Origin of the sequence: Microcoleus sp. FACHB-SPT15 (assembly GCF_014849525.1) — a bacterium.
Lineage (GTDB): Bacteria > Cyanobacteriota > Cyanobacteriia > Cyanobacteriales > Coleofasciculaceae > Symplocastrum > Symplocastrum torsivum.
Window position 1 is genome coordinate 1 of sequence record NZ_JACJNU010000049.1, and the last position, 57,671, is coordinate 57,671.

Sequence of the window (57,671 nt, forward strand, 5' to 3'; positions counted from 1 at the left end):
CTCACGCGTTACTCACCCGTCCGCCACTAGCTCCCTAAAGAGCCCGTTCGACTTGCATGTGTTAAGCAGACCGCCAGCGTTCATCCTGAGCCAGGATCAAACTCTCCATTTTGAGTTAAGTTAGTTCCGGCTCCGAAACGAAGATTTTAACGTTTCGGTTCCTCTGTTTAGATTCGGTTGTCCAATGCCTGGTTCAACCTTGAGTTTTTTTGACGAGGTTAATTTAGTCTAGTGCTTTCAAACTATTGATTTGTCTAGGTTCGGGGCGCTTTGGGAGCAGTTGTCTGTCTCAAGCGCATTTACCAATTTATATCCTCATTCTTCAAGTGTCAACCCCTTGGATGATTTTTTTTGAGATGGGCTGAAGTTTACTACCAGCATCATGTCTGGGCTAAGTTATCTCTAGAGACTTAATAGAGTAGAAAACTCAGGAGAGCCAGTATTGTGAGCATAAGCGCTGTTTTACCGCCCCTTCTTGTTCTAGACCAACTTGTGCAAGGCTGGTTAATAGAAGATATTGGTCGAGGCGATCGCACTACACAAAGCTTGTTAAGCTCAGGCGTAGGCGACGGACAAGCGGAGTGGACGGCAAAACAAGCCGGAGTAATGGCTGGCTTACCAATAGCAGCACGTGTCTTCCAGATCTTGAATGATCGTGTTAGCTTTGTCCCAACCGTTGAGGAAGGTGACCATTGTGATCTGGGGCAAGTAGTCGCTCATATTCATGGTCCCCTTGATGCGCTACTGATAGGAGAGCGAGTGGCATTAAATCTAGCCATGCGTCTTAGTGGAATTGCAACGCTCACACATAAGTATGTTGAGATAATTGCCGATTTGCCAGCACAACTGGTAGACACGCGAAAAACAACCCCCGGCTTAAGACTTATAGAAAAGTACGCTTCACAGGTAGGAGGAGCTATCAATCATCGCCTAGGGCTAGATGATGCGGTAATGATTAAGGACAATCACATTGCTGCTGCTGGAGGTATTGCTGAAGCGATCGCTCGAATTCGGTCAAAGATTCCTTACCCCTTGAGCATTGAAGTTGAGACAACAACACTTAGCGAAGTGGAAGCAGCGCTAACACACGGTGCTGATATCATCATGCTGGACAATATGTCGCTTGATTTAGTCAGCCAAGCTGTACAACTGATTCGATCTTATCCCCATCCAATCAAAATCGAGGCATCAGGCAACATCACCCTCGAAACCATTCGTGCTGTTGCAGAAACTGGTGTTGACTATATCTCTAGTAGTGCACCGATAACTCGCTCAACCTGGCTGGATTTGAGCATGAATCTCGATAATAGCTCTATAGAACCCATTTGAGATCTCAGGAAGTGGCTGCAAACCGCTTAAGCATTAGCCTGACAAAGCAGAGGTTAATCTTAGTGGTTGCATAAGATAGAGTGCGCTCAAAGTTCTTGACTAGACTTTTACAACGCTCCATCCAAGCATTGGAGCGTTCTATCACCCATCGAGCCACGGCTGGCACAAATCCAGATTTTCCTTGCGCTGCCTTCTCTTGTTTCGAGGGCTTTGTCGAAAGCTCAAACCTGATTTTCGTCATGATCTGAGGATAAACCTTCTGCAATGCTTCAATCAAATAGTCAATATGATAGCCGTGATCTAGCAGGATGGTAATTTTGGGAATATTGACGGGTTTTGATTGGAAATAATCAATGTTGAGCCTCAGCATCTCAAGCAATCCCGCATCATCTGAAACATTGGCTTTTGTGCAGTGAGTGAAGAAGGGAAATCCAAGCGTATCAACGGCTAGATGCCTTTTAATCCCATTAGTGGCTTTGTAGAAACAAATCCTTTAGAGTCCACACTCGCATTGCAAGTATTTTTTACGGCTTGGGAGTCAATGATAATTAACGTTGTCCACTTAGGCTTTTTTTTACTTGCTCACGCACTTGTTCATGTAAAGTACTCATGAGTTTCTCAAACACGCCTGCACTTCGCCACTGTTTGTAGTGCCAATAGACGGTTGAGTAGGGAGGCAAGTCTTTGGGTAAATCTTCCCAGTTGCAACCGTTCTTGAGTTGATAGAGGATGCCATCAAGGAGTTCTCGCTTTGTCCAAACGCAAGGTCGTGTCCGCTTCTTCTGAGGTAATATTTGAGGCAACAGCGGTTCAAGAATTTCCCATTCTGCATCAGTGAGGCTACCGGAATACGTCATTGTGCCTGGATTTAAGGGTTGTGTGTACCTTAATTCAGTCCCGTCAAGATGTCAAATGGGTTCTATAAGACAATCAAAGTAGGAATCGTGATTGGTTAACAAAATTGAAAAACGCTTAAAACAGAAAAACTTCAAAACCAGACTGAATCCCTTGAAGAACTAATCAGTGAGAAATCAGTAAGTCACAGTAAAATAACTTACTGGTTCACGTTATGTTATAAATACACTTCTTCTTAACAGCAAAGAAAACTAACGCTTGTCCAGAGCCTGTTATTTGGTGCTATGAACTCGATAATTGAACAACTAAGAAGTAGACTTACTGAATCCTTAACTGTAGGGTTCGGAGCAGATTTTCAGGCAGTCGAGCCGATGGTGGTACCCGCTAGCAATCCTAAATTTGGCGACTACCAGTCTAATATCTCATTGTCGTTAAGTAAGCAGTTGGGACAACCTCCACGAGCGATCGCAGAAAAACTGTTGCAACATTTGGATGTCACAGGTATTTGCCAGCCTCCTACTATTGCTGGTCCTGGCTTTATCAACTTAACTTTGGAACCAGCTTACTTAGAAGCACAGCTAAGTAATATTCAAACCGACCCACGCCTAGGAGTCCAACTAGCAAAAACGCCTCAACATATAATTGTTGATTTTTCCTCTCCTAATATTGCTAAAGAGATGCATGTGGGACACTTACGGTCAACAATCATTGGTGACTGTATTGCCCGCATTCTAGAATTTCGGGGTCACGAGGTCTTACGGCTAAATCATGTGGGTGATTGGGGTACCCAGTTTGGGATGTTAATCGCTTATCTTAGGGAAGCTTATCCAGAGGCGTTAACAACATCCAACGCTCTAGATTTAGGAGATTTGGTTGCGCTTTATCGGAAAGCTAAGCAGCGATTTGATGCTGATGAGGAGTTCCAAGAAACAGCCCGACAAGAAGTAGTGAAACTGCAAACGGGAGAAGAAGACAGCCGACAAGCTTGGCAGTTATTGTGTGAACAATCCCGACGAGAATTTCAAGTTATTTATGACTTACTGGATGTCAAACTGATAGAGCGAGGTGAATCGTTCTACAACCCTTTGCTACCATCTGTAGTAGAGGACTTGGAGCAACTGGGCTTGTTAGTGGAAGACGCTGGTGCTAAGTGCGTTTTCCTCGAAGGGTTTACTAACAAAACAGGTGAACCTTTACCTTTAATCATCAAAAAATCTGATGGAGGCTATAACTACGCCACAACTGACCTAGCGGCTATACGCTATCGGATTGGGCAAGATGGCGCAGAGCGAATTATCTACGTCACCGATGCTGGACAAGCGAATCACTTTACTCAAATCTTTCAAGTCGCACGTCGGGCTGGCTGGCTTACCGATGAAGTCCAGGTGGTACATGTTCCCTTTGGTTTAGTACAGGGAGAAGATGGAAAGAAGCTGAAAACTCGCTCTGGAGAGACAGTACGGTTGCGGGAGTTGTTGGATGAAGCGATCGCACGCGCTCGTACAGATTTTGAAGCAAGACTCCAACAAGAAGGTCGTGAGGAAACAGAAGCTTTCAAAGCTAACGTTGCTCAAATCATAGGCATCAGTGCAGTTAAGTATGCTGACTTGAGCCAAAACCGAACCAGCAACTATATTTTCAGCTTTGATAAGATGCTATCTTTTCAGGGTAATACGGCAGTTTACATGCTTTATGCCTACGTTCGGGTTCAGGGAATTAGTCGCAAAGGCAACATTGATTTTGAGCAACTGGGAGCAGAGGCAAAAGTCTTTTTGCAAGAAGAAACAGAACTTGCACTGGGGAAACATTTATTACAACTGAGTGAAGTTCTCACTCTAGTGGAGGCTGACTTGTTACCCAATCGCATTTGTCAGTATTTATATGAACTGAGCCAGAAGTTCAATCAATTCTACGACCAGTGTCCTGTACTTAAAGCAGAGGAACCCTTGCGAACATCAAGGCTTGTGCTTTGCGATCTTACAGCTCAAACTCTGAAGCTAGGACTATCCTTGCTAGGAATCTCTGTATTGGAACGGATGTAAGCGACTATGGCAAAGCCAGCAGGTTTGGGCGATCCTTGTTGTACACAGAGCTAATTTTCTGAGTCAGTAGAAGTATCAAGGGCTTCTATTTGACAATGCGATGCTGATATTCTTGCTCAGTCATCAGATCTTGCATACTCTCCACTCGATCCAAAAAAACAATGCCGTCGAGGTGGTCATGCTCATGTTGAAATATCCTTGCAACAAAATCTGTGAGTTCTTGCCGATGCAGTTGACCACCCCGACTGGTGTACTCAACCTCAATTGCCTGATATCTCGGAACTAGTCCTCGAATGCCAGGAATACTTAAACAACCTTCCCAACCTTGGGTAACTTTAGGTGAGTGAGCAATAATTCGAGGATTAATCATTGCTGTCGGTTCCATCAGAGGAGCGTGAGGATACCGAGGATTTGGTCGAGACGCTACGATAAACAAACGATAAGATTCAGATACTTGAGGCGCAGCAATGCCAACACCGTTTGCTGCCAGAACGCTTGCAATTAGTTGGTCAATCAGTTGTTGGAGGCGATTATCTCGGATGTTGTCAACAATCTGGGCTTGTTGCCGTAAGACAGGGTTGCCTAATTGTGCAATTTGTAGTGGTTCAGCCATAATCAAGTCAAGTTAAAGGAAGCGATCGCTAGTTGTTATGGATATGCTTACACTTTAAAGCCGATACTGTGAAGCTTGAGGAGCAACTGCCCTAAACAGCACGCCTCTCGCCTAGGAGACAATGTTCAGATTACGGTGGAGAAAAGCCCGTGGAAACTTCCCCAGATCAGCTTTGGAGCCAGGTACTGGAGCGTCTACAGTTACAGCTAAGCCGACCAACGTTTGAAACCTGGATTAAGACAGCTACCGCTGAGCAGCTAGAAAATAACTGCTTGGTGATTCGCACTCCCAATCCTTTTGCAAGAAATTGGTTACAAAAGTACTACATCAAAGCGATCGCAGATGTCGTCCAAGATATTTTGGGTCAGTCAGTGGAAATTCACCTTACAGTTACAGCAGGGGATGATAACGCGACTACAGTTGATACAGACCTTTCTTGGTCATTTCCAATCACTACAAACGTTTCAGAAAGTACATCCAACCACCAGCCTAAACTACCGGAATTAAATCATAAGTACATTTTCTCCCGCTTTGTCGTCGGCTCAAATAATCGAATGGCTCATGCTGCCTCTCTAGCGGTGGCGGAATCTCCAGGACGTGAGTTTAATCCTTTGTTTCTCTGCGGTGGTGTTGGTTTAGGCAAAACTCACTTGATGCAAGCAATTGGTCATTACCGTTTGGAGCATTGCCCTGATTCTAAAATCTTTTACGTTTCTACAGAACAATTTACCAATGACCTAATTGCGGCAATTCGTAAAGATAGTATGCAAAGTTTTCGGGAGCATTATCGAGCCGCTGATGTGCTGTTGGTAGACGATATTCAGTTCATTGAGGGTAAGGAGTACACCCAAGAGGAGTTTTTTCATACGTTCAATACCTTGCATGAAGCGGGTAAGCAAGTTGTCTTAGCCTCAGATCGTCCTCCTAACCAGATTAATCGCTTGCAAGATCGCCTGTCCTCTCGCTTTTCTATGGGTTTGATTGCTGATATTCAGCCGCCAGATTTGGAGACACGTATGGCAATTTTACAAAAGAAGGCGGAATACGAAAATATGCGTCTGCCACGCTCAGTAATTGAATACATTGCGACTAACTACACCTCAAATATTCGAGAACTAGAGGGGGCACTGATTCGAGCTGTAGCTTATATCTCAATTTCCGGATTACCGATGAACGTTGAGAACATTGCACCGATTTTAAATCCACCAGCACAGAGGGTGCAGGCTTCTCCGGAAACAATATTGATGACTGTGTCAGATGCCTTCAATATTTCTGCTGAAGACTTGAAGGGTAACTCTCGGCGCCGAGAAATTAGTTCGGCTAGGCAAATTGGGATGTATTTGATGCGGCAACACACGGACTTGAGCTTACCGCGAATTGGTGAGGAATTTGGCGGAAAAGACCACACTACTGTAATGTACAGTTGCGACAAAATTGCACAGTTACGGGAAAGTGATGCCACATTGGCTCAAACACTGCGTCAACTAAGCGATCGCATTAACCTAACTAGCAGAACCCAAAGCCAAGGCTGAAAGCTTCAAGGCTTTGCTAAACACTACTTTCCCGAAGCAGTTATACTACTAAACCGAAGCTTGTTACTAGAAAGCACAAGGCTAATTAAACAGACTGTTGCTTACAGAATCCTTAGAAAAAAGCTGTATAAAGCCTTATAAAAGTGGCAACGAAGCTGGCTAAGTATAAATACTTGGTTTATCAAAAACGTTTTATTTTTCCACAGCTTTTCCACAATTTATAGGTTCTTAAACTATTAACTATCAAGACATGAACAAACTTTTTCCACATTTTCCACAGCCCAGACATCCATGAGTATTTTTTGCGTTTGATAGAGAAGGCAAGGCTCACAGTTTTACTAATTGCCTACTTTCTCAAAACACAATTGAGTAAAGGCTGGGTCAAGCCGGAGAAAGAAGAGAGCATTGACCAGAACCCATCCCAGCACTATCCTGATAAAGCTCTGCTATGCAGTAGTGCTAGTTGAGCAACGACAAGTTAGATATTAAAACTTCTATGAAACTGATTTGTACCCAAAGTGACCTCAATACTAATCTCTCATTAGTAAGTCGTGCCGTTCCCTCTCGTCCTACTCATCCTGTGTTGGGTAATGTCTTATTAGCAGCAGACACAAAAACTCAACGGGTACGTTTGACCGCTTTTGATCTCAGCCTTGGCATTCAAACAAGCTTTGCTGCCCGGGTAGAGGCAGATGGTGAAATCACTATACCTGCTAAGCTTTTGAACGATATTGTCTCGCGTCTACCAGAGGGAGAAATTACTCTGGAGGAAAAAGCAGGAGAAGCGACAAACTTTAGTGCAGCAGCTTCCAATGGCGAAGTGGACAGCGATAGCATGATTGTGACATTGACTTCTGTTTCAGGACGCTATCAAATGCGAGGAATGGGTGCAGGAGAGTTTCCAGAACTTCCTAATGTTGAGGCAGGTGTTGCTGTTAATCTTCCAGTAGAAGCCCTGATAGAGGGCTTAAGGGGTTCATTATTTGCTACCAGTTCTGATGAAACCAAGCAGGTACTCACAGGAGTTCACTTGATCATGCAGCAAGATAGTCTAGAATTTGCTGCTACGGATGGTCATCGACTGGCAGTTGTACAAACTGTGAATCAAAGTCCTGTGGATGACGATACTGTGGAGACATCAGAAAAGCCAGCAGTAGCAACATCAGGAGTATCTGATAGCTCTGAGCTAGAGTTTACGTTACCAGCAAGAGCGTTACGAGAGCTAGAACGAATGTTGGGGATGCGTCAATCGACTGAGGGGGTTGCGCTTCACGTTGAGCAGGGTCAGATTGTTTTTCAGGCGGGAGACCATCGCTTAACTAGCCGTACTCTGGAAGGGCAGTACCCAGCCTACCGTCAACTCATTCCGCGCCAGTTCCAGCGCCAGATTACAATTGAGCGGCGTCAACTGCTTAGTGCGGTGGAACGAATTGCTGTATTAGCTGACCAGAAGAATAATATTGTCAAGTTTAGTATTGACAGTGTTAACCAACAGCTTTCCATATCTGTAGAAGCTCAAGATGTTGGTAGTGGGCAAGAATCGATGCCAGTAGAGGTATCTGGTGAGAGCATAGAAATTGCGTTTAATGTCAAGTATTTAATTGATGGATTAAAGGCGCTTTCTACCTCTCACATTCAGATGCAGATGAATGCAGCGAACAGTCCTGTAATTCTGACACCACTAGGTGGACTAAAAATGACCTATTTAATCATGCCAGTCCAAATTAGGGCATGATGGCTCATACTCAATCTCTGTTGCTGTGATTGAAAAAAATTAACCGACTTATATGCCAAAGAGAGCCTCTAGAATATAAGTCGGTTTTAGTTACTTAATAAGGATGGGCAAATAGGGTTGATTATCTACTAATTGCATCAGCAAACCGAATCTTGAGGTAGTCTTCCTCCATCTTGGCTCCTGTAGGTTGCAGAGCGGCTAAGGCTTGCGGGAGTACTAAGTTGCGTCGATGATTCCCAATCCGAACATTTAGTTCATCACCCGTTTTATTTAGCTGGATGTGGTCTTTCGGTATGCCTGGAAGATAGAGTTCCAAGCTGTACTGGTTCTGGTCTTGTACAACCCTAATTGTGTTTTCCTTGTAGTAGACTTGGGTCGGATCTTCTGAAGCATATAGCGTTTCTTTGAGTCGCTCTAGAGCTTCTAGACCACACATCTCTTCAGAGAAAAGAGGGACTTCTTTGACTGGCAGAGGATGGAAATTTTCGTGAATTTCTTGCCGATACTGCTGCTGATTTTCCTTCCAGCGCTGAAAGAAGGGGTCAGTGACTTGGTCAGGAATAATCCGATTAGCGACTACTAAATCTGTAGCGACGTTGTACAGGCTTAAGTAAGCATGAGCGCGTAAAGATTCTTTGATCACCATTTTCTCAGGATTGGTGACTAGACGCACAGAGGTCTGTGTATTGTCAGTTAAGACTTTTTCCAGCGCTTCAATCTGCTCATAGAATTCGTAAGGAGCATCCATTACCTCTTTATCCGGCAAGGAAAAGCCAGCAATTGGCTTGAATAGAGGTTCAACTAGTGGTCTAAGCGCTACCGACATTTTCTGTAGTGGCTTGTAAAAGCGGCGCATATACCAACCACTGACTTCTGGTAAACTGAGTAGTCGCAACGCTGTGCCTGTGGGAGCAGAGTCAATGATCAAAACGTCATACTCTTTTTCGTCGTAGTGCCGTTTCATTCTTACCAGACCGAAGATTTCATCCATCCCTGGAAGAATTGCTAATTCTTCTGCCTGAACAGCATCCAATCCCCGTGCTTGCAAAACTTGGGTAATGTAGCGCTTAACAGCACCCCAATTCCCTTCTAGTTCCATGAGAGCATCAAGTTCGGCTCCCCAGAGGTTGGAGCGGATTAATCGGGGTTCGTGGCTGAGTTCGATGTCGAAACTATCGGCTAGAGAGTGAGCAGGGTCAGTACTCAAGACAAGTGTTCGATAGCCTAGTTCAGCACAACGGAGACCTGTAGCAGCAGCAACGGAGGTCTTGCCGACTCCACCTTTGCCGGTCATGAGAATTACACGCATGGGAGTTAATTAAGACACAGTTGCTTGCGTCTGCCTCAAAAATGTTTATATTATTTATTATCTATTTAACCTTTTTTAAAGAAAAAGTGCTGCTTCAGGACATCTAGGCGATCGCAATCCCAGTAGTCAATATGAGAGATAATTAGCTCCTCGGCATTGAGCGTCAACTCACTCCAGCCTGAAATGGCAATTCGAGGCTGCCAAGGTAAAGGGGTAGTCCAGCTAAGTGTCCAACGAGTCTTGATGATGTCTTCTAATTGCTGAATCTCATGCAGATCCATCTTTGGATCATGAAACCAGTTATTTATAAAGTTGATCATCTGCTTATAGCGATCAACACCACGGAACTGGTTAAGAGGGTCTTTAAAGAAAACATCTTTGGCGTAGATGCTGTAGGTTTGGTTAACCGGGAAGCGTTGATAGTCTTCTTTGAGAATCTGAATGATGTCCATTGCGTTTGAGTGGATTTCTACTCTTATATAGCAACGGTAATGTTCTTAAAAGATTTTTAGGAACGCTTGAACAAGAAAAGGCAGAGGGATTGCGTAAGATTAAGCGATCGCACCAGGGATGAACGTTAAAAAGAGCTGTATTCACAACCCGGATACAAATTCTAAGAAAAAGCCTTTGGAATAATAGTCAAGTCTATGATCGGTTGATGCGTTAAACAGTACCAGTGGCAGGTGAACAAATCAGGTTTCTGTACACCTAAACTTGCGATCGCAGGTGCGGCGGGAAAAGGTAAGAGCTTATCAAATACGATATCTTGTTCGTTGTATCCGAACTCTAATAGATAAACTGCTGGTGGTGCTGATAAAAATTGCAGCAGTTCATAAGCCAAATGATAAAGCGGTTGACGTTGCTTGTCAGGCAAATCTACAGGTTGATGATACTCATTTACCCTTTCTCCATGACTAATCACTTCTGCATACAGTAGTCCTTTCGCAGTACAAACCACTGGCAAAACCAAAGTACCCAATGGCTGACTTTCACCCGTTGTATAGCCTAATTGTTGCTCCACCCATTGGCGTAACTCTCTCTCCTGCTTGCAAGCCTGAAAGATGTTTTGACCGATAAACTCAAGAGTGTTTGGTACATTGAGCGTTAAAGGACACCAAATGATGTCCTTATCTATCACCTCATCTTGACGGGGATTTGCTAAAGCTTTTTTAAGCTGAGAAGTTTCTACCACATCCACTGTTGCCAGTGCTGGAGAATGTAGAGCGATCGCATCCTTAAGAGCAGACACTATCTGTTCTCCAACGGCTCTTTGAGATGCTTCTACAATCTCGTCATCCCCACAGGTGTAATCGTCTACAACAATGACAACCCTAGACATTGCCAAAAGTTGGAATTGGGCCACCGCGAGGACGAGAGAAGCTAGGCAAATCAATCCGTGTGACGTTACGGCTTCTAACGGCTAAGCGGTAGCTGACGCTTTGTAGTTCCGCGTGAAGCTGACGATTTTCCCGTTGTAGCATCGCCACCTTTTCTCTCACAGGTGCCATGCGCTCAGCAAACTTTTGGCGATAGATATGCGGCAGTTCCTGTACAACCTGCTCTAGCATACGCGAACGCTCAGTTAATTCCTGAACCGATTGCCGTAGCTGATAAATTTCTCCATCACGGCCCGAAATCTGCTCTTGGTAGAACGTCACCTGTTGTTCAACATCTTGCAGCTGTTCTCGTAAGACTCGCATCTGCGCTTGATGACGCTCAGAAACCTCTGGTTGAGGCATGAAGTTAGCATTGCCTTTGACAAGGCGGAATAGCTCTTGAGATAGCTGCTGTACAAGCTGATCTCTCAGTTGCAACTCCTCTCGCAGACGAGAAACTTCAGCTTGAACCGTATGTAGAGTTGGGGTTTCAGTCTGGATCACGATGGCTTACAGCTCCGATAATATGGTACTCCCAGTGGCAGAGGGCGATGGGCAGCGTTACTAAATTTAGCGTTTGCTCAAAGCAAGGTGCTAGAGCAAAGCGTCAGCGTAGCACGCCTTTAGGCTTATCGCTCATTAAATCCTGTTGCAAGCTAATGTACCATTTGAGCAAGCAAATGGCACCAGCAAAGGTGCTGTTGTTTCCATTATTGACTAGACTCCCTCCAAAGGCGCACAACGAAGAACAAAATCTCTACCCCCAACCGCCCCATCTCCCCCTAAACCTGCCAATCAGAAGCGCTTCGATTAATATTGAGGTGAATTGAGAGATAGTAGCCCAAATGAGTCCAGCAAGTAGCGCGAAAAAGATTAAGTTTGGCACTGATGGATGGCGGGGGATTATCGCCGATGATTTTACCTTTACAAATGTGTGTAAGGTAACAAGAGCGATCGCCAGTTATCTAGAATCAGCCTATTCCAAAGACCGACCCGTTTTGGTTGCTTACGATACCCGGTTTCTTGCCGATCAGTTCGCTCGTACTGCGGCTGAAATGCTGGCAGACTTGGGTTGGACGGTGAAAATTGTTGAACGGGATTGCCCAACGCCAGTCATTGCTTATAATGCGCGTCTACTTAACTCAGCTGGGGCGTTGATGTTTACCGCTAGTCACAACCCTGCACCATACTGCGGTATTAAGTACATCCCTGATTATGCAGGTCCAGCGACACCTGAGATTACAGATACGATTGTCGCCAATCTTGAAGGGGCGGATGAGGCATTGCCAACGGGGAAGAACGGAAATAAAATTTCTACCTTTGACCCCAAACCCGCTTATTTGCAGTTTATCTACACCTTGCTGGATGTTGAGCGGATTCGTAGCGCCCAACTGAAGGTGAAGTATGATGCCCTCTACTCAACCTCTCGCGGTTACCTAGATACGGTTCTAGAACACTGTGGCTGTGAGACAGAAGCCTTCCACACCAGTCGTGATGTCTTGTTTGGTGGGGGAATGCCAGAACCGAAGGGAGAACAGCTAGTAGAGCTGGTAGAGGCAGTTAAACAAGATAAGGCGGATTTAGGTTTAGCGACGGATGGTGATAGCGATCGCTTTGGAATTGTCGATGAACAAGGAAACGTCCTCACCCCCAACACAGTACTGCTACTGCTAGCGCGTCACTTGATTAAAAATAAAGGCAAGACAGGCGCGATTGTTCGTACTGTTGCCACAACTCATTTGTTGGACAACTTTGCACTCAAGTACGGTTTAGAAATCTATGAGACAGCCGTAGGCTTTAAGTACATCGGTGAGAAAATGCGCGAAACGGATGTACTCATTGGCGGGGAAGAATCTGGCGGCTTGAGCATTATTGGACATATCCCAGAAAAAGACGGGATTTTGGCAGATATGCTGGTTGCTGAAGCGATCGCATACGAAGGGAAACCCTTGAGTCAGCTTGTGGAAGAAGTGACTAAAGAAGCCAATGGCCCTCTGTACAACAAGCGTCTTGATTTACACTTGGAGGATGCCCACAAAGCCACTGTTCTAGAATCCTTCACTAACAATCCACCCGCCGATATCGCTGGGATTAAGGTTAAAGAAATTGGTCGCAAGGACGGCATCAAACTCTACTTAGAAGATGGAGGCTGGGTGCTTTTGCGTCCATCAGGAACCGAGCCTCTGATGCGCGTCTACATGGAAACTAGCTCCGTAGAAAAGCAAAACACAATTGCTGAAACAATGGAGCAGATGATTAACAAGATGGAACCTGTAGGAGTTTAACCGCACTGTTAGTTATTAGTTGACTTCCCAACAACTAATAACTAACAACTAACAACTATGAAAACTATTGCAAACTTGCTTACCTCCCTAATCTTAGCTGGCTGGATCGGAGCGATCGCAATTTTAGCCATCCAAAACTTTACGCCAATAACAGTAAAGTTCCTCGCTTTTGAGTCGATTCAGTTGCCAGTCGGTATTGTACTAGCTTTTAGTGTTGGTATTGGGTTAATTGGAGGCGCACTCGTACCTGCGTTGTGGCAGCTTGCTGGACAACAGGTGCAATATGAAGATGAAGAGTGACTTTTCCCATACTATAGCGCGTCTAAATGATTTGTACAACTAACTGGCTTCATCACCTAATACTTGATGTTTGTGAAAAGTTTTTGGCTTGTAACTCTTAAGTTCTGACCTTTGCTTTTTCTGCTTTACCTGAGTTGTACGACTCAATTAGACGCGCTATATCTCTTGCTTACCTGATCGCCGCCTCGCCTCAACTCCCTCTTTCTACTTCTTTAGACTCCGCCATTCCCACGCTGAAACATATTTATCATCTCGCCAAAGTCCCACACGGCGCTTCTTAGCATCTGCTTCTGCTGCCTCTACAATCTCAGCGCTGGGGCAATCTTTCAGGTATTGTCGGTAAACTTGTGCCAGTCCTTCTTGAACTAACACTTGTTGAATAAACGTGCCATCCGGTAAGCGGACTTCACTGACGCTGCGCCCATACTGATCTATATCTGTGGTGGTTAATTGAACGCGATCGCCTCCTTGTTTTACTAACTCTTGCACTCGTTGTTGCGCTTGTACTCCCCATTTAAATTGGCTTTTGTCTACAGCTTTTCTGCTTTTTTTCTCCTTATTGGAGTGAGGCACTTCTGGGGCATCCACACAAGCAAAGCGCACATCTATCTCAGTACCATTGGCATCTATCACTTTCATCGTGTCGCCGTCACTGACTTTTTTAACTGAGTGGGTCGTTTCTCCAAATAGCTTCGATATTGCCTCACATCCAAACAAACTAAGGATAAGGAGAACAACAGTGATGGTTTTGAGGGATTTTGATAGTAGGGTAAATGGCATTAGAACTCAGCTTAACTATTGCAATGCAGATGAAAAAACTTTTAGTTACAGGCGCTAGCGGTTTTTTAGGATGGAACCTTTGCCAGCTAGCCAAACAAGGATGGGACGTTTATGGAACTTACTTTTCCAAAAGCGTTGAGATTTCAGGAGTAACCCTTGTAAAAGCTGACATAAGGAATTTTCAGGAAACCAAACGCCTATTCAGTAAGATTGAACCAACTGCCGTCATCCATACTGCTGCTCAGTCTAGCCCGAATTTTTGTCAAACTCACCCTGATGAATCCTACCAAATCAATGTCACGGCATCTTGCGATCTAGCCGGATTATGTGCTGATTCTGCCATTCCTTGCGCTTTTACTTCAACTGACCTAGTTTTTGATGGGCTTAATCCTCCCTACCGGGAAACCGATACGGTATGTCCTGTAAACCAATATGGTGAACAAAAAGTGATGGCAGAGCAAGGGATGTTAGAGCGTTATCCCAGAGTCGCCGTTTGCCGGATGCCTTTAATGTTTGGGATAGCAGAAAGCGCTACTAGCTTTATTCAACCGTTTATCAAAACGCTCAGAGAAGGACAAGAGCTAAATTTATTCACCGATGAATTTAGAACGCCTACCAGTGGCAAAACAGCAGCTAGTGGACTCTTACTCGCATTGAGAAGCGTTGAGGGACTGATCCACTTAGGCGGGAAAGAGCGGATTTCGCGCTATGAGTTTGGTCGCTTAATGGCAGATGTCCTAGAACTTCCCCAAGAAAAGCTGAAAAGCTGCCGACAAAAAGATGTTCCAATGGCAGCACCGAGATCAGCGGATGTTTCTTTAGATAGTTCAAAAGCCTTTGCTTTAGGATATCAACCTTTGTCTCTACGGAAAGAATTAGAGGCATTACGCGGCAAGGTTTAACGTTAGACAGTGAACCAAACAGTCCGTAGCTAGCGCAAATCCCACGATGGGAATAAACGTTAGGGGCGATTTTGAGATATATTTCCTACAAAACTCAGTAATTCCTCTGAGTTGGTTAGTTAGCTACGAAACAAATGGTTATGAGAAGTTATCGGTCTATTTTGGCTCTGATTCTGGCAGTGGTAGCAACAGTTTTGGTTAGCTGTGGTAGCCCGACTGTAAAAGTGCCACCTTCCTATTCTGCTGAGCAGATCGTCCAGATTCAGAAATTGGCTTCTACTGTTGAGGCTCTGCGGGATAAGATGCCAGTTCTTGCAGATAAGATTCAAAATCAGAATTGGACAGATGTTGGCACGTATATCCATGGGCCAATGGGAGAACTACGGCGGAATGTAAGCTATCTGACTCGCGAACTTCTTCCCCAAGACCAAAAGGCGGTGAGTTCGTCAGCAACAGACTTGTTCAGCAGTCTACAGAACATTGACGTAGCTGCGACAAAAGGCAACTATCAGGTAGCTGTCCAAAACTACCAAGCGGCGATGAAAGACTTTGATGATATTTTGCAACTGCTTCCTAAACAAAAGGGTTCAGCGGTGAGTCGCTAAATGAGTCATGTTGTAGTCATTGGCTGCGGCATTGTTGGGGCAGCGATCGCTTATGAACTCAGTCGGGTGAATGGGTTAAAAATTACCGTACTCGACCAGCAACCCCCAGCACAAGCCGCAACCGGGGCTGCTTTAGGTGTTCTCATGGGTGCCATAAGTAAAAAAGTCAAGGGTAGAGCATGGCAACTGCGACAAACGAGTCTACAGCGCTATGAGTCACTCATACCCGAATTAGTTGCCCTTACTGGATATCAAATTCCTTTCAATCAACAGGGCATCCTCATGCTCTGTTTTGCTGAGGAAGACTTCGTCTCATGGGAACAACTTCTTAAAACTCGCCAGTCGCAAGGCTGGCAGTTGGAAATCTGGAATCCCGCTCAAGTCCAGTCCAACTGTCCGCAACTGCGAAACGAAAGGATTCTGGGCGCGATTTATTCTCCACAAGATCGGCAAGTTGACCCATCTGCTCTTACAAAAGCTCTCGTGGCAGCTGCCGAACACAATGGTGTCACTTTTAAATTTGGTGTGACGGTTAAAGATGTCACATCAGTAACCACGAATGGTTCTAAGATGCGTCGTTGTTCCCAGATTCACGCTGATGTGCCATTGGATATTGACTGGCTAGTAGTAGCAGCAGGCTTAGGGTCAACACCTCTAACCGCAGCACTCAAGCAACCTATTGATATTAAACCGGTTTTAGGGCAAGCCTTGCACCTACGACTAAAGCGTCCTTTAGGCAATCCAGACTTCCAGCCAGTGATTACTGGTGATGATGTTCATATTGTGCCAGTCGGTAACGGGGAGTATTGGGTAGGCGCAACAGTTGAGTTTGCTGATGAGGCTGGTGATGTAGTAGCAGAATCGATATTACTGGAAAAGGTAAAGCAGGAAGCCGTAGCCTTTTGCCCAGATTTAGCCCAAGCGACGATTCTTCGCACTTGGTCAGGCAAACGTCCTCGTCCAGAAGGACGTGCTGCCCCTGTAATCGGTCAACTTCCTGGTTATAGCAACGTCCTCTTGGCAACAGGTCATTATCGTAACGGTGTTCTCCTTGCACCTGCCACAGCACAAGCGATTCGTGAAATGATTGTTCACTAAGCACCAAATCACCAGTAACGAACTTAAGTTGATTTCTGTCTACCTATTTACAGCTATTGGTTTACTGGGGATTACTTTTAATAAAGTCAATTAACGCATTGTATTTCGGCGAACCATTTTGCGTGACATACTCCAATGCGCCCCAGCTTCCCCATTTACTGGGTGTCCCTACATCTACAAAGTGATTAAATAGAGTGCCTCCTGAGTCTTTCCAGTCATTTAGCATTTGAGTATAGATCTCATACATCTCTGGGCGTCTATTGAGTTCAATAAAAAATTGAGTCAATTGCTCATCATTTTCTACACCGCCACTTCCTGCAATACTTTGACCACCTTCGTAAGCTACCAAGGATAAACCCTTTTCTTGTGCGACTTTGAGCTGGTACTGATAGTTCGCTTTTGTGTCGGGTAGACTATCTTCACCAACTTTGAGCAAGTTACCTGTTTTTATTTGCTCAAATGCTTTTCCAAAACCACCATCCGCATCCTTAAGCCAGGACTTGACGGTTGCTATATTTTCCGGGTTCCCTAAGTCTCCACTCCAGTAACCTGTAATAGCGTAAGAGTCAATACCATGTTGGTAACAAGGTGCATTTCCTTCGGCTACCCAGAGAGGACAATTCAAAAGACCCTCTTCTAAACCTTTGTAAGGCGTTTGGGTAGATATTACACAATTGACTCTGTGTTTTTGAGCGTCGCCAAAAACATCCTTTTTCCAGATATCACAAATTTGAGCCGCTTTCATGCCATTCCACTGCATAAAAGCATCACCATGATCTCCCCATCTGGCTCGACCCTGCTGGTTGGCATATTGAGCTTGTCCAAATTGCCAGTTCCATACTTCGTTGGAATGCTCTACATAAGCGGTCAGACTTGGATCTAATTTCTCTTTGACTATCTTGGCAAAGTTGGTGATGTATTCGTCGGTAGCCTGATGAGGGATATTAAACCAGGGATTGGCTTTGAGCTTATTGGCTAAAGCAACCATGATTTCTATAGGCGCTCCCTCTAAAGCCCAAGAATAATCTTCAGGTTTAGGACGATCAGACCATTCTTTTTGAGCCGAATTATTAGTTTCCATCCAATCCATAAATCGGACAGTTTTGAAAGCTTTTATTTTCTCCAACCAAACAGGGTTAAATATCTCGCCAGCTTTAAATGCATCTAGTTGTGACTCTCTGATGACTCGTATGTTTCGGACATGATTATTAGGATTGGTCGCACTGATACCAAGAAAAACATAACCAGCTTCCTTTGAGATGTCGATTACTTCCGTACCAGGCTTGGAGACGGCTTCATCCTTCTTTGCTCCAGAATAGGTGAGAGTTCCTTCGCCGTCGTACATAACAATATATCTGCCGATACTCTCTGGATTTCCATCGGCAAAGAGTACAGTTTCTACCCTTCTGTACTTAACGCTGTTGTCATTGGTGGCAGGTAAAGACTTGGGATATCCGTTGGCATCCAAATTTAGGTGGTCGTTTTCTTTAGTATCAAAACCAGGGCAACCCGCAGGTGAACCGTCTCCACACTGAGGAATCCACTCTCTTGTTTGCTTGAAGAAATTGAGAAAAGGTGTTTGACTCGACCAGTCAGCTAGACCATTAAGTCCGCTCCCCAAAGACACATTTGTAGGACGACCGTCTTTTGAAGTAGCAGTCACGCTGGAAACTAAATTCGGAACATTAGAGGATGGATTTTCACTAAAACGAAAGTTACTTAGCCCTAATGCTAGAGTAAAGCCTATTACTATTAACAGAAAAATCCATAATGCTTTTTTCATAACCATTTTGCCCAAAGCGCTAATAATAGGGTAATATCTTAGATAAACATAAACTATCAGTTATTAATAAAGTTGTAGAAAATAAGCATGAAGATAGCATGAATAATTTTTACACTAATTTTTTATGGACAAGCTACTTCCAACAAACACAAATTGTTTTCGCATAATCTTTATAATCTTCTAAATCTGTTCCTCCAAAGGCAATTTTAGCTTTCTATTCTTGCTTAATAGTATCTGGGACACCTACGGGTGAGAGTCCTGCGATCGCACGTAAGTTTTGACTACGAATCAACTCTGTAAAATTTAGACCAGAACGCCCTTCAACCTGGGCAACGGATTCAATCCCAGCCAACAGATGCTTCGCCGCTTCTGTCTCTGTATAGCCGCGTCGAGTCGCAATTTTAATCGCCCCTGCATCGGCATCCAGTTGGGACTCAGTACTGCGGGTGCTGCGTAAGATTTGGGTAGCAGCAAGTGCCCCCAATCCCGTTGCCACCACAACGCCCACAGCGTCACCCTGCACGAGTTCTACGATCCCTCCTAGCATCCCCGCCAAGACAACGCCTTGGTACAAGTCTGGCTTAAACCACTTGATGCCAACCAACCAACTCACTGTCCGTAACAACAGCAAATCCCGTTGGGGCTTCGGCAAGCGTCGCCATAAATCAAAGTTAATAAAGATTGGTCGCTCTTGAGACCAAGGCGGGGGAAACGGGCTTTCAATGACCGCCGTCTGTTGCGGTTTGCTAACAATTTTCGTCAGCATCCGCCCAGAAGCAGGCATTAGCTCAATTAAGCGGCGAATTTCAGGCTCTGGATTCATCAGACTAGGGATTAGAAAAGACTAGATCGTCAGCATAACGAGTGGAAAAGGTTTCAACCTTTATGCCTTGTAATCTAACTATCCCATTCACAACTCACAACTCACAACTAAATTATTGTGGACTGGGAGACGGGGTAGCTATAGTTTGAGGCGTGGCTGGAGTCGGTGAAGTCGTTGCTTGAGGTGTGGGATTGGGAGTTGTTGGAGTTGGTGAGGCTGTTGCTTGAGGCGTTGGACGGGGAGTTGTTGGAGTCGGTGAAGTTGTTGTTCTGGGTGTAGGGCGAGGAGTTGTTGGAGTTGGTGAGGCTGTTGCTTGAGGCGTTGGACGAGGTGTGGTTGGAGGTGTCGGACGAGGATTTGCTTGCAGGGGTGAAGCCGTTGGGCTGGGCGTTGTGGGGATGGGCGAAACTGTCGTTTGAGGTGAAGGTTGGGGAGTTACCGGGATGGGTGGCGGTACGACAGGAGCAATTGGGGTAAGGGTAGGAGAGGGCGTTACAGTTGGTACTGTCGGAGATGTTGTAGGAGTTGGGGCAGTAATTGGAGCGGTAGGTGCTGTCTTTTCCCCTAAGATACTGGCATCCCCCGTGTCAAAAACGCCAGCAATACAAGCAATCATCATCGTTGCCAAGGTGCCAACGAATAAAGCTTTCCAACCAAGTTCAGAGATATCTTTACGCCGGGAAGGAATCAGAGCAATCGTGCCACCCACAAAGATGCCTACTGAAGCTAGGTGAGCAAAGCCAGAGAGAGCATAACTGATAATCAAAACTGCGCGATCGCTTAAAAGCCCTTGTGCCGCGTCCTGTCCTAATGTTTGATATGGAGGAATTGCTGTCTCAAACAATCGGCGTCCAATGATTACAGAAGAACGCCAAAGTTCATCCCACTCAACCGAAACTCCCGTCAGAATGGTCAGAGGTAGAAACAAAGCTCCCAAAATATTCTGTAAGGTGACGACGCTGAAGAATTTACCAATAAGCTGGAACACGAAGATGTCTGAGTTTTGTAAGCTGGCTAACCCACCGAAGAGTTGATTGATTAGGGAAACCAAGCCCAGAATTAAAATCAGTACAGCCGCGATCGCAACTGCCATTTTCACTCCATCTAATGCACCCACAATTGCTGCATCGACTGGGCTAACGCGCTCAATGGGTTCTCCAGCCACAGTTTCCTTCGGGGCATCCTGAAAATCAGACTCTACAACCTCTTCATCCTTCTTGTCTTGAATTTTCTCTTCTTGAGGAATCCCGCCTGCTGTTAGGGGAACTTCTGTCTCTGGAACTAAAATTTTCGATAAAACAAAACAAGCTGGAATTGCAATAATCGATGCCGAGACTAAATGCACAAGAATATTGGGAAAAACATTTTCCAGGGCTTTAACATAGATAATCAGAGTTGAGGACGCTGCCGTTCCAAAACAACAAGAGAGAATGGCACACAGTTCACTGCGGGTCATTTTTGCCAAGAATGGCTTAACAACAATTGCTGCCTCAATTCCTACAAAAATATTTGCCGATCCACTTAATGCCTCAGCACCACTTAAGCGCATCGTGGCGTAAAACACTTTGGCAAAGAAATTAATTACAGGTTGAATCACTCCGATGTTGTAGAGTAACGCCATCAGTCCAGAGAAGAAAATGACTGGAGGCAAAACTCTGAAGGCAAAAATTGTACCGATACCTGGTGTGGGGGCTTCACCAATTCTAGGAATCAAAGCTGGGCCAAAGACAAACCGCGCTCCAAAATCAGCGGCAACAAAAACAGCATCAAGTAGACGGCTAAAGCTATCCAAGATGAACCGAGTAACTGGAAACTGAAATACCAAAAATCCCAGAATTAACTGCAAGCCAATGCCGAAGATAATTACTCGCCAAGGGATGACTCGCTTGTGTTCTGAAAATAGCCACGCGATCGCACACAGTCCAAAGATACCAAAAAAGGAAATGAGGTTGAGAAACGACATGGGCTTAGTCCTCCTGATGAGGCGGGAGACATCTCACCTCGAATACTTGATGAATACTCATCACTCTCAGCTTCTTCCTGTCTTGAGAAGGATGGCGTGATTCATCCAAAACAATAGCCGATCAGGGCGGTCTTCGGCATGAGAGGAAGCCTAAAATAAGCACAGAGGAGTGTTAAGAATCTCAACTATTGGTTTACATAACGTTAAACACTAAAGTACGAGAGTCGGTAGCCAGCTATTAGCAGCATTTATTAGCAAGTAACTCAAAGGATAACTATTCAGAATGGACGCATTTAGCGCAATCCCGCCTGACTGGACAAAATCAGCGACTCATGCATTAGAGTTTTGCTGCCCCAACTGCCGCTCTTCTTCGATAGAGTCCCAAGGAGTTTGGATTAATCGCCGATCGCCTGTAATGACAGAAGAGTATCGCAAGAAGTGGCAAGAGTTTTATCAATGTCAGTGTGGTAATGTCTGGTGGGCGTGGAGTAGCGATCGGCCACCGTCTGATTTAGTCAAGCGCGATAACCCACCAACATCATGAAAGCTTTTAGCTGTCGGCTTTTTAGGATTGATCTGTGAAAACTTAGGTTACAGCCCCATCATTCGCCATTTTCAAGCTTGCCTAATGAAATGTAGTGCTGTTTCCTTAGAGAGTCAAGTTCTTCTAGATCAGAGGCAATCAACTTGTCAATAAGTTCAACAACTCCAGCACCGCGATCGCCTTTGGTAACAAAATCTGCACACTCTTTGAGTACGGGCAGAGCATTGGCAACGGCAACCCCACACCCACACAAACCAAGCAAAGCCTGGTCATTTTCTGCATCTCCTATCCCAACCGTATTGTGTGGCGATAACCTCATCTCACTGAGAGCAGCATTCAAACCAGAAGCTTTGTCAACACCTGGAGGAAGCACCATTACGGCATCCTTGTTCAGAATTACTTGATGTTCCAGTCCTAGCTTACGAATCACCGCTAAAACCGTTTTCTCATGAGGATGCCAAGTAGCAACAATCACCCGTCCTACACCAAGGGAATCAACCCCTTGCTCTTGCAGCGCCTTAACAAACGCTTGGGGTGGAGGTTCACCTAAAGGCTTTTCCTCTTGGGTTGCAGGTTGGTAGAGTAAAGCTCCATTCTCAGCCACAACCCACTCGAAGAGGTTGAGGTGAAGGAAAACTTTGTGAAGGTCATCCAACTGTCGCCCTGTAACTAGGATTAATTTTCGACCAGAATCCAGCAGACGCTCAAGTGCTACTAGGGTTTCCTCGTTTACTTGACCATCACAAGCCAATGTCCCGTCATAGTCACAAGCCAATGCCAAAAAACGCATCGATATATATTCTCCAGTGCGTGTAGAGCTAATCCTACTAGAGAGATGGACGGTTTTGTCCTACTTTGGGTTGAATAATTAACCGCAAATTATTCAAAGCCTTTTTCCATCCCCTTTGAGGATTCCATTGTTGATGGCTAGAGAAATCAACAGTAGGATGTTGAATTTCAGTATCACTTTGACAAGATTGGTTTAAGGACAAAAAAGCCGGGGAATTTAAACTAATCATCAAATAAACGCAAAAATTATTTCCCCCCCTTTTCAAGGTCATGAAAATTAGTAAAGCGGTTGTAATATTTTGAGCTATGCAACCTCTATCTTAGTAACTATACTGAGTTCTATATAAAACTCTTTTAAATCTTCCTAAAGATGGATATGAAACAGTTCCTTAGCTGCGTGAAGGTGAGAGGTACAGGTTCTATCTCATCTGGTAAAACTCCTGAGAGAGCGATCGCAAAAAACTTAGCACAGCCTACCAATTATCAGGCAGGGATAGCACTAGGAAAGTGTGCTGTTAAACTTATTACCTTGGGAATCAGTGGAACGATACCCTTCGGGATAGCTTTGCTGCACGCAAGTACAAATACTCAAGCGGTAGCGCAAATTACACCGGATGTGACATTGGGAGCTGAACAGTCTGTTGTTCGTCCGAATGTCATGATTGATGACCATTACGCTGACAAAATTGAGGGTGGGGCACTTCGAGGCTCTAACCTGTTCCACAGTTTTTTAGAATTCAACATTGGCGATGGACAGCGAGTTTACTTTGCCAACCCAAGTGGAATCGAGAATATCCTGACGCGGGTAAGTGGCTCAAACGCCTCAAACATCCTGGGAACCCTAGGAGTGACTGGTTCAGCCAATTTGTTTTTAATCAACCCGAATGGCATCATCTTTGGACTCAATGCCCAACTCGACATTGCTGGGTCGTTTTTAGCGAGTACAGCAAATAGCCTTGTTTTTGAGGATGGCTTTGCGTTCAGCACGGCTAATCCAGACGTACCACCACTGCTAACAATCACTGCTCCGATTGGCTTGCAGTATGGGTCGAATCAAGGAGGAACAATTAGCAATTCTGGGAAGTTATCTGTTGGACAAAACCTAACCTTAGCGGCGAACAATCTCAACTTACAAGGTGAGCTGTATGCAGGGAGAAACTTAACCCTACGAGCATTAGATACCGTGAAGGTGCGAGACAACACCACAAATCCGTTTATTGCTTCATCTGGTAGAAGGTTGATGATACAGGGCAATCGAGAGGTGAATCTCATGGCTTTGAATCATCCAGAAAGCGGCTTTTTCTCTGGTGGAGATATAGTGTTACGTTCTGCCAACCCCATTAGAGGCGATGCTCATTACACAAGCGGTAGCGATTTTCGTATAGAGAAGCTGGATGGCAGTCTCGGAACTTTAGTGAGTCCCTTCGATCCAGTTATCCAAGCAAGTGGTGATGTTAGCTTTAGCAGTTATACGGGCGCTTCCCTCCACGTCTTAGCAGGTAGTTCAGTCAACATTGGTAGCGTCACCATTACAGGTACAGAAGTAACGAACTACATCAATCAAACAGTTTCCCTCTCGGATGGTACTCTTTTGGAGGTCAATGGAGGTGCAAGACCGACCCTTGATATTCGAGCAGGAACTACGGGATTTGATAGCTCTCTTGGATTACAGGGATTACCTACTCCTAGTAATCTCAGTGTTCTGGATGCAGCAACCAGTGCTGAAATCGCAATTGATAGCATCACAATGAGTGCGGCTGACGGCTTGGTTTTGCTCACCAATCAGTACAATCCCAATCCTGCTTTACCTGACGTAACCATTCAGGTGGGACAGATAAATAGCAGTAGTTCTCTGGGGAATGGCGGCGATGTTGTCATTGACTCAAGAGGCGGAATTGTCCTTAGTGGCAACGTCAACTCCCAATCTACGGCAACAGCTAGTAGTGGTGGCGCTGTCACCCTTATCGCTAACGACGACATCACAACAACTAATATTCAGTCTGATTCCAGCTTTTTAGATGGTGGGCAAATCAGTCTTACAAGCCGCCATGGAGCAATTGACACAAGTGCAGGCTCTCTCACTTCCTTGACAGATTCTCCTGGCAGAAATGGTGGACAAATTACTCTGAGTGCTAATAGTGATATCACGACAGGGAACATCAACTCTTCGGGCGGCAAGTTGGGTGGTGGCGGCGATATCACGCTCATCAGCAATGGCAGAGTTTCTGTTGCTCATAGTTCGATTCAAAGTGAGACTTTTGGTTTCCACAAAGGTGGCGACATCGTTATTACAGCGAGGTCGCTTTCCCTATTCGACAATGCTTTTCTGAGTACAAATACTCATAATGCTGGGGATGCAGGTAGTGTGACCATTACGGCAACGGATACTGTCTCCTTTGATGGTGCACTTAGCCCTAAGGAGTTTAGTGGCGCACTCAGCTTGGTGGAAAATGGAGCAGAAGGTAATGGCGGCAACCTCAACATCACAACGGGTTCTCTATATGTGACAAATGGTGCTGTACTCAGTGCCAGTACTCGTGGAGAAGGAGATGCAGGTGATGTGAATATTAATGCCACAGATACAGTTTCCTTTGATGGTGTCGGCAGCAATGGATTATCGAGCAGGGCAACCAGTCGAGTGAACTTTGGAGGACAAGACAATGGGGATGGTGGCAACCTCAACATCACAACAGGTTCTCTGTATGTGACGAATGGTGCTGTACTCAGTGCTAGTACTTTTGGTTATGGGGATGCTGGCACTGTAAACATTACTGCCAGTGATGCGATTTTCATAGATGGTATAGGCAGCCATGGATTTGCAAGTGCGATCGCCAGTCGAGTGGATGAGAATGCACAGGGTAATGGAGGTAACCTCAACATCACAACAGGCTCTCTGTATATAACTAACGCAGCTCAACTGAGTGCTAGTACTTTGGGTATTGGGGATGCAGGAAATGTCAACATTACCGCCACAGATATGGTTTACGTCGATGGTATAAGCAGCAATGGATTTCCTACTTTGATAGGTAGCCGCGTCAATGATCCTGGACAAGGCACTGGAGGTAACCTCAACATTACAACGTACAACTTATCTGTGACCAATGGCGCTCTTGTAAGTGTTTCCAGTTCTAATCTTGCTGGACAGGGGAGTGCAGGCAACCTTCAGATTACAGCTAACTCTATTTTTTTAGATAACCAAGGAAAGCTCAGTGCCAGAACAGCATCCGGTAATGGCGGAAATATTACACTGCAAATACAGGATGTATTGCTATTACGAAACAATAGTGCAATATCGACCAATGCTGGCTTTGATGGCACGAGTGGAGATGGTGGCAACATTACAATCAATGCTGGATTTATCGTTGCCGTTCCTCAAGAAAATAGCGATATTACAGCGAATGCTTACGAGGGGAAAGGCGGGAAGATTAACATTACAACCCAAGGGATTTTTGGGATTGACTACCGAGAAGGCTTGACTTCCCTAAGTGACATCACAGCTAGTTCTGACTTTGGCTTAAGCGGTGTAGTGGAGATTAGCAGACCGGAGGTTGACCCCAGCCAAGGATTAACATCCCTGCCCACCGATATAATTGACACCACTGGAATGATTGACTATCAATGTCAAGTTGGCAGGAGTTCAGCCGGAAATAAATTTACAATGACGGGGCGGGGAGGCTTGCCACCCAATCCCAATGAATCTCTGGGTGAGGAAAATTGGCTAGAAGATTTAGGTAGTCCTATGCAGGTAGGAGAAGTAGGGGAAGCAAGGGAGATAGTGTCTCCTGTATTAGGAAATGCATCTGCATCCTCAGCTAACCAAATTGTTGAAGCTCAAGGCTGGATGATTGATGCAGATGGAAAGGTGACTCTTACTGTTCAAGTTCCCGCTCCTACTCCTGTCACGCCTACGTCTCAGCAGACTTGGCAAGTCTCGGCTTCCTGCCAAAATATCCCTAATACAGCTAACCTCACTGGCACCGCTCACTAAGATGGCAAGCAAACGGCGTTTACTATGGGGTAGTTATCAGCCCCTGCCAAAATTTGTTGGTTTCGGTAGTAGGTGGTTGGTGTATCTTTTGCTAGCTTGTCTCAGTGCATTGTTAGTGATTGTTAGCCCACCTGTTTTTGCGTATATCTCCAGCGAAGTTCCCGTTACCCAAGGCATAGCGGCACCTAACCAGTTAGTGCAACAGGGTCGAGAACATTATGAAGCGGGGCAATTTGTTGCGGCGGCTCAGGTTTGGCAACAGGCATCTCAAGCTTATCAGTCTCAAGGAGACAGCCTAAAGCAAGCCATGGTATGGAGCAATCTTGCTTTAGCGCATCAGCAGCTAGGACACTGGGCGGAAGCAAAAAAAGCGATCGCAATGAGCTTAGAACTACTTCACTCAGAGCCAGACACCCTTGAGCGCCGCCGTATCCTTGCTCAGGCTTTGAATACTCAAGGAAGCTTGGAAATGTCTCAGGGACAGACCCAGCAAGCTTTGACTACTTTACAACAGGCGGCAGATGCTTATAAACAGGTTGGTGATGAAATCGGGGTAATTCGTTGTGCAATCAACCAGGCACAGATTCTGCGGGTACAAGGACTTTACCGCCGTTCGCTTTCGATTCTCGATCAAGTCAATCAAACTCTGCAAGGGCAGCCCGATTCTTCCCTTAAAGCAGCGGCTTTGCGTCACTTAGGTAATACCCTCAAGTTAGTGGCTGAGTTCAATAAATCTAACGAAGTCTTGCAGCAAAGCCTAGAAGTGGCGGAAAAATTAGCTTCGTCGCCAGATATTGCCGCTGCTTTACTGAGTTTAGGCAATACGGCTCGTACTCAAGCTGATACAGAAGCGGCACTGACGTTCTATCAAAGGTCAGCTACTCTCGCAAGCTCACAAACTACTCGAATTCAAGCGCAAGTCAACCAGTTGAGTCTCTTGGTTGAAAGCGGTTCCTTTTCACGCGCTGAGCCTTTGTTACCCCAAATTGAGGCACAGCTAGCTGACTTACCCCTTAGTCGTATTGCTGTCTTAGCTCAAATTAACTTTGCCCAGAGCCTGATGAAATTGAGTACTGGTGATGTGGGGAAGCAGAAATTAATCCCCAATCGCCAGAAGATTGCCAAAATCTTAGCCACAGCCGTTCAGCAAGCCTCAACACTAGGAGACCAACATGCACAAGCGTATGCCCTTGGTAGTCTTGGTGGATTGTATGAAAAGAATCAGCAGTGGTCAGAGGCTCAAGATCTTACCGAACAAGCCTTGATTTTGGCTCAATCGATTAACGCGCCAGATATTACCTACCGCTTGCAGTGGCAACTGGGACGACTACTCAAAGCCCAAGGTGATGAAAAAGGTGGGATACCAAAGTCGCTGGACTACCACAAAGCCAGCATTGCGGCTTACACGGAAGCTGTCAACACCCTCCAGTCTCTGCGGAGTGACCTCGTTGCCATCAACTCAGAGGTACAGTTTTCTTTCCGTGAGGGTGTGGAACCTGTCTATCGAGAGTTAGTGGAGTTGCTGCTCAACGCGGATGAAACCGAGACTGATTCCAGCCACCTGGAAAATGCGCGTCAAGTGATTGAGTCGTTACAGGTAGCTGAACTCGATAACTTTTTTCGAGCGGCTTGTTTAACGGCAAAGCCTGTGAAAATCGACGGCATCGATCAGAATGCTGCCGTCATTTATCCGATTATTCTACGCGATCGCATTGAAGTCATCCTCAGCATACCTCATAAACCGCTGCGCCACTATGCAACATCCCTTTCCTCTAACCAAGTTGAAAGCATCGTGGCACAGTTACGTGTCGCTCTAACCAAGCCTTTTGGTTGGAGTTTCCTACCCCTTTCCCAGCAAGTGTATAACTGGTTAATCCGGCCGGCTGAAGCGGACTTGCAAACCAATGAAATCAAAACATTAGTGTTTGTTTTAGATGGTGTTCTACGGAATATTCCAATGGCAGCTCTTCATGATGGTCAGCAATACTTGGTGGAAAAGTTTGGCATTGCTTTAGCTCCAGGTTTAGAGCTGGTTGAGTCTCAACCTCTAGCTAGAGGCAAGCTCAAGGTTCTGACGGCTGGACTCTCTGAAGCTCGTCCAGGATTTTCTGCACTTCCGGCAGTAGAAGTTGAACTAAAGGAAATTCAATCTCAAATACCAGGTGAAGTGCTTCTCAATCAGGAGTTCAACACACTAAACATTCAAAACGCAATTGATGATCTTGCCGTTCCCGTAGTCCACATAGCCACTCATGGCCAATTTAGCTCTAAAGCAGAGGAAACATTCATCCTAACTTGGGATGGTCCGATTAATGTCAATGAACTGAATAACCTACTTCAAACCACAAGTCAGCGTCGCTCTAGACCGATTGAATTGCTAGTTTTCAGTGCTTGCGAAACGGCAAAAGGAGATAAAAGAGCTGCTTTGGGAATCGCTGGTATGGCAATGCGGGCAGGCGCACGTAGTACACTTGCAACACTCTGGTCAGTCAATGATACAGTAACTACGGCTCTAATGGTTCGATTCTATCAAGAGCTTGGCAATGATACGGTTACAAAAGCTGAAGCTCTCCGTCGCGCTCAACTCTCAATCTTGCAAGACTTTAAGTACAGACAGCAACCTTATTATTGGGCACCTTTTGTATTAGTTGGAAATTGGCTATAGAGGCATCGAAGACACTTCATCTGAAAAGGCGATCGCTTTACATCATCTGTCTTTATGTGACTACTTTGTGCCATGAAGTACGAACTCTATGAAAGAGAAGTCTATTGTTTAACAGTCCATCATTTAATTCCTTGATAGAAAATCAAAGAAAAAAGGCTGAGCCTAGCTCAACCGTGAATATCTGCTCTGCCTGTCATCGACAAATACATGGACTGTTTGACAACAAACGTCTAGCTCAAGAACTCAATTCTTTGGACAAGCTTAGAAGTGAACCTCAGATGGAAAAATTTCTCTCCTGGGTAAAGAAGCAAAAGCCCGATAAGCGAGTCCAAGTACATCGTAAACAAGCGACTTTAGGTTAAGTGATTAGGCAGTCTAGTTTGTTGGTTGAGGAAGATATTAGTGGTTAGCAAACTATTAGAATTTCCTCCAAAATTCCATTGATCCCTAGCTCTCCGCTATCGTTCCTTACCAACAACCAACAACCAATAACTACTGAGCCTTATCTATGCAAGCCCTCAATTTTTCAGCCATCACTTGAACGCAGGGTTCTTGAAATACGCTTTCGTTATTGCCAGGAATATCATGGATATCTAATCCGCCAGGGGCCATCTTACCCCATCCCAAATCAGCGTCATAGAAGGCAATCTCATCAATGGCTCGGAAGAGAGTCACAGGTCCGTGATAAACCTGTTGCGGTGCGAACACCCACTCTGGATTTCCCGCCTTTTTCTTCGCTCGATACGTGAAGTTACGGCAGGCTTGGGGCGCAGGAAGTCCAAAGCGATCGTACAACTGGCAGTACATATTCATTAGCTGATTCTTGGTGTGTTCTAGCCCCATCTTTCTGTACAAGTAGGGAAAACCCAATCGTAAAAAGTTATTCGAGTGTGCAAAGACTCGTTCCCGGACTGACAATATTTTTTGGGCTTTTGCATCTCTTAAGGAATTTAACAAGGCGAGAACCGCTACCTCTTCACCTTGCGCCTGGAGTTTCTCAGCCATGTCATAGGCGACTCGACCCCCGCAATAGATACCTGCCAAGAGATAAGGACCATTCGGTTGGATCATTCGCATCTCTTTGATGTAATGAGTTGAGGCATCCTTAACCTTATTCGCAGAATCTTCATCCATAATCCCTACAGCTAGCCCATAAATCGGTCGTTCAGGATCTAGATGACGAGCCAACGGCTTGCAGTATTCAAGCCCCTCGCCCAGCACATGGAGAAAGAACAAGGGCGGCTTGCTTCCACCAGCTTTAATGACAACTAAGGATGAATTTGACGCTGCCCATCCTTCCTGACTAAGAATGTTAGCCAATTGCTCAATGGTTGGAGCCTGGAAAATGGTAGCCGAAGGAATATTCTTGTTGAAGGTTTTCTCGATTCGCTCAAATAAGCGTGCGGCTAGTAGAGAGTGACCTCCTAGATCGAAGAAGTTGTCCGTTACGCTGATAGACTGGATACCTAAAACCTCTTGCCAAATCTGCGTTAGCTGCACTTCTAACATATTCCGGGCAGCCACGAATTCTCTTTCCAGTTCACGGTGTTCCTGGTTGGAAGTAAGAGAGCGACTTACCAAAAGTGGCAGTAGTGATGAGATAGGCTGCTCAGGGTTAGCGACGATCTCTTCTAGTAGGGTTTGGAAATGACCCAACATCTGGGTGATAGTAGCATCATCAAACAGGTCAGTGTTGTACTTGAACACCCCAGTTAGTTCTTGTGCCCCTTCCACCATCGACAGCGACAAATCAAAGTCAGCCGTACCGTTTTCAATATCCAGCGAACTTACAGTTAAACCCGATAGCTTGAGAGGCTGCTTCGGGACATTCTGGAGAGCAAACATTACTTGAGACAGTGGCGTTTGCACCAGATTGAGAGAATTTACCAACTGCTGAACGGGTAGATCTTGGTGAGCAAAGGCTCCTGATGCACAGGAGCGTACCCGACTCAACAACTCCCGAAAACTGGGGTTTCCAGAGAGGTCGGTGCGTAGAACTAGCAGATTGACAAAGTATCCAATTAATCCCTTGGTTTGGGTTCGATTGCGGTTAGCGGTGGGACTACAGACAAAAAGGTCATCCTGATCTGTGTAGCGGTACAGCAATACCTTGAAAGCTGCCAGTAGGGTTGTGAACAGGGTTGCCCCCTCCTGACGACTCAAGGATTTGATTGCTTCAGTAAGTTCCTTCGGGAAAACCAGAGTTTGGTGAGCGCTACGACGGGTTGCAATGATCGGTTGCGGATGATCAGTCGGTAGTTGTTGCACAGGAAGACCATCACTAAACTGCTGCTTCCAATAGGAAAGTAAGGCATCTAAGAACTCACCTTGCAGCCACTGCCGTTGCCAGACAGCAAAGTCGGCGTACTGGATAGGTAGTTGAGGAAGCATAGAGGGTTTCCCAGTAGAGAAGGTTTCGTAAAGTGCTTCTAGTTCTCGAAACAACACACCCTCTGACCATCCGTCAAAAACAACTTGGTGTATGGTTACAAGCAGCACATATTCCTGCTCACCCAGTTGTAGTAAAGTTGCCCGTAAGAGCGGTCCAGAGTCCAGGTTGAAGAGGCGCTGGGCTTCTTCGGTAGCTAAGCGTAAGCTCTCGGTTTCCCGTTGGTCTGACGAGAGTTCTTGGAGGTTTACTATCGGCAGTGTCAATGTTCGCTCTGGAGCAACGACCTGAACTGGCTGCCCATCCACCGTAGTAAAAGTCGTTCGTAGGGTTTCGTGACGCCGCAGAATCTGGTTGAGGCTTTGCTCCAGCGCAGGAATATTGAGCAATCCTGTAATGCGTAAGGCTAAGGGTATGTTGTGGGAGGAACTATCAGGCTTCAACTGGTGGAGCGACCATAGCCGTTCCTGAGAAAAAGAGAGAGGTAAGTCTGTATCCCGTGATATTTGCTGTAAGGGTGGAGCCTGATTCTGTAACGCGATGACGGTTTTAATGGCTTGCCAAAACTCTTGTGGAGCTTTTTCTGATTTAGACTGCTCTTGTGGAATTGTCTCCGAAGCAGGGTCAATTTTCCCCTTGTAATTCAAGGCTACTGATGAGGTGCTAAACTGTTCAGTTGCTAATGATTTCATCATTTTCTCCTACTAACAAATTCTTTACTTAATAGTTGGCAAACTCAGCACAATGCCTTAAATTTGCCAGTTCAAACCAATGCTCATCTCGTCACTCTTGCTCCACGATGGAACACTATATCTACCCTTTCGTGGTCAGTAAATTGCGGATAGGTATTCCAGACAGCACCATTCCACAGCTTTGGAATGTAATATCTCTTTTTGCTCCAAGTTTTTCATAAGCCGCTAAAACAATTTTTTCGGTTTCCTCCCAGCCGAGACATTTATCTGTGACAGAAATACCATATTTCAACTCATCTAAATTGTTAGGGATACGTTGATTACCTTCGTGTAAATTAGATTCGAGCATCATCCCGACTATTGATTGATTACCCTCTACAATTTGTTGGATAATATTTTCCAACACCAAAGCCTGTGATTTGTGGTTCTTGTTTGAATTTCCGTGGCTACAGTCGATCACAATTTTTTGAGGCAAATTTAACTTCTTCAATTTTTCTTCCACTTTTGTTACAGTTGCAGCATCAAAATTTGGATGACCTCCCCCGCCTCTTAAAATAATATGACCATACAGATTACCTCTAGTTTTAAAAATGCTTGTCTCCCCCATTTCATTAATTCCAAGAAAATGGTGAGGCATCCTGGATGATTGAATAGCATCTAAAGCTACTTGAATATTGCCATCAGTGCCATTCTTAAACCCTACTGGCATAGACAATCCACTAGCCATTTCGCGGTGAGTTTGTGATTCAGTAGTACGTGCGCCAATGGCAGACCAAGAAATTAGTTCAGCTAGGTAACGGGGCGTTATTGGGTCTAGGGTTTCTGTTGCAGCAGGTAATCCTAATTCTGCTATTTTTATCAGTAAGTTACGTGCTGTTAATAAACCCTTCTCGATGTTAAAAGAATCATTGAGATCGGGGTCATTAATCAATCCTTTCCAGCCTACAGTTGTTCGAGGCTTTTCAAAGTAAACCCTCATAACAACCAGTAGTTTATCTTTGACTTGCTCGGCAAGAGTTTTGACTTTTACTGCATACTCTTTAGCCGCTTCGATATCATGGATAGAACAGGGGCCAACGATAATAAATTTCCTGAAATCTTTGCCGTCAAGGATATTTTGTATCTCTTGTCTTCCTTGCCAAACTGTTTTTGCTGCATCCTCACTTATGGGCAACTTTTCTTTGATTTGAAGCGGACTCATTAAAACTTGTGACGAGTCAATGTTAGTGTCAAGTATTTTCTTGGTGTCCATACTTCTACTCTTTTCCTTGTGTTCCAGTATTGATTATTCCTACAACTTAATATTTGTTTCTTATAAGCCTTTGGTAAAATAACTCTCAGGGAATTTTTCAGTAATCATCATGGTAGATTTCCGATTAGAAAATACAGCGTAGGTGCGGAATAGCATATTTTCATCTGGCTCAATATTAAAGTAACTAGATAAACCATTAGCTGGCTCCTTTCCTGAATCCAGAATTTCTTTGAATGTCTCTATTCTTTGTTCAAGCCAAATTTGACTGAGGGGTGTTTTAGTCTTTAGCAATTCATCTCTATATGTTTCATCTAGTCGTTCAGGTACAATAATTGACTCGGCATAAACAAGGTTTTTTCGGCTTATCCTTCCTCGCAACAAGATATTTCTAGCAATTACCTCAGTCCCTTTATTCAACTTCATGGGTAATATATCGTGTGTTATCGAAACTAATTCTTCCGATAGCTTAATAACTTGAACCTCCTCTAACATATAAGCTTCTAGAATATCTGTGAGTGTTCCATCAGTTGTTAAAATAAGTCTTTGGAAAGTACTCAATTCCGATGGATTGATATGATGACGAGTTAATGATTGCTGTAGATCGGTTCTCATAATTTGGTCTTGTTTCTTAGAGATGCTAGTTATGACTTGTTGCTGAGTAACTTTTATAATTTGGTCTTGTTGCTTAGGAATACAAGTCAGAACTTGCTGATGAGTAGTACTCATGATTTGACCTTGCTCCTTTTTATTGATTACTAGAAGGATGTTACTTTCTGCGTTAACTAGTTAAAGAAGACAGCCGTTCCTAAACACAAGAAAAACAAGTCTCAATTGCGTAGTTTAAGTAAACTATAAGGGTGGAGCCTAATCCTGTAGCTCGTTAACTGTTTAAGGGCTTATCAGGATTTTGCTGAGGCTGTTTTTGTGGAGATGTCGGAGAAAGATGACCGTCTAATCTTTGTCGTGAGTTTATTTTTGCAACACGTTAGATTTTTCAGACTTTAGCTGTTTTTTGACTGGCTTCCACCCTTTAGTCTTGTTAATGAATAGCCTTGTGCTGAACGTCCTTTAACTTCTGATGCTTCGGCTATTTACACTTTGACAGAGGTAGGGATAACCTCTTGCTTGTTTTTGATCAATTCAGTGATATTAGCCAAGGTGCGAAAGTTATCAACGTCGATTTCACAAGTTTCAAAGGTTACACCAAAGGCATCTTGCAAGTTCATCACAAGCATCATGGCGTTGATAGAATCTAAACCGAGGCTGAAAAGATCTACATCGTCTAGTAGTTCTTCACTACTGACATTTGGCATAATCTCTAGAACAACACTGTGGCTTTTCTGCTTGATATCTTCAAAGCTTTTCATAATTCCCACCCTTGTCTTGACAAGCTAGATTTCTATTCCTGGATACGAGGCTTAATCTGCCTCTGTTTAGGTCTGTTTAGGGCAGTTACCCTGTTATTTCAGTTGCATTTCAGTACTATCAAACAACTGAAGCAAGGGCTGGGGCTGCCTTTACCTGATTGGTGAAGTAGGGCATGACTTCCCTAGAAAATAGCCGTATTGAGGATTCTGCGGCTTCAACTGGTAGCGTGTTGAAGTTCACCTGTAGTGAGGCGATTTCAAAGCCACCGACTTGCTGGTGATAATCTGCGATCGCATCCCGCAACTCCTTAGGTGTCCCAACCCAAGCCGCACCCTTAGCAACCTGAGACTCAAACGTTTCTTCCTTAAGTCCCGCAATAATCTTGTCGTAACCTGGGTAATCAGCAGAACTCGAACCCGAAGTCCAGTCTGAGGCGGCATCAACGAGAGACTCTAGATAGTCGTTAAGTGGCTGACGTGCGATCGCAACTGCTTCTGCATTACTCAACGAGCAAAACATATGAAACGCCAACATCACTCGCCCCTGCCCTGGATGCCCTGCTGACTTCCAAGCATCGCGATAAAGCCCAATCAATTCTGCCATCTTGCCACCAGCGAGGGGAATTGCCATCAACCCGTAGCCTTTTTTCCCCGCAGCAACAAACGATTCAGGAGTCGCCAGCGCCGCTATCCAGAACGGTGGACGTGACTTCTGAGTTGGGCGTGGTAAGGAGGTAACATTCTTGAAGCTATGGAACTGCCCCTCCATCGTCACGTCTTCTTCCTCAAGTAGACGGCGCACCTGTTCTACGCCTTCCTCAAACCGCGCACGACTCTCACTCAAGCTAACGCCAAACCGGACAAATTCATGAGGCAGGAAAGCACGCGCAAAACCGACTTCCAGACGCCCATTGGAAATCGCGTCTAGCATCCCAATTTCTCCTGCCAGTTTTAACGAGTGATTGAATGCCGGTAGAACCGCGCCAGTAATCAAACGGGCATTCCGGGTACGCTGGGAAGCGGCTGTCAAAAAGACAATCGGGTTAGGGCTGTAGCCACCGTAGGGGTGAAAGTAATGTTCGACAATACGGACGTTCGTGTAACCTAATTCATCACAGAGGCTGACGAGGTGTAGAGCCTCATTAAAATACTGTTGACCAGATTTCTGATTCGGTGCAACGTCAGGGAAAAACTGTAGTCCGAATTCCATAAGATACTCCTGTTGTGGCAGTTGAAAAATGCTTTTACGGATTGCCTGAATCGTCAAAGAACCTATACAACTACTGAGAGATGAGTATCCAACGTTTGCAGTGTCATAATGTTTACAGTCCTTAATGATCTATGTCGTTTTTAGGGCTGCCTCTGCCAGAGCGGGTCAAACTTGTGGCAGGGGCTTTAACTTAAGTGATTGTAAATGCACCACTGATTTAGGTTAGATACTCATCCGCCTGTTGTATGCTCTCAACCTAAACCTTTTTCCTCAAAACCTTACCTAGGGGATTTTTCGGTAATTCTTGGCGGAACTCGATGAATTTTGGAGTTTTATAGTCGGCTAGCTTGTCTTTGCAGAACGCTAAGATATCTTGCTCTTTACATTCCCCATTCAAGACAAGAACTGCCTTAACCATCTCGCCGCCTAGGGGAGCTTTAGTTCCGACAACAACAGCTTCGGCTACCTTGGGATGAGTCATCAAGACATCCTCTACTTCTAGAGGATCTACTTTGTGTCCACCAGTGTCAATAAAGATTTTCTTCCGTCCAGTTAGGTAAAGACGCCCTTGTTCATCTTTTTTCCCTAAGTCACCTGTAAAGAAGTGACCATCTTGGAACGCCTCTTTATTCACTTCTGGTAAGTTGTAATACCCTGTTGTCAGGGTTTCGCTTTTGATGACGAACTCCCCAATGTCACCAGTAGGCAATTCATTACCCTCGTCATCCATCACCTTGATTTCTACATTCTTCATCGGTAAACCGATGGAATCGTACTGAAGGTCAGCTTCATCCTCTAAGTTGATCGCAACAGCCCCTGCCTCTGTACAACCATAAAGTTGTCTGAGAGGAATACCAAATCGGTGCAGGAATTTATCAAAAGTATCTTTGGATAAGAAGTTTCCTGCTGAGATACAAGCTCTCAAACTCGCGAAATCTACTTGAGTCTGATAGGGCGTTGCTGCCAGAATACTATAGATGTAAGGTACGGCTGGCAGAATCGTAATCTCCTCGGTTTCGATGAGATTTAAGACTCGCGGACAGCGGAAAACGAATGGCATCTCAACAGCAACGCCATTCTGAATAAATTGCTCTAGTATTACTAGGGTTGCTCCTGTAAAGGTAGCTGCTAGTAAACATTCTCCAAACCCATAAGCGTGAAACAGCGGTACTATGCACAAGATATTGTCGGACGCTGTGACGTTTAAGGTCGTTACACAATTGTTGGCTTGGTGGAACAGGTTCTTTTGAGTTCTCGATACTCGTTTAGGTCTTCCCGTAGAACCAGACGAGTACTGATAAATGACATCTCCTTCATAGGGTGCTGTCTCTTCAAAATTAGCCGTGTCTTTTTGAATGAGGTCATTAAAGGAAACACTGGATGGATAAACTCCATCAATCACAACCAGCTCGATTTTTCTGTCGAATTTTGAGATAACCTTCTGGCAAAGTTCAGCCCGTGCCATGTCGGTAATGATGACACTCGCGCCAGTATCAGTGATGTAAAAGTTGATTTCAGCTTCTTTAAACATGGGGTTTAAAGGAAGTGCGATCGCCTTCAACGTAGCTGCCGCATAGAAGCTGATGACAAACTCTGGGCAGTTTGGTAAAATTATGGCAATGGAGTCAGATTTCTCGACACCTATTGAACGTAGTCCGTTGCTTAATCCAACGACTTTTGTATAAAGCTCTTGGTAGTTTAGCCTCAGTTTGTCGTAGACAAGAGCCGTTTTTTCAGGATAGCGTTCAACCGTCTTGAGCAAAGTTTGATGCAGCATGGTAGAGCCTCGCTGATTTGAACTATTAGAGTTTTCCCAATTGGAATTCGGGAAAGTTCAGGTTAATCAGAGTCTAGGTATTACAGAGTAAAATTCTTGCAAAAGTCAAAGCTAGCGGCGTAGCTATAGTACTTATCACTCCGGTCTTTCCTTTTTATGCAAGAAACGCAAATTTTGCAGAATTTTTTACGCTGTAGGGTAAATCGATAGTTTGAGCGATCGCAAGTTACCGTTCTGTAATGATCGCTTCGATTTCTAGATCTAACTCTGAACGGCAGATATCCGAGCGAAGATAGAGGATATGGTCGTCTTCAGACGCAAAAATGCTTTGAGAAAACAGGTTGCGGACGTATTCTACATCTTCTAGATGTCTGATATAGACCTTAAAAGTTCGGTCATATTTTGCCGGATCGGGCATAGTTCCGTGATAACTTAGTCGTTCATGTAACAAACCCATCCGTTCAAATACCAGACTCATGTTGTCAAGAGTGGTATGCAACTGTTCACTAATATTCCTGAGAGTTACTGATTCGTGACTCTTAATACTAGCGGTTCCCGATAAATAGCCAACTTGTTTGCCATCCTGATACACTACCGTACCTCGTGCAAAACTCGGCGCTCTTGGCCCATACTGTTTGGGATAGTGGAAAGCTGGGACTTGTTCAGGATTTTCCGTATTAGTCGCTGTTTCTTTACCTGCGATGAAATAAAGAACCAATTTGTTGTCGTTGATACCAACGGCTGAGGCGGCTGGCATTTTAACATTGAAATCTTCACCATAGAAGGCTTCAAATGCCAAGGAACGACCCTTGCAAAAAGAACGGTAGTTTTCTAAGTCAAAGGCTTCTTCGTTAATGTAGGGAACATAATTCCAGACACGGTATAAGTTCCAGTCTTTGGTCAACTCTAAGAAGTTGAGATAAATCTCATAGGCTGACTGTTCTAAGGGAAACTCTACTTCTTTCACCAAAGCGCCAGCAAATCTATCGGCTGTCTCAACGATGTGAAACCCTAACTTTTGGTAGATTCGTCCCGGCTGAGAAATTATATATTCTGTATCGTGTTGACCTAAGACAGGGATTTTTACCGATAAATCAACGGTGTTCCCGGTAGTGATGCAAGCGGTCTGATTCTGACCGAAACGAACGCGAAGGCTTTGGGTTTCTAGACCAACGCCTGGGAGAGTTGTAAGGGAAAGAGTCATATTTATGACCTCCAAAAAATGGCAGACACACGGCGAGATACCCACAACTATCTATCTTCTCTAAAAGACTGGGAACAATAGTTGTCAATAGCTCTCTCGTCAGAACTGAAAGTTATTTTTGAGGCACCATTAAGTGTTGTCGAAATAATTACACGATCCCCTGGGATTGAATAGACCTATCTGCAAAACTTTATCAAAACTATATAAAGAAATATTGCGTTTTTCCTTAAATTCGAGTAAAGCAGACGCAAAAGTCCTTGGCTCTAGGAAGTCGTTAAGTGTTTACAAATAAAAGAGCTTGCCTCGACTGTGTAAAGTCTCAGCAAAGATTGCTGAATTATGCATAAAAATTTTAATCGTTACAGCTGCCCATGTTGATTAAGATGAGAGGTTCTTATTCATCGCCATACCGATGAGGAAGAAGCGATAGTCGGCGGATACACGCCGATAAACGCCAGTTAAACTGAGGAAATTTCTAGTTTTGAGATTTACTCGTAGGGTCAGCGAACGCTTTGAACTCAACAGCGTCATGACTACAGAAGAGGCGCACACCCCTACTATGATCAAGTGATAACTCGCGTAGCCGATCTTGATTAAGGAGCCGCGCCTTGCGATCCACCTCCATCATCCACTGGTAAGCACGTAGTCCCGGCGTACAGTGACGATTGGGAGAGTTCATCTCGTGCCGATAAAAGTAGGCATCGCCTGCATTCAAGAGCCAACCCTCTGATGTCTCAATGGCAATACCAGCATGACCTCGCGTGTGACCAGCAAGCGGAATCAGGAGAATCTCCGGAGGCAGTCCATCGAGGTTACGGACTGCCTCAAAACCGAACCAGGGTTCACCCCCTGCTGAATAGTACTGCCAGTGTTTGACTTCATCCCACTGTCCTGGACGATAGCGCCGACTGGCGATGAAACCGCCCCGCTCCTGTGCGGCATCCATTTCAACCTGCATAATGTGTACCGTTGCTTCAGGGAAATCCTCTAGACCGCCTGCATGATCGAAATCGAGGTGGGTTAGCACAATATGCCGCACATCACTTGCAGAAAATCCGAGTTGCTCAACCTGATGGATCGCCGTGTACTTGCGCTCAAACTGGATGTTATTAAAGTGGATGAAAAATGGACTGAGCCGTGAGTAAGGCGACTGGACATCACGCAGTCCAAAGCCAGTATCAATGAGAACCAGTCCCTGATTTGTTTCAACGAGCAGGCAGTGGCAGACAAGGCGAGCCGTTGGACCACGGCTGAACCCATCAAAGAGTGCCCCGCCTATCGGACACATGCAGCCGCAGTTGAGATGATGAATTCGCATGAATACTCTATTACGTCTCTGACTGCTTAGGGTTTGAGGACAATTTTGATGCAGTTGTCTTTTTTGTCCTTGAAAATCTCGTAGCCGTGCGGGGCTTGCTCTAGTGGTAGACGGTGGGTGATCACGAACGATGGATCGATATCGCCATTTTGAACATGATCTAGTAACGGCTGCAAGTATCGATGAACGTGTGTTTGCCCTGTTTTCATGGTTAAGCCTTTGTTCATAAAAGCACCCATCGGCATTTTGTCTACAAAGCCTGTGTAAACACCGGGAACCGATACCGTACCCCCTTTGCGACAGGCAACGATCGCTTGACGCAACACATTGGGTCGGTCGGTTTCTAAACGCACTGCTTGCTTGGCTTTGTCATAGAAGCCTTCCAAACCCAGTCCGTGAGCTTCCATTCCTACCGCATCCATTACCGAGTCGGGACCACGCCCACCTGTCATCTCCTTCAGGGCTTCACCCACCTCGATTTCCTCATAGTTCAAGACTTCTGCTCCACCGGATGCAGCCATTTGGAGACGTTCGGGAACGCGATCAATCGCAATGACACGCCCAGCACCCAGCATAAAGGCACTTCTAATAGCAAACTGCCCAACCGGACCGCAACCCCAAATCGCAACAGTATCTCCTGGCTCAATGTCACAGTTTTCTGCTGCCATATATCCGGTAGGAAAGATATCGGTGAAAAATAGGACTTGTTCGTCTGTTAGTCCATCGGGAATCTTGAACAAACCAACATCAGCAAAGGGAACACGGGCATACTCCGCTTGACCTCCCGCGTAGCCCCCTGTCAGATGGGAGTAGCCGAAAAGTCCCGATGGGGAATGACCCATCATTTGTTCCGCCATCCAAGCATTGGGGTTGGAGTTATCGCACAGCGACCATAAACTGCGGTTGCAGAAGAAACACGATCCGCAGGAAATGGTAAAGGGGACAACTACGCGATCGCCTACTTTCACATTCTTGACGCTACTGCCTAGCTCAACGACTTCTCCCATGAATTCATGACCCAGAATGTCGCCCGGTTTCATGGTTGGGTTGTAGCCGTCATAAAGATGTAAATCAGAACCACAGATTGCTGTTGACGTGATTTTAACAATCGCATCACGCGGATTAATAATTTTTGGGTCGGGTACGGTTTCGACTTGCACATTGTGAGTACCTTCCCAGCAAACTGCTTTCATCTATTTAAATTCCTAAAGTGTATTTCGATGTTCTTGACAAATCGTGCAGTCCTCAAGCGATAAGAGTTCAACTTAAGGATTAGCCGTTGACGACTGTACCGCCGTTGGGATGCAAAATTTGACCTGACATATAAGAGGAGTCATCGGAAGCCAAAAACACATAGCTGGGGGCAACTTCTTCCGGTTGACCAGCGCGTGACATAGGTACTTGCTGACCGAATTTCTCAACTTTGTCTTCGGGGAAAGTAGCAGGAATTAGTGGTGTCCAAATTGGTCCGGGAGCAACACCATTAACACGAATTCCCTTTTCAATTAAGCTCTGTGACAGTGAGCGGGTAAAGGCAACAATTGCACCTTTAGTGGCAGAGTAATCAAGCAGTTCAGGGCTGCCCTTGTATGCTGTTACTGAGGTCGTGTTAATGATGGCGCTTCCCTCTTTGAGGTGGGGTAGTGCCGCTTTAGTTAGATAAAACATCGAGAAGATGTTGGTACGGAAGGTATGTTCTAGCTGTTCTGAGGTAATGTCCTCAATGCTATTCTGGGGATGCTGTTCAGCGGCGTTGTTGATCAGAATATCTAGATGTCCGAACTGATCAAGGGTCTGTTGCACAACTTGCTGGCAGAATGATTCATCTCCAAGATCTCCGGCTATCGGTAGGCAGTTGCGCCCTAATTCTTTAACCATTTGTTGCGTCTTTTCGGCATCTTCGTGTTCATTTAAGTACACGATCGCCATATCGGCTCCTTCTTTGGCAAATGCGATCGCAACGGCTCGACCAATACCACTATCACCCCCAGTAATCAGTGCAACTTTCCCTAATAGTTTGTTACTACCTTGATACTTAGAATCATCTGCCTTAGGCTTCGGAGTCATTTGCTCTTCGCTACCAGGTTGTTGTTCCTGATGTTGTGGCGGTTGTAGCTGTTGCTCTGTTGGCATAATATCCTCCTTGCTTGTCTCAATAGAGACTCTTAACATCCGCAAGGTTATCTACTTTAAGTAGAAGCAGAATCAATCTTTGGCTGGAAAAGTGACTATGTTTGATTACTCCTGAGGAAATAGACAAATTATGAGAACTCTACCTTCAATAGGAGAGTACTATTACTGATTATTTTTCAAACCACTGATAATTCAGCCTTACTTTAAATGGTTGGTATCGGAGCTGTAAGAAAATTTTGTGATCAGAGATACAGCAATTTTTACATATATTCACAATCACAGGACTTGAACACTTGATGAAATACCAGTACTTTTGGGAGAAAGTAACAAAGCTGTCATGAAGTCAAATCCCCTCGAACTCTTACTGTGAATTGCTTCAGCTTGCAATTTTTCCAAGGCAATTTTTTAATCATCTCCTGACTAACGCAACCCTAATTTGTCTCCTTTTAGGCAAATATTCCAGAACGACGATGCTCAGATCAGGGATTGATTGGCTCGTCTCAACAGATTATTATTTCTGCAAGTTGCAGGTTATGCCTAAAAGTTATTCAAGCCAGCGAAAAGCGCGACGTAATTCAGCAGTACCATTATTCTCATACCAACGACCGTGGGATAAGATAATTTTTTCAGGGTTCCACTGAAGTATTCGCTTTAAGCAGCTACGTGCCTGTTCCTTTTTTCCCAAAAATGTCATTCGCAAATCCAAGGGAATTTTTCCATCAGGATCAGCAATACCCCCTAATTTAAGTAGCCAATGCAATCGCTGACTCACTTTGTTCAGTTCAAAGTTTTCGATGAGATCAGCGAGGATGAGAGTAGCGCTCCTGCGGTGGAAAAAGACGACTTCTTCCATAAATCGACTGCCACGAAAGATTAGTTGGTCTAGGTCTGCTACCCACTGAGGTGGTGGTTCATCTTCCAAGTCAGCATCAAAATTTACTTCAATTTTCTGCTGTGCGGCACGATCGCGAACACCTGGAGATGCCCATGCTACTGCTTCTGGATAGGCGCTAGCCCAAGCACCGATATGGGCGTAATGAATTTTATTAGGCGAAATGAGATGGCGTAGTGAACCAAGGGAGTCAATTTGAGCCTTCAGTTCTAGAGTCAATTCTGTTGGTGAATGGCACCATAGCCCGCCATTGCTCAGTCGCACAATCGTCATCCGGGTTGGGAAAGGCACCTTTGTTCCATACATTGCCATCTGCACGATCGAACCATCAACGATCCAAATATCTTCGCCAACCTGTTTCAGAAGATTGATTGGTTCATAAAGTTTGATTGTGTCGTTGCTCATAGCGATGAAAGGGAGGTAAAGGATTACTTCTCTAGCGTGGGGTATATCTGAGTTAGCTGCACACCTTGGATAATTTATTTCTTGGAAGTCCCTTAATAAACAGTGAAAGCCGTCTCTGTATAGAGGCGGCTTAATTTATTCCTGATTTAGCTTAAGATACGTGACCTCTAGTACAAGCAATATGTCGATTGCTTCTACCGACTAACTATTTAGTAGTCGAAGTCGCCACCCATGCCAGCACCAGCGCCAGCAGCAGCGTTATCCTTCGGCTCAGGCTTGTCAACGACAATGCACTCTGTCGTCAGCACCATACCTGCGATCGAGGCGGCATTTTGCAGAGCAGAACGAGTAACTTTAGCAGGGTCAACGATACCCGCTTCAAACATATCGACAAACTCATTGGTTGCCGCGTTGAAGCCAACGTTGAAGTCCTTCTCTTTCACACGCTCAGCAATAACTGCACCGTTTTGACCCGCGTTTTCAGCAATCCGCTTTAGAGGTGCAGCAAGCGCACGGGCAACAATCAAAGCACCAGTCAGGGCTTCCCCTGTCAATGTTTCGTTTGCCCAAGCTTCTAGATGAGGAGAGAGGTGTGCCAGGGTTGTACCACCACCAGGAACAATACCTTCTTCCACAGCCGCTTTTGTTGCGTTGATCGCATCTTCCAGACGCAGCTTGCGGTCTTTCATTTCGGTTTCAGTAGCCGCGCCAACTTTCACAACGGCAACACCACCAGCAAGCTTCGCTAAGCGCTCTTGCAGTTTTTCCTTGTCGTAGGAAGACTCAGTTTCATCGATTTGACGACGAAGCAGCTCGCAACGGCTCTTAACCGCCACATCGTTACCTTCAGCAACGATGGTGGTGTTGTCTTTGGTAATGGTGATACGACGGGCTTTGCCTAGCATATCCAACTTGGTGTTGTCTAGCTTCAGACCAGCGTCTTCGGTGATCACTTGACCACCCGTGAGAACGGCGATGTCTTCGAGCATCGCTTTGCGGCGATCGCCAAATCCAGGAGCCTTGATTGCGGCGACGTTCAGTACACCCCGCAGACGGTTGACAACCAGAGTGGCGAGGGCTTCTTTCTCAATATCTTCAGCGATAATCACCAAAGGACGACCGGAACGAGCCACTTGCTCCAGAACAGGTACCAAGTCTTGTACCAAGGTGATTTTCTTATCGGTTAGCAGGATGAAAGGCTCTTCGAGAACCGCTTCCATCCGCTCCATGTCGGTGGCGAAGTAAGGGGAGATGTAGCCTTTGTCAAAGCGCATCCCTTCGGTGATTTCCAATTCAGTGGTCATCGACTTCCCTTCTTCCAAGGAAATCACACCTTCTTTGCCCACTTTGTCCATCGCTTGAGCAATCATCTGACCGACTTCATCGTCGTTACCCGCAGAGATTGCAGCAACTTGCGCGATCGCTTTTGAGTCTTCAACTTGCTTAGCGTGTTCAGCAATCTTTTCTACTAGGTAGACAGTTGCCTTATCAATCCCACGCTTTAGGGCAATCGCATTTGCACCAGCCGCAACGTTACGCAAGCCTTCTTTGACCATCGCGTGAGCCAGTACGGTTGCTGTTGTGGTACCGTCACCAGCCGCATCATTGGTTTTGGAAGCCGCTTGGCGAATCAAAGCAACGCCAGTGTTCTCAACGTGGTCTTCCAGTTCAATCTCTTTAGCAATGGTGACCCCGTCATTAACGATTTGAGGAGCACCAAACTTCTTCTCTAGGACAACGTTCCGACCCTTGGGACCAAGGGTAACAGCGACGGCTTCTGCCAGAATATCCATTCCCTTTTCCAGGGCGCGACGAGCGTTTTCGTTGTAAATGATGCGTTTAGCCATATATGTTTAGTTCAGTCAGTAAAAGAACTATTTGTGAAAGGGTCAGTGGTTAGGGTTCAGTTGCTATTCGTTTGCAACTGACAAAAAAGCTAATCGCTTTTACTTAAGAGACGATCGCGAGAATGTCTTTTTCCGATAGCAGGACGTACTCGTCGGTACCTAGTTTGATATCGGTACCAGCGTACTTGGAATAGAGAACCTTGTCGCCAACTTTGACTTCGGGTTCAGAGCGGGAGCCATCGTCGTTGCGCTTCCCAGGTCCGGTTGCAACGATTTCCCCAATTTGGGGCTTCTCTTTTGCGTTATCGGGTAGCAAAATGCCCCCAGCGGTCTTCTCTTCAGCAGCGCTCACCTTGACGAAGACGCGATCGCCCAACGGTTTAACGGTGGAAACACTCAGAGATACAGCGGCCATACAAATCTCTCCTGTCTACTTCTTTCGGCTGAGTTAGCACTCTCAGCTCCTGAGTGCTAATTTACTCAACCTAAGCAGGTAATTGCAACAAATTTTCTTGTACGGGTTCCCGAACTAATAGCTCAGTTATACCTACAATTCATGTAGGAAGGCACTTAGATAGCCATTGAAGGAATTTTATTTGTATAAAAAGACCAGAAACCTTTGCTCCAGAACTAAGTAAGAATACTTAAAACTTAGAGGTGGTTGAATCACAGCTAGTATCCAACTACCTCAATCCGGGGGTAGATATAGTATTAGCCGGGGCGCTTGAGCGTCTGTGGGGAAAATTTTAAGTCAACTATTCAGTAGCTATGCAAGCCAACAAAACTGACGATAATCTAGCAGAATCATGCAGTTGTGAAGCCTTAAACACAAATAGTGCTTCAGACAAAAGCGCATTGACAGCTTGTATTAAAAGCTTGGGAATCAATCAAATTCAGCGACATATTTTCATTTGTGCTGATCAAACTAAACCCAAATGCTGCTCAAAAGAAGCTGGGCTAGAAGCCTGGGACTACTTAAAAAAGCGCCTCAAAGAGTTAAACCTCGATCAACCAACTGAATCTCAACCAAGCTGTGTCTTCCGCACAAAAGCAAATTGTCTACGAGTTTGTGCCTCTGGTCCGCTGATGGTCGTTTACCCGGATGGTGTATGGTATCGCAATGCGACACCGGATGTGATTGAACGGATTATTCAGGAGCATTTGATTGGGAACCAGGTTGTGGAAGACTATGCGATCGCAATTCATCCATTACCACAAATTGTCCAATCCCCAACTCATGCCTTAGAGAAGATAAAACAAACCGACGAAATTCTTTCTGAATAGATAGAACAGGCACCTCATTATCATCGTTCCTGATAAATTAACATAGTACTTACTGTGTATAATTCCATTCATTCCTCTACTGCCTTTCTTGCGATAGCGAAGCGAGTAAAGGGAAGCGCAGATCGCATCCAAATAAATCTTGCTCCTAAGCAAGTGATGGCAGAGATTCTCGACTTGTATAACTTCGGCTGTAGCGAATTTCGTAGCGTTTAAACAGTCTTGCGGATAATGACAAAACAAAAAACTAATTAATCTCAGCAAGCAAAGCATAACAATTATCACAAGTTATGAAAGAAAATGGTGTTAGAGATAACAAGCGACTGCTGCTGATTGATGATGACCCCAACCTTATCTTGCTAGTTAAGGATTACCTAGAGTTTCGGGGATATGAAGTCGTCACAGCTGAGAATGGTCGAGAGGCACTAGAGGTTCTAGAGCAAGACATTCCTGACATGATCATCTGTGATGTCATGATGCCAGAGATGGATGGCTATGCATTAGTCGAGCATGTCAGACAAGACCCCCGTACCAGTTGGATTCCAGTACTATTCCTCTCGGCAAAAGGTCAAAGCCAAGACCGAGTAAGAGGACTTAACACAGGTGCTGATGTCTATATGGTGAAGCCATTTGAGCCAGAAGAACTCGTAGCGCAGGTGGAATCATCACTCAAGCAAGCCACTCGCTTGATTCATCATTCTAACGCTACCGCAGACGCTGCACCTAGAATTCAGGTGCCTTTTGATGTAGAGCTGACACCAACAGAACTAAAGGTTGTTCAATTCGTCGCACGGGGGATGGCGAATCGAGAAATTGCTGAGCAAATGAATGTAAGCCAGCGAACCATAGAGAGTCATGTTTCCAATATGCTGGGCAAAACAGGTCTCCACAACCGCACCGAGTTGGCACGCTGGGCGATTGAAACTAGTATGGCTTGAAGTGGTTGTTGGTTGTTGGTTATTTGCAAAACTCATCTACTAAAAACTAACAACTAAATACCAACAACTAACAACAACTCACCAACCATCTTTTTCTGTATCTGATTCCCCCCAGATTTCCAAATCCATTTCATCTAAGTAGATTAAAGCGCTTTGTATTTGGCGGCTTGTACCTCGCAGTTCCAGGTCAAACCAGCCATCATCTCGCGCATTCGCGCCCAAGAGAGCAGCGGCGATATTCACCGTTACGCCATGGTGAGAAACCAGCCGCGAGATGACAGGTTCATCGTTGTACTCTTTGGGAATGCGAACACGGATGCGAGTGTGAGTGGGTCTACTAGAACCTGGAGTCTCGTTTTCTTCGGTTAATTGAAGCGGTTCTAGTCGCTTTTCTTGGACATCATTAATGCTATGAGTGGTCATGGTTGTCCTCTTCAAGTGTCCTTAATACGGGTTCTACGCTCTAAAATTTCTTTGAGTACGAGAGTAACTAAGGCAAGTCCTGCAAGCAGAACAGCAGCTGAGTAGGCGGCTTGAGTTGCATACTGCTTGTAAGCTTCTTCAACAAACAGGGGTAAGGTTTGAGTTTTGCGGGCAATGTTGCCAGAGACAACGGATACTGCCCCAAATTCACCCATGGTTCTGGCGTTGGTTAGGAGAACACCATACAACAGGCCCCAGCGGATGTTAGGAAGGGTGACACGCCAGAAGATTTGCCAATCCTGAGCGCCTAAAGTTTTAGCAGCTTCTTCTTGCTCAGCACCAGCATCTTCTAGGACAGGAATGACTTCACGAGCGACAAAGGGGAGAGTGATAAACGAACTTGCCAGTACCATTGCAGGCATCGCGAAAATAATCTTGATGTTATGTGCCTCTAACCAAGGACCAAACCAACCATTGCGCCCATAAAGCAGCACTATCATTAGACCAGCCACAACAGGAGATACGGCAAAGGGGATGTCTAAGAGGCTAATCAGAAAGGTTCGACCCCGAAATTGATTCCGTGCAATTACCCAAGCGGCACAAAGTCCAAATACGGTATTTATGGGTACGACAATCAGAGCAATGATTACAGTAAGCCAAACAGCGTGGGCGAAAGCCGATTCCGTCAAGTTACCGAAGAAGGGGCCAAAACCTTGTTTAAAAGCTTGGACAAAGACGTTGAGGGCAGGAATGAATAAGATTAGCGCTAAATATGCGATCGCCACAAGAATCAAAGCAATCTTTACCCAACTACCTTCACGTTTTTGGGAAGCTGGCGGAGTATCCAGTGACTCTGGATTAAACGATTTTCCGACTACATTAGAGTTCATAGCGTCGTCCCCAAGCTTGTAACACGTTAATCGCTAGCAGAATTAACAGCGAAATCAACAACAGAACAGTACCAATTACAGTTGCGCCGCTATAGTCGTACTGCTCTAGGCGTTGGATAATCAGCACTGAGGCAATTAAGTCTTTAAAAGGAACGTTAGAAGCCACAATCACTACTGAACCGTATTCGCCAACGGCACGAGAAAATCCCAGCGCAACACCTGTCAAAATCGCTGGAAACAATGGAGGGAGAACCACACGCCAAAACGTTTCCCATTGCGAGGCACCCAAGCACCAGGCAGCTTCTTCTACCTCATGTTCCATTTCCTGCAATACTGGCTGCAACGTCCGTACAACGAAAGGCAAGGAGATGAATATCATCGCAATGCCTACCCCCAAACGGGTGAAAGCTATCTTAATCCCGAACGGTGCTAGCAGCGAACCGATCCAACCGTTATCGCTGTAAACCGTTGCTATGGTTAAACCAGCAACTGAGGTGGGTAGAGCAAACGGTAAATCAATCGCCGCATCAATAATTCGCTTGAATGGAAAATCATAGCGAACCAAAACCCAGGCGATTAAAACCCCGAAGACACCATTTATCAGTGCTGCTACTAAGGCGGTGACAAAGGTGACTTCATAGGTAGAGAGAGCAATGGGACTAGTTGCAATCCGCCAAAAATCAGCGGGTGACTCGGTGCTAGCTTTTAATGCCAGTGCCGCTACAGGTAGTAGCAGCATAATCGTGAGATAGCCTAGTGTGATTCGCCAAGGCCAGGAAAGCCCAAAAAGGCGGCGAACTGGATTTTGCCAAGCAGGAGTTGGCTGGGAAGGAGAAGATGTGGTCATTGTTTAGGTAGTTATTGGTTATTGGTGACGAACAACTAACCGCTAATTACTTAGTAGCTATTGCTAGCTGGGGGTTCTGCTAGCATCTCTTGTCTACGCTTTGGCTTGAATTTTGTCGAAAACAGCACCGTCCTCAAAGAACTTGCTCTGAATCTCGTCCCATCCCCCTAAATCTTTAACAGTGAAGAGGGTTTTAACTTTAGGGAACTTGCTTTCCACTTCTTTGGCTACTGTAGGGTCAACTGGACGGAATCCTACGTTGGCAAATTCTCGTTGGGCTTCTGGAGTGTACAAAAACTTGACAAAGGCTTCAGCAACTTCACGAGTGCCATGTTTATCAACATTTTTGTCTACAACGGCGATTGGGTTGTCAATGGAGATGTTGACATCAGGCACAACATAGGGAAGTTTCTCTCCGTTTTGTCCTGCCAAAATCATCTCGTTTTCGTAGTTAATTAAGGCATCTCCCTGACCTTGCTTGAAGAATACATCACTCGCTTCACGAGCATCTCTGGGGAGTATGGGTGCGTTCTTGATAACCTTCGTGGTTAAGTCAAGTGCTTTTGTCTCATCTGCACCCGTTTTAGTTACAGAACCCCACAAAGCTAAAAAATTCCAGCGTGCGCCGCCAGAGGTTTTGGGGTTAGCGGTAATCACGCTCACTCCCGGTTTTGCCAAGTCTTCCCAGGTTTTGATGCCTTTCGGATTACCCTCACGGGTGACAATTGCAGCAACAGATTTGCTGACAATCCCATCCTCAGGTGATTCTTGCTCCCAACCTGGTTGGATGAGTCCTGCTTTTTCAATCTTCTTGGTGTCAAGAGCAAGTGCTAGGTGTACAACGTCAGCTTCTAAGCCATCAATCACTGCACGAGTTTGAGAACCCGACCCACCATAACTCTGGTTGAAGGAGACGTTTTGGTTATGCTCTTTCTTCCATTGTTCGACAAACTGGGGAATAATCTTTTCATGGGCGGCTCTTGTGACCGCAAAAGAAACAAGGGTCAACTCAACATTACCTTTGGCACCTGCTGCGCTAGAACCTCCACTGGAACTAGAACTTGTATCTGCGCCAGGACCAGAGCAGGAGGAGATCGCTACACTCATACTTACCCCTATGAGAAATAACGAGACAAATCTCTTTAGGGAAGAAGGTCTAAGCCATCTAGTGAGCTGTTGACTTGACAACTGGGGTACTTTAAGCTTAGGAAATTGTTGCCATAATTGCATACGAACGTTCTCCTTAAATCTACGGTTAGTCGGTAGGATTACCGATAATAACAGATATGACAATAGATAGTACAACAGATAAAAAAATTTGTGTTGATTATCAATAATTTTTCAATAAAGCAACTTGCAGTTAGGGGTTTAAGCGATCGCATCAGTGTCGCCGCTCTGTAAGGAACTAGCGATCGCCAATCTATCAGTGTAAAACCTAAACTTAGAAGATGAATAACAGCAAAATTTGCTAAAATAAGCGATGGGGAGTTTTTGGACAGTAGTGTCCCAAACTTTGCTATATTGTTTTTAGTTGCTGGTGTAGCTCAGTGGTAGAGCAGCGGTTTTGTAAACCGCCGGTCGCAAGTTCAAATCTTGTCACCAGCTTGTTTTAGTTGAACGACTCTGAACGAATCAGGCGTTCTAAGTCAATTGGTGTGTTGCAATTAAATAACACTTGTGGGTCACTGACTGGCAGTTCCTGTACTGGATGTTGTGCTAGCCAGCGCTGAAATGATCGCCCTCCCTCGTTGATGAATTGCATTAGCAGTGGTAAACATTGACAGCGGTAAAAACCACAAAGGGGTTCCCAGCGTTGAGCTTGTCGAGGTAGCAGTGCGATCGCATCTGGAGCCGTCTTTTCTAATTCTGTTGCCCAATCTTGCAAAACTTTGACCCGTAATTGGGGTAAATCACAGGCAAGTAATAGTACCCAATCTGTCTCAATCTCAGCTAGCCCTTGGGCAAATCCTACCAGTGGGCCATGGGATTTTGTTTCTCCTGGTAAAGGAACTTCCCGTATTACACGACAGCCTTCCGGTAAGATGTGCTGATATCGTTCAGGCCAAGGAGTTACAACATAAACCTGAGTAGTGCAATTTAGCGCAACACTACAGACCTGTCGCAGTAACGGGACACCTTGAAGCATAATCATCGCTTTGTCCCGACCCATGCGAGAACTTTGTCCACCTGCCAGTACAATCGCAGAAAGAGATGCCATCTTAGCCATCAGTAAAACAACGGGATACTTTGCTTGAGACTACATCACAAACTTTATCCCCATTGGATCTGTCAATTAAGATTAGAAGCCTGCCGTCCACCAAGCCGTTGTTGTTGCGCTGATGGAAGAGTCTTAACAGAAATCGTGGCGTAGGGATTCTGAAGCTGACCGATAATCATTAATCGGATAAAATCTCCAAGTCCCTCAATCAAGCGGGCGTTGCGTAACCCACCACAGTCCACAGGAGCAAAGCCAATATCTTCAGCTAAAGACATCACCACTTGCCTTGCTTGAGCATCGTCTCCCGCAACAAACACAGAAACGCTATAGTCTTTGAGCGGTGTTGGTGCAAGTTCAAACACTTCCTGTGCCATTGTGTTGAAGGCTTTGACAACACGAGCCTTGGGAACTTCTGCGGCTAGCTTCTCCGCTAGGGATTGCACAATCGGTGGGTAGGCGAATCCTTCTGGAACATCAAAATTATTGCAGTCAATAAGGATTTTTCCCGACAGAACTTCGGTTGAGGATAAGACTTCGGCGGGATTCATGCCCCGGACGGTGTACAGCAGTACGTCTCCAAATGCGGCTGCCTCATCATTCGTGCCTCCTGTTGTGCTATGTCCTACAACTTCAGCTATTGCTTTTCCTTTCTCCGCATCACGAGTACCAAAAAACACCTCATGCCCTTGCTCAGCCCACAAAATGCCGAGGGAACGACCCATATTGCCACTGCCGATAATGCCGATTTTCATAGCTTGAGAACCTTTTTGAAGTGAACGCAAGACTCCCTTACCCTACAACGGTGCATTAGCTTTAGTTTGATAGCGGCACTGTGTAGGTTACGATACCCCGATTGCTCCTCCGTGTTCTATTGCGCTGACTACAGTTTCAGGCAAATTTTGCAATCAAAATTAAGGTAGCTTGTAGCTGGCAACCCGAATATTCAGTTCCCCCTCTCGTGGATCGCGGCTAAATACAAACGCACCTTCCTGCTTTTCTCCACTGGCGAGAAAATCTATTTGCTGTTCGCCGGATTCCTCGACTTCTCCGTTAATAATCAGTTCCGCAATTACCTGGACTGACTCAGCCGTTTCACCGCCTGTGTTGGTGATTGAAAAAGGAACATAATACTGTCCTGGTACTTCACGAATCTCAGGATTAGGTGTCACAGATAGAACAGGCGGTCGATCCTGAAGAGTAACCCACTTGTAAATGATCAATCCAGCGATCGCAGCCAGAATCAGCAAAGCAATACTAAATGTTGTCCATTCAGCGGGCGATCGCGTCAGCTTTTGTTCCTCTTTTGGAGATGAATCAGTGTCATTCATAGCGCAATGCGTCCTGCTGCGCCGCCAATACTTGCTGGTAATCCTAATAATACTGTCTGACTCAACCACAGTGTCCACGGGTCGTCAATAGTTAATCGGTTGAAAAAAAACAACATAAATGCCGCCGCAAAAAGTGACACAAGATAAGACGCGACAGTTTCACTGATTGGACGCTGAAAGATACCTTGCTGCTGTCGGCGCTTTTTCTGAGTAGTAAAGCCAGCTTGGAAGACAATACCGTAGGAAATGATGAGCGATGCCCCAATAATTGCTAAAAGCCACGATGGTGATGCGGATGCATTGAGCATTGGAATTTCATCAGTCGGCGCAATGTTGAAGGCAATAATTGTTGCGCCAATTAAAGTTGCGCCAATGTCGGCAAGAGTTGCGTTTATCTCTTGTTTGTCTGCTTTTTGCTTCTGCTGACCTTTGTTGTCAGAGTCCTCTGTATTAGTGGTAGACGACCACCGATCGCCACTTAAAAATGCACGGGACAATGCTGCACCTAGAGCAAAAGGTACACTTTCAAGGATTATCTTACCCAGTGCTTCCTCTAATGGTGTTTCAAGTTTAATTTCACTTAAGAGAAACAGTATTAAAGTAGAGCAGACAATACCAATCGCCAGGACTTCAACACTGTCCATCGCTATATCGATAAACTGCATACTTTGAGTTTTGCGAAATCCTTCAGTGCGATTGAGTAGAAAAACAACCGCAAAGGTAGTAGCAAGAATAGCCAGCATCACTGGTGGAGGTGTTTGAGAACCAATCCACCAAACTTCCATTGTGTAGATTAGTGGAATGCCAAATAAGAAACCACCTGAAGCCCCACGAATCATGTCGTCAATTTGATTTGACCATGATTGCGAATATTGACGTTTTTTTTGAGTGCGTTTTGCCATGAATGGGATATTAACCTTGATGCAGCCGCATTGATGCTTTGACAGGAAAAATCATCAGGCGAGATAGTTCTTGCTTGCTACGATGTATCATTGTATACATCAAATGTTATCAAACCTTGCCAATTTGATAGCTCTCTCTACATATAGAGTTATTAACAGTTTTCGTTCCTAAGTCGCGCAATGCGCTATTTACTACTAGCTGCAATTCGTAAAAGTCCTATCTTTTTATTAATTTTTTTAAATGCCTTATTTACATCTCGACTGGCAGCGATCGCGTTTGAAGAACCGTCAAGTTCCCCATCTGTTCTCTCAGCATTCCCTAACAAAGAGAATCCGGCTTCTGGAGCTCTGTGTCCCGCACAATTAGGATCTGCTATTGAAGCTGTAATCGACCGTCCCCAGTTACGTCGTACTCGCTGGGGAATTTCGATTGAGCTATTATCGCCAAATGCGATCGCTCACAGTTTAAGTGTTAACCAAGACAATACCCTCTATCGTCGTGAGGCAGAACACTACTTTATCCCTGCCTCAAATGTTAAGTTACTGACAACGGCGGCGGCTTTACTTCAATTAGGCTCCGACTTTCGGATTCGGACATCTATTTATTCGGCTGGTGTAGGTTCCTTGCGGGTAGTGGGACGAGGCGACCCCAGCCTCACAGATGTACAGTTAAGAGAATTGGCACAACAGCTAAAGCGTCAGGGTGTTCGTAACGTCCAGCAGTTGATTGTCGATGATGGTTACTTTCAAGGAGATGCGATTAATCCCACATGGGAGTGGGAAGATGTTCAATCAGACTATGGAACAGCAGTAAATAGCCTGATTTTGAATCAAAATGCGGCAGAATTGACCTTATCCCCTCAACAGGTTGGTCAACCCTTACAAGTAAGATGGGCAGATGCGATCGCATCAAGGCAATGGCAAATTGAAAATCAGTCAGTAACAGCCCAAGCCGTTGCACCAAGCACAGTGGAGGTGACTGGTGTTTTGGGTCAACCCTTGTTGCAGATTAGAGGACAATTAGCCGTCGATGCGGAGCAAGAATCCTTCTATCTAGCGATTCTTGACCCGGCTAAGTACTTCTTGCAGCATTTCCAGCGCGTACTAACAGAAGAGGGAATCCGTGTAGCAAGCGCTGTGGTATCCAAGACAAGTACAACGGGTGAACAGGAATTAGCCACCATTGAATCTGCACCATTATCCCTTTTGCTAGTAGAGACAAATCAGCAGAGTAACAATCTTTATGCAGAAGTGCTGTTGCGTACACTTCAGATATCAGATGATACTCAGGCGAACAAAGATTCGGTTGAAATCGGGCTTAATGAGATCAAGGAAGCCTTAACAACTTTAGGAGTTAATCCAGAAAGCTATGTTTTAGTTGATGGTTCGGGACTATCTCGCCGAAACTTAGTGAGTCCAGATGCGATCGTTCAAACCCTCAAACTCATGGCACAAACACCGCAAGCAGCAGTCTACCGTGATTCTCTCCCTGTTGCTGGTATTAGTGGTACACTCCGCCGCCGCTTTATTAATACGGCTGCTCAAGGTAATCTCCAGGCAAAGACTGGTACATTAACGGGTGCATCAGCGTTATCCGGATATCTGGATGTTCTTGGCTATCAATCCTTGGTGTTCAGCATCATGGTAAATCAATCTGACCAATCTGCCACCAGTCTCCGCCACGCTATTGATGAAATTGTTCTGCTACTCACTCGCCTACGTTCTTGTTGAGAGTTTCTACTAATATCAGTCGCGTCATTGCAGAACTTGAAAAGCTGCCATAGGATAAGCAAGATGCGATCGCAGCCGGCTGTATCAAGGTTATCTGCGCCCAGTAAGCTTGGTCGTTTGAGCTGTGATGCGCGTTAAAATCCATACAGAAGACTTGTACTCCTGATTGATAATCAAAGATGTCCGCTAGGGATAGGTTTCATGAACTTGTCAAGACTGCTCTTCAGAATGAGGGTTGGACAATAACTCATGACCCATACCATATCGATTTAGGATTTGTTGATTTTTATATCGATTTGGGGGCGGAAAGGTTACTGGCAGCGACGAAGGATGATGAAAAAATCGCAGTTGAGATAAAAACATTTCTCGCTACATCCACTATTTCTGAGTTTCATACTGCGATTGGGCAATTTATTAACTACCGTATCGCGCTAGAAGATGACGATCCAGAGCGACTGCTTTATTTGGCGGTTCCATTGGACATTCATAAACGCTTTTTCAAATACTCATTTATTCAGAAAGTAATTGGACGCAATCAAATTCCGCTCATAGTCTACGACACTCAAAAGCAGGAGATTGCACAATGGATAAGCTAAGTTTGTACCGTCAATACATTCAGGAGTTGCTTACCCAACGCGCTAAACTGCGATCACCTTCCGATCCGGTTGAAAGTGAAACGATTTTTGACACTGTGAGCGATCGCTATCAACTTGTAAATGTGGGATGGAAAGATGCCAGTACTCGTATTTATGGATGTGTACTGCATGTCGATATTAAGGATGGAAAAATTTGGGTGCAGCATGACGGGACAGAGAATGCGATCGCTGATCAACTAGTGGCATTGGGAGTACCGAAGCAAGATATCGTTCTGGCATATCATGCGCCTCATGTGAGACAGTACACTGAGTTTGCGGTGGGCTGAAGTCCAGTCATTCTGTAATAGCCAGCACACCAATCGATAGGGGTGTTAAACCACAACTAAAGCGAAAACCCGGCTCCTATGAACCGGGTTGTTCTGCAAGTGCTAACCTCAATTTCTTCGTCTCCTCAGCTCAAGCGGTTTTCAACCACTCTTCGGTTTTCTATCATCTAGCGCCCACTGCCGCGATTGTCATCTTCTTTAGTAAACTCAGCCGCAATATAGCTGAGTACATGGTGAGAGAACATGACAAAGCTTTCACTCAAATTTCCTAAAAAGGATTGCAGTGAAAATACGGTCATGTAGTTGCACATACGTAGATCTCCATTTCAGAGTTTCCTCTGCGTTATTCAGCGAAAAGACACAACATCAGGACAAACTCAAAAATTCAA

53 protein-coding genes, 1 tRNA gene and 1 rRNA gene are annotated in these 57,671 nt (G+C 45.2%); 20 read left to right on the plus strand and 35 right to left on the minus strand.

Annotated elements, in window-relative coordinates; all coding sequences use genetic code 11:
* A 16S ribosomal RNA gene (locus tag H6F98_RS16050) occupies positions 1 to 112 on the minus strand; the annotation flags it as partial.
* A 338-nt stretch (positions 113 to 450) separates the two neighbouring features.
* Between H6F98_RS16050 and nadC the strand changes: the two genes are divergently transcribed.
* The gene (gene nadC / locus H6F98_RS16055; protein ID WP_396812272.1) at positions 451 to 1,329 is read left to right on the plus strand and encodes a carboxylating nicotinate-nucleotide diphosphorylase; all 879 of its coding nucleotides are present in this window, start codon (positions 451 to 453) and stop codon (positions 1,327 to 1,329) included.
* Between the two features lie 4 nt (positions 1,330 to 1,333).
* Here the strand turns inward: nadC and H6F98_RS16060 are convergent, their stop codons facing one another.
* Together H6F98_RS16060 and H6F98_RS16065 are read right to left on the minus strand one after the other, a co-directional pair.
* Complete coding sequence (locus H6F98_RS16060) at positions 1,334 to 1,819, minus strand: transposase (protein WP_313929888.1); 486 nt, start codon at positions 1,817 to 1,819, stop codon at positions 1,334 to 1,336.
* A gap of 58 nt (positions 1,820 to 1,877) precedes the next feature.
* Positions 1,878 to 2,186: a transposase gene (locus H6F98_RS16065; RefSeq protein WP_192219708.1), complete on the minus strand. Its 309-nt coding sequence runs from the start codon at positions 2,184 to 2,186 to the stop codon at positions 1,878 to 1,880.
* A gap of 282 nt (positions 2,187 to 2,468) precedes the next feature.
* Here H6F98_RS16065 and argS point away from each other — a divergent pair, with 282 nt between their 5' ends.
* The gene (argS, locus tag H6F98_RS16070; RefSeq protein WP_192219709.1) at positions 2,469 to 4,226 is read left to right on the plus strand and encodes an arginine--tRNA ligase; all 1,758 of its coding nucleotides are present in this window, start codon (positions 2,469 to 2,471) and stop codon (positions 4,224 to 4,226) included.
* Between the two features lie 85 nt (positions 4,227 to 4,311).
* Here the strand turns inward: argS and def are convergent, their stop codons facing one another.
* Positions 4,312 to 4,839, minus strand: coding sequence for a peptide deformylase (gene def, locus H6F98_RS16075; RefSeq protein WP_192219710.1), 528 nt, complete (start codon positions 4,837 to 4,839; stop codon positions 4,312 to 4,314).
* 149 nt (positions 4,840 to 4,988) lie between these two features.
* Between def and dnaA the strand changes: the two genes are divergently transcribed.
* Both dnaA and dnaN read left to right on the plus strand, forming a co-directional pair.
* Positions 4,989 to 6,371 (plus strand): chromosomal replication initiator protein DnaA, encoded by a 1,383-nt coding sequence (dnaA, locus tag H6F98_RS16080; RefSeq protein WP_192219711.1) that lies wholly within the window; start codon positions 4,989 to 4,991, stop codon positions 6,369 to 6,371.
* Positions 6,372 to 6,867: 496 nt separating this feature from the next.
* On the plus strand, positions 6,868 to 8,106 hold the full coding sequence (dnaN, locus tag H6F98_RS16085) for a DNA polymerase III subunit beta (protein ID WP_192219712.1): 1,239 nt from the start codon (positions 6,868 to 6,870) through the stop codon (positions 8,104 to 8,106).
* Between the two features lie 121 nt (positions 8,107 to 8,227).
* Here the strand turns inward: dnaN and H6F98_RS16090 are convergent, their stop codons facing one another.
* The 4 genes from H6F98_RS16090 to H6F98_RS16105 form a co-directional block, all read right to left on the minus strand.
* Complete coding sequence (locus tag H6F98_RS16090) at positions 8,228 to 9,415, minus strand: TRC40/GET3/ArsA family transport-energizing ATPase (protein WP_192219713.1); 1,188 nt, start codon at positions 9,413 to 9,415, stop codon at positions 8,228 to 8,230.
* Between the two features lie 65 nt (positions 9,416 to 9,480).
* The gene (locus H6F98_RS16095) at positions 9,481 to 9,867 is read right to left on the minus strand and encodes a DUF2358 domain-containing protein (RefSeq protein WP_192219714.1); all 387 of its coding nucleotides are present in this window, start codon (positions 9,865 to 9,867) and stop codon (positions 9,481 to 9,483) included.
* Between the two features lie 161 nt (positions 9,868 to 10,028).
* Positions 10,029 to 10,754 carry a hypothetical protein gene (locus tag H6F98_RS16100; protein ID WP_192219715.1) on the minus strand — a complete coding sequence of 242 codons (726 nt, stop codon included), beginning with the start codon at positions 10,752 to 10,754 and terminating at the stop codon, positions 10,029 to 10,031.
* Positions 10,747 to 11,295 (minus strand): Npun_F5560 family protein, encoded by a 549-nt coding sequence (locus tag H6F98_RS16105; RefSeq protein ID WP_192219716.1) that lies wholly within the window; start codon positions 11,293 to 11,295, stop codon positions 10,747 to 10,749. The genes H6F98_RS16100 and H6F98_RS16105 overlap by 8 nt, the downstream gene beginning before the upstream one ends.
* A 341-nt stretch (positions 11,296 to 11,636) precedes the next feature.
* Here H6F98_RS16105 and H6F98_RS16110 point away from each other — a divergent pair, with 341 nt between their 5' ends.
* Positions 11,637 to 13,076 (plus strand): phosphoglucomutase/phosphomannomutase family protein, encoded by a 1,440-nt coding sequence (locus H6F98_RS16110; RefSeq protein WP_192219717.1) that lies wholly within the window; start codon positions 11,637 to 11,639, stop codon positions 13,074 to 13,076.
* Between the two features lie 57 nt (positions 13,077 to 13,133).
* The gene (locus tag H6F98_RS16115; protein WP_192219718.1) at positions 13,134 to 13,376 is read left to right on the plus strand and encodes a LapA family protein; all 243 of its coding nucleotides are present in this window, start codon (positions 13,134 to 13,136) and stop codon (positions 13,374 to 13,376) included.
* A 204-nt stretch (positions 13,377 to 13,580) separates the two neighbouring features.
* On the opposite strand, the gene H6F98_RS16120 is transcribed toward H6F98_RS16115, so the two are convergent.
* A complete protein-coding gene (locus tag H6F98_RS16120; RefSeq protein WP_192219719.1) occupies positions 13,581 to 14,156 on the minus strand; it encodes a thermonuclease family protein in 576 nt (191 codons plus the stop codon).
* 29 nt (positions 14,157 to 14,185) lie between these two features.
* On the opposite strand from H6F98_RS16120, the gene H6F98_RS16125 reads away from it, so the two are divergent.
* The 3 genes from H6F98_RS16125 (at position 14,186) to H6F98_RS16135 (ending at position 16,761) form a co-directional block, all read left to right on the plus strand.
* A complete protein-coding gene (locus tag H6F98_RS16125; RefSeq protein WP_192219898.1) occupies positions 14,186 to 15,058 on the plus strand; it encodes an NAD(P)-dependent oxidoreductase in 873 nt (290 codons plus the stop codon).
* A gap of 134 nt (positions 15,059 to 15,192) precedes the next feature.
* Complete coding sequence (gene psbQ, locus H6F98_RS16130; RefSeq protein ID WP_192219720.1) at positions 15,193 to 15,663, plus strand: photosystem II protein PsbQ; 471 nt, start codon at positions 15,193 to 15,195, stop codon at positions 15,661 to 15,663.
* Entirely contained in the window at positions 15,664 to 16,761 is a 1,098-nt protein-coding gene (locus tag H6F98_RS16135; RefSeq protein WP_192219721.1) for an FAD-binding oxidoreductase, read from the plus strand.
* 61 nt (positions 16,762 to 16,822) lie between these two features.
* On the opposite strand, the gene H6F98_RS16140 is transcribed toward H6F98_RS16135, so the two are convergent.
* From H6F98_RS16140 to H6F98_RS16150, 3 genes are all read right to left on the minus strand, one after another.
* Positions 16,823 to 18,544 carry a cellulose-binding protein gene (locus tag H6F98_RS16140; RefSeq protein ID WP_242058563.1) on the minus strand — a complete coding sequence of 574 codons (1,722 nt, stop codon included), beginning with the start codon at positions 18,542 to 18,544 and terminating at the stop codon, positions 16,823 to 16,825.
* 214 nt (positions 18,545 to 18,758) lie between these two features.
* On the minus strand, positions 18,759 to 19,367 hold the full coding sequence (locus H6F98_RS16145; RefSeq protein WP_192219723.1) for a DUF3318 domain-containing protein: 609 nt from the start codon (positions 19,365 to 19,367) through the stop codon (positions 18,759 to 18,761).
* Between the two features lie 112 nt (positions 19,368 to 19,479).
* Entirely contained in the window at positions 19,480 to 21,330 is a 1,851-nt protein-coding gene (locus H6F98_RS16150) for a NupC/NupG family nucleoside CNT transporter (RefSeq protein WP_192219724.1), read from the minus strand.
* A 283-nt stretch (positions 21,331 to 21,613) separates the two neighbouring features.
* Between H6F98_RS16150 and H6F98_RS16155 the strand changes: the two genes are divergently transcribed.
* Positions 21,614 to 21,874, plus strand: coding sequence for a hypothetical protein (locus H6F98_RS16155; RefSeq protein WP_192219725.1), 261 nt, complete (start codon positions 21,614 to 21,616; stop codon positions 21,872 to 21,874).
* A 58-nt stretch (positions 21,875 to 21,932) separates the two neighbouring features.
* On the opposite strand, the gene H6F98_RS16160 is transcribed toward H6F98_RS16155, so the two are convergent.
* Positions 21,933 to 22,664, minus strand: a complete 732-nt coding sequence (locus tag H6F98_RS16160) for an HAD family hydrolase (RefSeq protein ID WP_192219726.1) — start codon at positions 22,662 to 22,664, stop codon at positions 21,933 to 21,935.
* Between the two features lie 375 nt (positions 22,665 to 23,039).
* Here H6F98_RS16160 and H6F98_RS16165 point away from each other — a divergent pair, with 375 nt between their 5' ends.
* The 3 genes from H6F98_RS16165 (at position 23,040) to H6F98_RS16175 (ending at position 29,678) form a co-directional block, all read left to right on the plus strand.
* Positions 23,040 to 26,651, plus strand: coding sequence for a filamentous hemagglutinin N-terminal domain-containing protein (locus H6F98_RS16165; protein WP_192219727.1), 3,612 nt, complete (start codon positions 23,040 to 23,042; stop codon positions 26,649 to 26,651).
* A 1-nt stretch (position 26,652) separates the two neighbouring features.
* A complete protein-coding gene (locus H6F98_RS16170; RefSeq protein ID WP_192219728.1) occupies positions 26,653 to 29,316 on the plus strand; it encodes a CHAT domain-containing protein in 2,664 nt (887 codons plus the stop codon).
* A 173-nt stretch (positions 29,317 to 29,489) separates the two neighbouring features.
* Positions 29,490 to 29,678 carry an HNH endonuclease gene (locus tag H6F98_RS16175; RefSeq protein ID WP_313929881.1) on the plus strand — a complete coding sequence of 63 codons (189 nt, stop codon included), beginning with the start codon at positions 29,490 to 29,492 and terminating at the stop codon, positions 29,676 to 29,678.
* 130 nt (positions 29,679 to 29,808) lie between these two features.
* On the opposite strand, the gene H6F98_RS16180 is transcribed toward H6F98_RS16175, so the two are convergent.
* The 13 genes from H6F98_RS16180 to groES form a co-directional block, all read right to left on the minus strand.
* On the minus strand, positions 29,809 to 32,400 hold the full coding sequence (locus H6F98_RS16180; protein WP_192219729.1) for a condensation domain-containing protein: 2,592 nt from the start codon (positions 32,398 to 32,400) through the stop codon (positions 29,809 to 29,811).
* Between the two features lie 118 nt (positions 32,401 to 32,518).
* Positions 32,519 to 33,649, minus strand: coding sequence for a 3-deoxy-7-phosphoheptulonate synthase (locus H6F98_RS16185; protein WP_192219730.1), 1,131 nt, complete (start codon positions 33,647 to 33,649; stop codon positions 32,519 to 32,521).
* A gap of 60 nt (positions 33,650 to 33,709) precedes the next feature.
* Positions 33,710 to 34,375 (minus strand): chorismate pyruvate-lyase family protein, encoded by a 666-nt coding sequence (locus tag H6F98_RS16190; protein WP_242058564.1) that lies wholly within the window; start codon positions 34,373 to 34,375, stop codon positions 33,710 to 33,712.
* A 365-nt stretch (positions 34,376 to 34,740) separates the two neighbouring features.
* Positions 34,741 to 35,016 carry an acyl carrier protein gene (locus H6F98_RS16195; RefSeq protein ID WP_199348569.1) on the minus strand — a complete coding sequence of 92 codons (276 nt, stop codon included), beginning with the start codon at positions 35,014 to 35,016 and terminating at the stop codon, positions 34,741 to 34,743.
* 118 nt (positions 35,017 to 35,134) lie between these two features.
* Positions 35,135 to 36,226: an LLM class flavin-dependent oxidoreductase gene (locus H6F98_RS16200; protein ID WP_192219731.1), complete on the minus strand. Its 1,092-nt coding sequence runs from the start codon at positions 36,224 to 36,226 to the stop codon at positions 35,135 to 35,137.
* A gap of 256 nt (positions 36,227 to 36,482) precedes the next feature.
* Positions 36,483 to 38,003, minus strand: a complete 1,521-nt coding sequence (locus H6F98_RS16205) for a class I adenylate-forming enzyme family protein (protein WP_192219732.1) — start codon at positions 38,001 to 38,003, stop codon at positions 36,483 to 36,485.
* A 226-nt stretch (positions 38,004 to 38,229) separates the two neighbouring features.
* A complete protein-coding gene (locus tag H6F98_RS16210; protein ID WP_192219733.1) occupies positions 38,230 to 39,207 on the minus strand; it encodes a hypothetical protein in 978 nt (325 codons plus the stop codon).
* Between the two features lie 475 nt (positions 39,208 to 39,682).
* Complete coding sequence (locus H6F98_RS16215; protein WP_192219734.1) at positions 39,683 to 40,525, minus strand: MBL fold metallo-hydrolase; 843 nt, start codon at positions 40,523 to 40,525, stop codon at positions 39,683 to 39,685.
* Positions 40,526 to 40,551: 26 nt separating this feature from the next.
* A complete protein-coding gene (locus H6F98_RS16220; protein ID WP_192219735.1) occupies positions 40,552 to 41,718 on the minus strand; it encodes a zinc-dependent alcohol dehydrogenase in 1,167 nt (388 codons plus the stop codon).
* A gap of 79 nt (positions 41,719 to 41,797) precedes the next feature.
* The gene (locus H6F98_RS16225; protein WP_192219736.1) at positions 41,798 to 42,658 is read right to left on the minus strand and encodes an SDR family oxidoreductase; all 861 of its coding nucleotides are present in this window, start codon (positions 42,656 to 42,658) and stop codon (positions 41,798 to 41,800) included.
* 544 nt (positions 42,659 to 43,202) lie between these two features.
* On the minus strand, positions 43,203 to 43,955 hold the full coding sequence (locus tag H6F98_RS16230) for a DUF4336 domain-containing protein (protein ID WP_192219737.1): 753 nt from the start codon (positions 43,953 to 43,955) through the stop codon (positions 43,203 to 43,205).
* Between the two features lie 209 nt (positions 43,956 to 44,164).
* Positions 44,165 to 45,802 (minus strand): chaperonin GroEL, encoded by a 1,638-nt coding sequence (gene groL, locus H6F98_RS16235; protein ID WP_192219738.1) that lies wholly within the window; start codon positions 45,800 to 45,802, stop codon positions 44,165 to 44,167.
* A 103-nt stretch (positions 45,803 to 45,905) separates the two neighbouring features.
* Positions 45,906 to 46,217 carry a co-chaperone GroES gene (gene groES, locus H6F98_RS16240; protein WP_192219739.1) on the minus strand — a complete coding sequence of 104 codons (312 nt, stop codon included), beginning with the start codon at positions 46,215 to 46,217 and terminating at the stop codon, positions 45,906 to 45,908.
* Positions 46,218 to 46,570: 353 nt separating this feature from the next.
* Between groES and H6F98_RS16245 the strand changes: the two genes are divergently transcribed.
* The 3 genes from H6F98_RS16245 (at position 46,571) to H6F98_RS16255 (ending at position 48,021) form a co-directional block, all read left to right on the plus strand.
* Positions 46,571 to 47,086 (plus strand): ferredoxin, encoded by a 516-nt coding sequence (locus tag H6F98_RS16245; RefSeq protein WP_192219740.1) that lies wholly within the window; start codon positions 46,571 to 46,573, stop codon positions 47,084 to 47,086.
* Positions 47,087 to 47,140: 54 nt separating this feature from the next.
* Positions 47,141 to 47,299, plus strand: coding sequence for a hypothetical protein (locus H6F98_RS16250; protein WP_192219741.1), 159 nt, complete (start codon positions 47,141 to 47,143; stop codon positions 47,297 to 47,299).
* A 74-nt stretch (positions 47,300 to 47,373) separates the two neighbouring features.
* Positions 47,374 to 48,021: a response regulator transcription factor gene (locus H6F98_RS16255; RefSeq protein WP_192219742.1), complete on the plus strand. Its 648-nt coding sequence runs from the start codon at positions 47,374 to 47,376 to the stop codon at positions 48,019 to 48,021.
* A gap of 78 nt (positions 48,022 to 48,099) precedes the next feature.
* On the opposite strand, the gene H6F98_RS16260 is transcribed toward H6F98_RS16255, so the two are convergent.
* From H6F98_RS16260 to H6F98_RS16275, 4 genes are all read right to left on the minus strand, one after another.
* On the minus strand, positions 48,100 to 48,444 hold the full coding sequence (locus H6F98_RS16260) for an NIL domain-containing protein (protein ID WP_192219743.1): 345 nt from the start codon (positions 48,442 to 48,444) through the stop codon (positions 48,100 to 48,102).
* Positions 48,445 to 48,455: 11 nt separating this feature from the next.
* Positions 48,456 to 49,334, minus strand: a complete 879-nt coding sequence (gene cysW, locus H6F98_RS16265) for a sulfate ABC transporter permease subunit CysW (RefSeq protein WP_192219744.1) — start codon at positions 49,332 to 49,334, stop codon at positions 48,456 to 48,458.
* Complete coding sequence (gene cysT / locus H6F98_RS16270) at positions 49,324 to 50,181, minus strand: sulfate ABC transporter permease subunit CysT (RefSeq protein WP_192219745.1); 858 nt, start codon at positions 50,179 to 50,181, stop codon at positions 49,324 to 49,326. Before cysT ends, cysW begins: the two co-directional genes overlap by 11 nt.
* Before the next feature lie 93 nt (positions 50,182 to 50,274).
* The gene (locus tag H6F98_RS16275) at positions 50,275 to 51,411 is read right to left on the minus strand and encodes a sulfate ABC transporter substrate-binding protein (protein ID WP_192219746.1); all 1,137 of its coding nucleotides are present in this window, start codon (positions 51,409 to 51,411) and stop codon (positions 50,275 to 50,277) included.
* Between the two features lie 303 nt (positions 51,412 to 51,714).
* Here H6F98_RS16275 and H6F98_RS16280 point away from each other — a divergent pair.
* A tRNA-Thr gene (locus H6F98_RS16280) sits at positions 51,715 to 51,786 on the plus strand.
* Positions 51,787 to 51,790: 4 nt separating this feature from the next.
* Here the strand turns inward: H6F98_RS16280 and H6F98_RS16285 are convergent.
* The 4 genes from H6F98_RS16285 to H6F98_RS16300 all read right to left on the minus strand — a co-directional run bounded on the left by H6F98_RS16285 (position 51,791) and on the right by H6F98_RS16300 (position 54,629).
* On the minus strand, positions 51,791 to 52,399 hold the full coding sequence (locus H6F98_RS16285; RefSeq protein ID WP_192219747.1) for a molybdenum cofactor guanylyltransferase: 609 nt from the start codon (positions 52,397 to 52,399) through the stop codon (positions 51,791 to 51,793).
* A 71-nt stretch (positions 52,400 to 52,470) separates the two neighbouring features.
* Positions 52,471 to 53,151, minus strand: coding sequence for an NADPH-dependent F420 reductase (locus H6F98_RS16290; protein WP_192219748.1), 681 nt, complete (start codon positions 53,149 to 53,151; stop codon positions 52,471 to 52,473).
* Positions 53,152 to 53,310: 159 nt separating this feature from the next.
* On the minus strand, positions 53,311 to 53,727 hold the full coding sequence (locus H6F98_RS16295) for a TIGR02588 family protein (protein ID WP_192219749.1): 417 nt from the start codon (positions 53,725 to 53,727) through the stop codon (positions 53,311 to 53,313).
* Positions 53,724 to 54,629 carry a TIGR02587 family membrane protein gene (locus tag H6F98_RS16300; protein WP_192219750.1) on the minus strand — a complete coding sequence of 302 codons (906 nt, stop codon included), beginning with the start codon at positions 54,627 to 54,629 and terminating at the stop codon, positions 53,724 to 53,726. Before H6F98_RS16300 ends, H6F98_RS16295 begins: the two co-directional genes overlap by 4 nt.
* A 180-nt stretch (positions 54,630 to 54,809) precedes the next feature.
* Here H6F98_RS16300 and dacB point away from each other — a divergent pair, with 180 nt between their 5' ends.
* The 3 genes from dacB to H6F98_RS16315 all read left to right on the plus strand — a co-directional run bounded on the left by dacB (position 54,810) and on the right by H6F98_RS16315 (position 57,282).
* Positions 54,810 to 56,360, plus strand: coding sequence for a D-alanyl-D-alanine carboxypeptidase/D-alanyl-D-alanine-endopeptidase (dacB, locus tag H6F98_RS16305; protein WP_192219751.1), 1,551 nt, complete (start codon positions 54,810 to 54,812; stop codon positions 56,358 to 56,360).
* A 179-nt stretch (positions 56,361 to 56,539) separates the two neighbouring features.
* Positions 56,540 to 56,956 (plus strand): element excision factor XisH family protein, encoded by a 417-nt coding sequence (locus H6F98_RS16310; protein WP_192219752.1) that lies wholly within the window; start codon positions 56,540 to 56,542, stop codon positions 56,954 to 56,956.
* Positions 56,944 to 57,282, plus strand: coding sequence for a XisI protein (locus H6F98_RS16315; RefSeq protein ID WP_192219753.1), 339 nt, complete (start codon positions 56,944 to 56,946; stop codon positions 57,280 to 57,282). Before H6F98_RS16310 ends, H6F98_RS16315 begins: the two co-directional genes overlap by 13 nt.
* A gap of 167 nt (positions 57,283 to 57,449) precedes the next feature.
* On the opposite strand, the gene H6F98_RS34105 is transcribed toward H6F98_RS16315, so the two are convergent.
* Positions 57,450 to 57,581, minus strand: a complete 132-nt coding sequence (locus tag H6F98_RS34105; protein ID WP_277927591.1) for a hypothetical protein — start codon at positions 57,579 to 57,581, stop codon at positions 57,450 to 57,452.
* Between the last annotated feature and the right edge of the window lie 90 nt (positions 57,582 to 57,671).

Excerpts from the sequence above, each read along its gene's own strand:
- dnaN (WP_192219712.1), top strand. The coding sequence starts at position 6,868 with ATGAAACTGATTTGTACCCAAAGTGACCTCAATACTAATCTCTCATTA.
- H6F98_RS16310 (WP_192219752.1), top strand. The coding sequence starts at position 56,540 with ATGTCCGCTAGGGATAGGTTTCATGAACTTGTCAAGACTGCTCTTCAG.
- H6F98_RS16295 (WP_192219749.1), bottom strand. The coding sequence starts at position 53,727 with ATGAATGACACTGATTCATCTCCAAAAGAGGAACAAAAGCTGACGCGA.
- H6F98_RS16065 (WP_192219708.1), bottom strand. The coding sequence starts at position 2,186 with ATGACGTATTCCGGTAGCCTCACTGATGCAGAATGGGAAATTCTTGAA.
- H6F98_RS16180 (WP_192219729.1), bottom strand. The coding sequence starts at position 32,400 with ATGATGAAATCATTAGCAACTGAACAGTTTAGCACCTCATCAGTAGCC.
- H6F98_RS16110 (WP_192219717.1), top strand. The coding sequence starts at position 11,637 with ATGAGTCCAGCAAGTAGCGCGAAAAAGATTAAGTTTGGCACTGATGGA.
- H6F98_RS16185 (WP_192219730.1), bottom strand. The coding sequence starts at position 33,649 with ATGGACACCAAGAAAATACTTGACACTAACATTGACTCGTCACAAGTT.
- H6F98_RS16200 (WP_192219731.1), bottom strand. The coding sequence starts at position 36,226 with ATGGAATTCGGACTACAGTTTTTCCCTGACGTTGCACCGAATCAGAAA.
- H6F98_RS16225 (WP_192219736.1), bottom strand. The coding sequence starts at position 42,658 with ATGCCAACAGAGCAACAGCTACAACCGCCACAACATCAGGAACAACAA.
- H6F98_RS16215 (WP_192219734.1), bottom strand. The coding sequence starts at position 40,525 with ATGCGAATTCATCATCTCAACTGCGGCTGCATGTGTCCGATAGGCGGG.
- H6F98_RS34105 (WP_277927591.1), bottom strand. The coding sequence starts at position 57,581 with ATGACCGTATTTTCACTGCAATCCTTTTTAGGAAATTTGAGTGAAAGC.
- H6F98_RS16260 (WP_192219743.1), bottom strand. The coding sequence starts at position 48,444 with ATGACCACTCATAGCATTAATGATGTCCAAGAAAAGCGACTAGAACCG.
- cysW (WP_192219744.1), bottom strand. The coding sequence starts at position 49,334 with ATGAACTCTAATGTAGTCGGAAAATCGTTTAATCCAGAGTCACTGGAT.
- H6F98_RS16135 (WP_192219721.1), top strand. The coding sequence starts at position 15,664 with ATGAGTCATGTTGTAGTCATTGGCTGCGGCATTGTTGGGGCAGCGATC.
- H6F98_RS16230 (WP_192219737.1), bottom strand. The coding sequence starts at position 43,955 with ATGAGCAACGACACAATCAAACTTTATGAACCAATCAATCTTCTGAAA.
- H6F98_RS16290 (WP_192219748.1), bottom strand. The coding sequence starts at position 53,151 with ATGAAAATCGGCATTATCGGCAGTGGCAATATGGGTCGTTCCCTCGGC.
- H6F98_RS16245 (WP_192219740.1), top strand. The coding sequence starts at position 46,571 with ATGCAAGCCAACAAAACTGACGATAATCTAGCAGAATCATGCAGTTGT.
- H6F98_RS16120 (WP_192219719.1), bottom strand. The coding sequence starts at position 14,156 with ATGCCATTTACCCTACTATCAAAATCCCTCAAAACCATCACTGTTGTT.
- H6F98_RS16125 (WP_192219898.1), top strand. The coding sequence starts at position 14,186 with ATGAAAAAACTTTTAGTTACAGGCGCTAGCGGTTTTTTAGGATGGAAC.
- H6F98_RS16165 (WP_192219727.1), top strand. The coding sequence starts at position 23,040 with ATGAAACAGTTCCTTAGCTGCGTGAAGGTGAGAGGTACAGGTTCTATC.
- groL (WP_192219738.1), bottom strand. The coding sequence starts at position 45,802 with ATGGCTAAACGCATCATTTACAACGAAAACGCTCGTCGCGCCCTGGAA.
- H6F98_RS16315 (WP_192219753.1), top strand. The coding sequence starts at position 56,944 with ATGGATAAGCTAAGTTTGTACCGTCAATACATTCAGGAGTTGCTTACC.
- H6F98_RS16170 (WP_192219728.1), top strand. The coding sequence starts at position 26,653 with ATGGCAAGCAAACGGCGTTTACTATGGGGTAGTTATCAGCCCCTGCCA.
- H6F98_RS16255 (WP_192219742.1), top strand. The coding sequence starts at position 47,374 with ATGAAAGAAAATGGTGTTAGAGATAACAAGCGACTGCTGCTGATTGAT.
- def (WP_192219710.1), bottom strand. The coding sequence starts at position 4,839 with ATGGCTGAACCACTACAAATTGCACAATTAGGCAACCCTGTCTTACGG.
- H6F98_RS16150 (WP_192219724.1), bottom strand. The coding sequence starts at position 21,330 with ATGTCGTTTCTCAACCTCATTTCCTTTTTTGGTATCTTTGGACTGTGT.
- H6F98_RS16205 (WP_192219732.1), bottom strand. The coding sequence starts at position 38,003 with ATGCTGCATCAAACTTTGCTCAAGACGGTTGAACGCTATCCTGAAAAA.
- H6F98_RS16140 (WP_242058563.1), bottom strand. The coding sequence starts at position 18,544 with ATGAAAAAAGCATTATGGATTTTTCTGTTAATAGTAATAGGCTTTACT.
- argS (WP_192219709.1), top strand. The coding sequence starts at position 2,469 with ATGAACTCGATAATTGAACAACTAAGAAGTAGACTTACTGAATCCTTA.
- H6F98_RS16195 (WP_199348569.1), bottom strand. The coding sequence starts at position 35,016 with ATGAAAAGCTTTGAAGATATCAAGCAGAAAAGCCACAGTGTTGTTCTA.
- H6F98_RS16145 (WP_192219723.1), bottom strand. The coding sequence starts at position 19,367 with ATGAATCCAGAGCCTGAAATTCGCCGCTTAATTGAGCTAATGCCTGCT.
- groES (WP_192219739.1), bottom strand. The coding sequence starts at position 46,217 with ATGGCCGCTGTATCTCTGAGTGTTTCCACCGTTAAACCGTTGGGCGAT.
- H6F98_RS16115 (WP_192219718.1), top strand. The coding sequence starts at position 13,134 with ATGAAAACTATTGCAAACTTGCTTACCTCCCTAATCTTAGCTGGCTGG.
- H6F98_RS16100 (WP_192219715.1), bottom strand. The coding sequence starts at position 10,754 with ATGTCTAGGGTTGTCATTGTTGTAGACGATTACACCTGTGGGGATGAC.
- H6F98_RS16190 (WP_242058564.1), bottom strand. The coding sequence starts at position 34,375 with ATGAGTACTACTCATCAGCAAGTTCTGACTTGTATTCCTAAGCAACAA.
- H6F98_RS16275 (WP_192219746.1), bottom strand. The coding sequence starts at position 51,411 with ATGCAATTATGGCAACAATTTCCTAAGCTTAAAGTACCCCAGTTGTCA.
- H6F98_RS16155 (WP_192219725.1), top strand. The coding sequence starts at position 21,614 with ATGGACGCATTTAGCGCAATCCCGCCTGACTGGACAAAATCAGCGACT.
- H6F98_RS16285 (WP_192219747.1), bottom strand. The coding sequence starts at position 52,399 with ATGGCATCTCTTTCTGCGATTGTACTGGCAGGTGGACAAAGTTCTCGC.
- H6F98_RS16160 (WP_192219726.1), bottom strand. The coding sequence starts at position 22,664 with ATGCGTTTTTTGGCATTGGCTTGTGACTATGACGGGACATTGGCTTGT.
- dacB (WP_192219751.1), top strand. The coding sequence starts at position 54,810 with ATGCGCTATTTACTACTAGCTGCAATTCGTAAAAGTCCTATCTTTTTA.
- H6F98_RS16220 (WP_192219735.1), bottom strand. The coding sequence starts at position 41,718 with ATGAAAGCAGTTTGCTGGGAAGGTACTCACAATGTGCAAGTCGAAACC.
- H6F98_RS16210 (WP_192219733.1), bottom strand. The coding sequence starts at position 39,207 with ATGACTCTTTCCCTTACAACTCTCCCAGGCGTTGGTCTAGAAACCCAA.
- H6F98_RS16095 (WP_192219714.1), bottom strand. The coding sequence starts at position 9,867 with ATGGACATCATTCAGATTCTCAAAGAAGACTATCAACGCTTCCCGGTT.
- psbQ (WP_192219720.1), top strand. The coding sequence starts at position 15,193 with ATGGTTATGAGAAGTTATCGGTCTATTTTGGCTCTGATTCTGGCAGTG.
- H6F98_RS16300 (WP_192219750.1), bottom strand. The coding sequence starts at position 54,629 with ATGGCAAAACGCACTCAAAAAAAACGTCAATATTCGCAATCATGGTCA.
- H6F98_RS16090 (WP_192219713.1), bottom strand. The coding sequence starts at position 9,415 with ATGCGTGTAATTCTCATGACCGGCAAAGGTGGAGTCGGCAAGACCTCC.
- cysT (WP_192219745.1), bottom strand. The coding sequence starts at position 50,181 with ATGACCACATCTTCTCCTTCCCAGCCAACTCCTGCTTGGCAAAATCCA.